Origin of the sequence: Fulvivirga sp., assembly GCF_040218215.1 — a bacterium.
Lineage (GTDB): Bacteria > Bacteroidota > Bacteroidia > Cytophagales > Cyclobacteriaceae > Fulvivirga.
The window spans coordinates 173,015-230,685 of the sequence record NZ_JAVJQL010000015.1 but is presented as its reverse complement, the minus strand read 5'-3'; the positions used below and the strand labels follow the sequence as shown (position 1 = coordinate 230,685).

At 39.4% G+C, this 57,671-nt stretch carries 52 protein-coding genes (2 of these 52 running past the window's edge); 29 read left to right on the top strand and 23 right to left on the bottom strand.

The genetic code is table 11. The features are described from left to right. The 8 genes from RIB54_RS12460 to RIB54_RS12425 form a co-directional block, all read right to left on the bottom strand. Nucleotides 1-101: the 5' portion of a DUF1444 domain-containing protein gene (locus RIB54_RS12460; RefSeq protein WP_350101209.1), read on the bottom strand. The gene continues 838 nt to the left of window position 1, outside the view; the window shows 101 of its 939 coding nt (coding positions 1-101); it begins with the start codon at nt 99-101; its stop codon lies beyond the left edge, outside the window. Nucleotides 102-249: 148 nt separating this feature from the next. Further along, the gene (locus tag RIB54_RS12455; RefSeq protein WP_350101208.1) at nt 250-687 is read right to left on the bottom strand and encodes a hypothetical protein; all 438 of its coding nucleotides are present in this window, start codon (nt 685-687) and stop codon (nt 250-252) included. A gap of 27 nt (nt 688-714) precedes the next feature. Next, complete coding sequence (locus tag RIB54_RS12450) at nt 715-3,222, bottom strand: glycoside hydrolase family 3 protein (RefSeq protein WP_350101207.1); 2,508 nt, start codon at nt 3,220-3,222, stop codon at nt 715-717. A gap of 264 nt (nt 3,223-3,486) precedes the next feature. Then, nucleotides 3,487-4,056 (bottom strand): hypothetical protein, encoded by a 570-nt coding sequence (locus RIB54_RS12445; protein WP_350101206.1) that lies wholly within the window; start codon nt 4,054-4,056, stop codon nt 3,487-3,489. A gap of 213 nt (nt 4,057-4,269) precedes the next feature. Next, nucleotides 4,270-4,878: an energy transducer TonB gene (locus tag RIB54_RS12440; protein ID WP_350101205.1), complete on the bottom strand. Its 609-nt coding sequence runs from the start codon at nt 4,876-4,878 to the stop codon at nt 4,270-4,272. Between the two features lie 175 nt (nt 4,879-5,053). Next, nucleotides 5,054-5,599 (bottom strand): REP-associated tyrosine transposase, encoded by a 546-nt coding sequence (locus tag RIB54_RS12435; protein WP_350101204.1) that lies wholly within the window; start codon nt 5,597-5,599, stop codon nt 5,054-5,056. Between the two features lie 82 nt (nt 5,600-5,681). Continuing rightward, nucleotides 5,682-5,939 carry a hypothetical protein gene (locus RIB54_RS12430; RefSeq protein WP_350101203.1) on the bottom strand — a complete coding sequence of 86 codons (258 nt, stop codon included), beginning with the start codon at nt 5,937-5,939 and terminating at the stop codon, nt 5,682-5,684. Between the two features lie 501 nt (nt 5,940-6,440). Next, nucleotides 6,441-7,796: a M28 family peptidase gene (locus RIB54_RS12425; protein WP_350101202.1), complete on the bottom strand. Its 1,356-nt coding sequence runs from the start codon at nt 7,794-7,796 to the stop codon at nt 6,441-6,443. A 123-nt stretch (nt 7,797-7,919) separates the two neighbouring features. On the opposite strand from RIB54_RS12425, the gene RIB54_RS12420 reads away from it, so the two are divergent. After that, nucleotides 7,920-8,873, top strand: coding sequence for a threonine ammonia-lyase (locus RIB54_RS12420; protein WP_350101201.1), 954 nt, complete (start codon nt 7,920-7,922; stop codon nt 8,871-8,873). A 145-nt stretch (nt 8,874-9,018) separates the two neighbouring features. Here the strand turns inward: RIB54_RS12420 and RIB54_RS12415 are convergent, their stop codons facing one another. From RIB54_RS12415 to RIB54_RS12405, 3 genes are read right to left on the bottom strand one after another with little or no spacing between them, the layout of a single operon-like run. After that, entirely contained in the window at nt 9,019-11,142 is a 2,124-nt protein-coding gene (locus RIB54_RS12415) for a M1 family metallopeptidase (RefSeq protein WP_350101200.1), read from the bottom strand. A 57-nt stretch (nt 11,143-11,199) separates the two neighbouring features. Next, the gene (locus RIB54_RS12410; protein WP_350101199.1) at nt 11,200-13,425 is read right to left on the bottom strand and encodes a M1 family metallopeptidase; all 2,226 of its coding nucleotides are present in this window, start codon (nt 13,423-13,425) and stop codon (nt 11,200-11,202) included. Nucleotides 13,426-13,435: 10 nt separating this feature from the next. Beyond that, on the bottom strand, nt 13,436-14,020 hold the full coding sequence (locus RIB54_RS12405; protein WP_350066653.1) for a HupE/UreJ family protein: 585 nt from the start codon (nt 14,018-14,020) through the stop codon (nt 13,436-13,438). Between the two features lie 65 nt (nt 14,021-14,085). Here RIB54_RS12405 and RIB54_RS12400 point away from each other — a divergent pair, with 65 nt between their 5' ends. Continuing rightward, entirely contained in the window at nt 14,086-14,583 is a 498-nt protein-coding gene (locus tag RIB54_RS12400; protein WP_350101197.1) for a DUF6702 family protein, read from the top strand. Here RIB54_RS12400 and RIB54_RS12395 read toward each other — a convergent pair. Further along, the gene (locus RIB54_RS12395; protein ID WP_350101196.1) at nt 14,580-15,140 is read right to left on the bottom strand and encodes a 2'-5' RNA ligase family protein; all 561 of its coding nucleotides are present in this window, start codon (nt 15,138-15,140) and stop codon (nt 14,580-14,582) included. The genes RIB54_RS12400 and RIB54_RS12395 overlap by 4 nt on opposite strands. A 137-nt stretch (nt 15,141-15,277) precedes the next feature. Here RIB54_RS12395 and RIB54_RS12390 point away from each other — a divergent pair, with 137 nt between their 5' ends. Next, nucleotides 15,278-15,679, top strand: coding sequence for a hypothetical protein (locus RIB54_RS12390; RefSeq protein ID WP_350101195.1), 402 nt, complete (start codon nt 15,278-15,280; stop codon nt 15,677-15,679). Between the two features lie 47 nt (nt 15,680-15,726). Here the strand turns inward: RIB54_RS12390 and RIB54_RS12385 are convergent, their stop codons facing one another. From RIB54_RS12385 to RIB54_RS12375, 3 genes are read right to left on the bottom strand one after another with little or no spacing between them, the layout of a single operon-like run. Beyond that, a complete protein-coding gene (locus RIB54_RS12385) occupies nt 15,727-17,895 on the bottom strand; it encodes a S9 family peptidase (RefSeq protein WP_350101194.1) in 2,169 nt (722 codons plus the stop codon). 36 nt (nt 17,896-17,931) lie between these two features. Beyond that, nucleotides 17,932-19,071 carry a trans-sulfuration enzyme family protein gene (locus RIB54_RS12380; RefSeq protein ID WP_350101193.1) on the bottom strand — a complete coding sequence of 380 codons (1,140 nt, stop codon included), beginning with the start codon at nt 19,069-19,071 and terminating at the stop codon, nt 17,932-17,934. Further along, the gene (locus RIB54_RS12375; protein ID WP_350101192.1) at nt 19,062-19,994 is read right to left on the bottom strand and encodes a hydrogen peroxide-inducible genes activator; all 933 of its coding nucleotides are present in this window, start codon (nt 19,992-19,994) and stop codon (nt 19,062-19,064) included. Before RIB54_RS12375 ends, RIB54_RS12380 begins: the two co-directional genes overlap by 10 nt. Nucleotides 19,995-20,189: 195 nt before the next feature. On the opposite strand from RIB54_RS12375, the gene RIB54_RS12370 reads away from it, so the two are divergent. The 15 genes from RIB54_RS12370 to RIB54_RS12300 all read left to right on the top strand — a co-directional run bounded on the left by RIB54_RS12370 (nt 20,190) and on the right by RIB54_RS12300 (nt 30,333). Continuing rightward, nucleotides 20,190-20,525, top strand: a complete 336-nt coding sequence (locus RIB54_RS12370; RefSeq protein WP_350101191.1) for a hypothetical protein — start codon at nt 20,190-20,192, stop codon at nt 20,523-20,525. 44 nt (nt 20,526-20,569) lie between these two features. Next, a complete protein-coding gene (locus RIB54_RS12365; RefSeq protein ID WP_350101190.1) occupies nt 20,570-21,256 on the top strand; it encodes a hypothetical protein in 687 nt (228 codons plus the stop codon). Nucleotides 21,257-21,305: 49 nt separating this feature from the next. Further along, complete coding sequence (locus RIB54_RS12360) at nt 21,306-21,989, top strand: hypothetical protein (protein ID WP_350101189.1); 684 nt, start codon at nt 21,306-21,308, stop codon at nt 21,987-21,989. Nucleotides 21,990-22,033: 44 nt separating this feature from the next. Continuing rightward, a complete protein-coding gene (locus tag RIB54_RS12355) occupies nt 22,034-22,720 on the top strand; it encodes a hypothetical protein (protein ID WP_350101188.1) in 687 nt (228 codons plus the stop codon). Then, nucleotides 22,696-23,481, top strand: a complete 786-nt coding sequence (locus RIB54_RS12350) for a sensor histidine kinase (RefSeq protein ID WP_350101187.1) — start codon at nt 22,696-22,698, stop codon at nt 23,479-23,481. The genes RIB54_RS12355 and RIB54_RS12350 overlap by 25 nt, the downstream gene beginning before the upstream one ends. A gap of 1 nt (nt 23,482) precedes the next feature. Beyond that, on the top strand, nt 23,483-24,139 hold the full coding sequence (locus tag RIB54_RS12345; RefSeq protein WP_350066669.1) for a response regulator transcription factor: 657 nt from the start codon (nt 23,483-23,485) through the stop codon (nt 24,137-24,139). Between the two features lie 200 nt (nt 24,140-24,339). Beyond that, nucleotides 24,340-24,792: a response regulator gene (locus RIB54_RS12340; protein ID WP_350066671.1), complete on the top strand. Its 453-nt coding sequence runs from the start codon at nt 24,340-24,342 to the stop codon at nt 24,790-24,792. Nucleotides 24,793-24,810: 18 nt separating this feature from the next. After that, on the top strand, nt 24,811-25,263 hold the full coding sequence (locus RIB54_RS12335) for a C40 family peptidase (protein ID WP_350101186.1): 453 nt from the start codon (nt 24,811-24,813) through the stop codon (nt 25,261-25,263). 27 nt (nt 25,264-25,290) lie between these two features. Continuing rightward, nucleotides 25,291-25,959 carry a C40 family peptidase gene (locus RIB54_RS12330; protein WP_350101185.1) on the top strand — a complete coding sequence of 223 codons (669 nt, stop codon included), beginning with the start codon at nt 25,291-25,293 and terminating at the stop codon, nt 25,957-25,959. Nucleotides 25,960-26,032: 73 nt separating this feature from the next. Continuing rightward, nucleotides 26,033-27,103: a hypothetical protein gene (locus tag RIB54_RS12325; RefSeq protein ID WP_350101184.1), complete on the top strand. Its 1,071-nt coding sequence runs from the start codon at nt 26,033-26,035 to the stop codon at nt 27,101-27,103. A 5-nt stretch (nt 27,104-27,108) separates the two neighbouring features. Beyond that, complete coding sequence (locus RIB54_RS12320) at nt 27,109-27,435, top strand: hypothetical protein (RefSeq protein WP_350101183.1); 327 nt, start codon at nt 27,109-27,111, stop codon at nt 27,433-27,435. Further along, the gene (locus RIB54_RS12315) at nt 27,432-28,673 is read left to right on the top strand and encodes a hypothetical protein (protein WP_350101182.1); all 1,242 of its coding nucleotides are present in this window, start codon (nt 27,432-27,434) and stop codon (nt 28,671-28,673) included. Before RIB54_RS12320 ends, RIB54_RS12315 begins: the two co-directional genes overlap by 4 nt. 7 nt (nt 28,674-28,680) lie before the next feature. Further along, nucleotides 28,681-29,691: a patatin-like phospholipase family protein gene (locus RIB54_RS12310; RefSeq protein ID WP_350101181.1), complete on the top strand. Its 1,011-nt coding sequence runs from the start codon at nt 28,681-28,683 to the stop codon at nt 29,689-29,691. A gap of 121 nt (nt 29,692-29,812) precedes the next feature. After that, complete coding sequence (locus tag RIB54_RS12305) at nt 29,813-30,004, top strand: hypothetical protein (protein ID WP_350066686.1); 192 nt, start codon at nt 29,813-29,815, stop codon at nt 30,002-30,004. Between the two features lie 119 nt (nt 30,005-30,123). Continuing rightward, nucleotides 30,124-30,333: a hypothetical protein gene (locus RIB54_RS12300; RefSeq protein ID WP_350066688.1), complete on the top strand. Its 210-nt coding sequence runs from the start codon at nt 30,124-30,126 to the stop codon at nt 30,331-30,333. Here the strand turns inward: RIB54_RS12300 and RIB54_RS12295 are convergent. Then, entirely contained in the window at nt 30,330-31,382 is a 1,053-nt protein-coding gene (locus RIB54_RS12295; protein WP_350101180.1) for an RluA family pseudouridine synthase, read from the bottom strand. The genes RIB54_RS12300 and RIB54_RS12295 overlap by 4 nt on opposite strands. Nucleotides 31,383-31,522: 140 nt before the next feature. On the opposite strand from RIB54_RS12295, the gene RIB54_RS12290 reads away from it, so the two are divergent. The 5 genes from RIB54_RS12290 to RIB54_RS12270 all read left to right on the top strand — a co-directional run bounded on the left by RIB54_RS12290 (nt 31,523) and on the right by RIB54_RS12270 (nt 42,942). Next, entirely contained in the window at nt 31,523-33,469 is a 1,947-nt protein-coding gene (locus tag RIB54_RS12290; protein ID WP_350101179.1) for an alpha-1,4-glucan--maltose-1-phosphate maltosyltransferase, read from the top strand. Between the two features lie 4 nt (nt 33,470-33,473). Continuing rightward, nucleotides 33,474-35,090, top strand: a complete 1,617-nt coding sequence (locus RIB54_RS12285) for a hypothetical protein (protein ID WP_350101178.1) — start codon at nt 33,474-33,476, stop codon at nt 35,088-35,090. Nucleotides 35,091-35,098: 8 nt separating this feature from the next. Next, entirely contained in the window at nt 35,099-37,033 is a 1,935-nt protein-coding gene (gene glgB, locus RIB54_RS12280) for a 1,4-alpha-glucan branching protein GlgB (RefSeq protein WP_350101177.1), read from the top strand. Next, nucleotides 37,034-39,463: a DUF3536 domain-containing protein gene (locus RIB54_RS12275; protein ID WP_350101176.1), complete on the top strand. Its 2,430-nt coding sequence runs from the start codon at nt 37,034-37,036 to the stop codon at nt 39,461-39,463. Between the two features lie 224 nt (nt 39,464-39,687). Continuing rightward, nucleotides 39,688-42,942, top strand: coding sequence for a WD40/YVTN/BNR-like repeat-containing protein (locus tag RIB54_RS12270; protein WP_350101175.1), 3,255 nt, complete (start codon nt 39,688-39,690; stop codon nt 42,940-42,942). A gap of 142 nt (nt 42,943-43,084) precedes the next feature. On the opposite strand, the gene RIB54_RS12265 is transcribed toward RIB54_RS12270, so the two are convergent. From RIB54_RS12265 to RIB54_RS12250, 4 genes are all read right to left on the bottom strand, one after another. Then, a complete protein-coding gene (locus RIB54_RS12265) occupies nt 43,085-45,439 on the bottom strand; it encodes an ABC transporter permease (protein WP_350101174.1) in 2,355 nt (784 codons plus the stop codon). Between the two features lie 180 nt (nt 45,440-45,619). Continuing rightward, on the bottom strand, nt 45,620-45,907 hold the full coding sequence (locus RIB54_RS12260; protein WP_350101173.1) for a type II toxin-antitoxin system RelE/ParE family toxin: 288 nt from the start codon (nt 45,905-45,907) through the stop codon (nt 45,620-45,622). Continuing rightward, nucleotides 45,904-46,134 carry an addiction module protein gene (locus RIB54_RS12255; RefSeq protein ID WP_350101172.1) on the bottom strand — a complete coding sequence of 77 codons (231 nt, stop codon included), beginning with the start codon at nt 46,132-46,134 and terminating at the stop codon, nt 45,904-45,906. The genes RIB54_RS12260 and RIB54_RS12255 overlap by 4 nt, the downstream gene beginning before the upstream one ends. 129 nt (nt 46,135-46,263) lie before the next feature. Beyond that, nucleotides 46,264-48,723 carry a zinc-dependent metalloprotease gene (locus RIB54_RS12250; RefSeq protein WP_350101171.1) on the bottom strand — a complete coding sequence of 820 codons (2,460 nt, stop codon included), beginning with the start codon at nt 48,721-48,723 and terminating at the stop codon, nt 46,264-46,266. A gap of 316 nt (nt 48,724-49,039) precedes the next feature. Here RIB54_RS12250 and RIB54_RS12245 point away from each other — a divergent pair, with 316 nt between their 5' ends. Genes RIB54_RS12245 through RIB54_RS12235 form a run of 3 tightly spaced genes read left to right on the top strand, consistent with a single transcriptional unit; the run spans nt 49,040 to nt 50,581 of the window. Continuing rightward, on the top strand, nt 49,040-49,642 hold the full coding sequence (locus RIB54_RS12245; protein ID WP_350101170.1) for an RNA polymerase sigma factor: 603 nt from the start codon (nt 49,040-49,042) through the stop codon (nt 49,640-49,642). Beyond that, nucleotides 49,642-49,929: a hypothetical protein gene (locus RIB54_RS12240; RefSeq protein WP_350066150.1), complete on the top strand. Its 288-nt coding sequence runs from the start codon at nt 49,642-49,644 to the stop codon at nt 49,927-49,929. The genes RIB54_RS12245 and RIB54_RS12240 overlap by 1 nt, the downstream gene beginning before the upstream one ends. Further along, a complete protein-coding gene (locus RIB54_RS12235) occupies nt 49,916-50,581 on the top strand; it encodes an energy transducer TonB (protein ID WP_350101169.1) in 666 nt (221 codons plus the stop codon). The genes RIB54_RS12240 and RIB54_RS12235 overlap by 14 nt, the downstream gene beginning before the upstream one ends. Nucleotides 50,582-50,758: 177 nt before the next feature. On the opposite strand, the gene RIB54_RS12230 is transcribed toward RIB54_RS12235, so the two are convergent. Continuing rightward, the gene (locus RIB54_RS12230) at nt 50,759-52,135 is read right to left on the bottom strand and encodes a DUF389 domain-containing protein (protein WP_350101168.1); all 1,377 of its coding nucleotides are present in this window, start codon (nt 52,133-52,135) and stop codon (nt 50,759-50,761) included. Nucleotides 52,136-52,292: 157 nt separating this feature from the next. Here RIB54_RS12230 and RIB54_RS12225 point away from each other — a divergent pair, with 157 nt between their 5' ends. The 3 genes from RIB54_RS12225 (at nt 52,293) to RIB54_RS12215 (ending at nt 55,147) form a co-directional block, all read left to right on the top strand. Then, complete coding sequence (locus RIB54_RS12225) at nt 52,293-52,868, top strand: toxin-antitoxin system YwqK family antitoxin (protein ID WP_350066144.1); 576 nt, start codon at nt 52,293-52,295, stop codon at nt 52,866-52,868. Between the two features lie 116 nt (nt 52,869-52,984). Beyond that, the gene (locus RIB54_RS12220; protein WP_350101167.1) at nt 52,985-53,440 is read left to right on the top strand and encodes an Hsp20/alpha crystallin family protein; all 456 of its coding nucleotides are present in this window, start codon (nt 52,985-52,987) and stop codon (nt 53,438-53,440) included. A gap of 228 nt (nt 53,441-53,668) precedes the next feature. Next, the gene (locus tag RIB54_RS12215) at nt 53,669-55,147 is read left to right on the top strand and encodes a Do family serine endopeptidase (RefSeq protein WP_350101166.1); all 1,479 of its coding nucleotides are present in this window, start codon (nt 53,669-53,671) and stop codon (nt 55,145-55,147) included. Between the two features lie 367 nt (nt 55,148-55,514). On the opposite strand, the gene RIB54_RS12210 is transcribed toward RIB54_RS12215, so the two are convergent. Next, nucleotides 55,515-56,363, bottom strand: a complete 849-nt coding sequence (locus RIB54_RS12210) for a DUF4349 domain-containing protein (protein ID WP_350101165.1) — start codon at nt 56,361-56,363, stop codon at nt 55,515-55,517. Between the two features lie 131 nt (nt 56,364-56,494). Then, a protein-coding gene (locus tag RIB54_RS12205) for a hypothetical protein (protein WP_350101163.1) crosses the window boundary here: on the bottom strand, nt 56,495-57,671 show its 3' portion. Its footprint extends 149 nt past the window's final position; 1,177 of the gene's 1,326 nt are visible here — the last part of the coding sequence; its start codon lies off the right edge, out of view; the stop codon is at nt 56,495-56,497.

Below are 57,671 nucleotides of genomic sequence, written 5' to 3'. Positions count from 1 at the left end.
TCTAATGATTTTAGAAATCTTGAATATTCATCAGAGCCTAAAAAGTTAGCCCACTCAGGAACTACCAGCTGATTTTCCCTTTTTCTAAATAGTGAAAACATTATTGATGCAAATGATGATAGATGAAACTAATTTATTAAATAAAATATGAAATATGCCACAGCGCTTACATCGCGTGACTAATAAGCACTCGTTTAAAACGAGCGTAAGTGGAGCAAGCAAGGTCATTAACTATATTGTTTGTTAGTGTCAATGTTTTTTTATTATCTCGGTAAGTTTTGCAGCCTCAGGTGAGTTATGAGTTTCATAGTACATCATAGCATCTATATCATGAAGAGAGAATGAATTACCATCACCATATGCTACAAATCTATGTGGATTACCATTCGAGTAAAATTGCAGGTAATAAATCCCATTTGCGCCATATTTCATTTGAAAGAGCTTCTTACTTTTTTTGCTGGTAATAAAGGATTGGAATATTGCTAGCTCCTCATTTGATAGCTTGATCTTAATATGATTTGTTGAATCAAGCATTCTGTGATTTCCACTAACTTCAGCTGTTGTTCCATGTTGATTATAACCAGGGAAAACAAATATTGAATCATACTCAAAGGGTGTTAACTTCTTTTGAGAGAATGCCCCAGTGCATAGGATCACAGAACAAAAACACAAAGTAATCTTCTTCATAGTATATGTTTGAAGACAACAACCAAATTAATTACCATCACACCCTGGCTTAGCATCCAGATCAGAACCTAAACGAATGTTACTAAGCCCTATATCTGTACCTTCATCTGCTTTGATCATGAATGCCGAGCTTATGCTGGTCATATTAACGCCAAGATTAGCAAAGCAACTTAGGCTTATTCTATACTCTCGCCAGTTGGTACCTTCTATATTAATATCAAGGGTTAGGTCACAATTAGTATCTGGATTACACATACCAATTTGAACAACAGCTTCGGTAGAAGTAAATGATTTAGCGAAGAACGCAAGTTCCATGGCGCCATTGGCTTGTCGAGCCATATCGCTAGGTGAAGAAGCACTGATATGCAATTGGTTCTGATCTGGTTTAGTCCATTTTAATCTTAATGCATCTTCCTGAGCTTGATGATCCGTTTTGCTAACAATCAATCCTCCCACTGATGATGGAAAGCTTGCTATTGGCTTGTTTAAATCACCTGATCTTAACCATATTTCCCAAGGTGCAACAGGAGCTCCTTTAATGAAAAATTCACCGGTAGATACTGCTGCAATATTGCCTAAACCTGAGTCTTCAGAAAGTTGATCAATAGTTGATTGATCCTTATATGAAAGACCATAACCTAGTTTAAACAAAGGTTCAGCATCAGCAGATGCTACAGCCGTAGATGGCCAGGAGAATGATAGTCGACCTGTAAAATCATAAGATGGGTCGCGCTGAAATAACATATCTGATATACCGCCACCTTCACTGCCAGGTAACCACGCAGCAATAAATGCTTCCGAATTATTTATTTCCGGATTGGTCCATAATGGACGACCTGATAGAAAAACAGACACTACAGGAATGCCCTTAGCTTTAAAATCTGCGAGGGTTTTAACGTCAAAACCATTCGGGACAAAATCAAGATTTTCACGATCACCCTGAAATTCAGCATATGGATCCTCACCATAGACCGCTATCACAACATCTGCTGCCACATTTGTATCCGCATTGGCTGAGAAAATTACCTTACCACCCGCAGCATCTACCGCTTCTCTTATACCGTCTAGTATAGAAGCACCATTAGGAAATTCATCATTAGTGTGACCTGTACCTTGCCATGAAAGTGTCCACCCACCACAAGCTTTTGAGATGCTTTCGGCACCGTCTCCCACTACCAAAATGGTTTTTGTGGGATCTATAGGCAAAACATTATTATTGTTTTTTAAAAGCACCAAAGACTCACGAACCGCCTGACGTGCAATGGCCCTGTTTTTAGGAAGGCCTAACAGACTTTCATCTCCGGCATTTTTACGCGTGCTTGGAGCACCTTTAGTAAATATACCTGATGCTAATTTTACACGCAAAATCCTTCGTACGGCATCATCGAGACGGGCCATAGGAATCGTGCCGCTCTTTACATGTTTTAATGTGCTTTCATACAAGCCTCTCCAGCTGTCTGGCGCCATATACATGTCTAAACCTGCATTCAACGCCTGCGGGCAGTCAGTATTTGTACAGCCATTAACCTGGCCGTGACCATTCCAATCACCTACAACGAAACCATTAAAACCAAGCCGCCCCTTTAAGACATCCGTTAAAAGTTCTTTGTCACCGTGTAGTTTCCTTCCCTGCCAACTGGAAAAAGACGCCATTACCGTTTGAACCCCTGCCGGTATGGCACTGTAGTAACCTACAGCATGTATGTTGCGCAATTCAGCCTCGCTAATAAGCGCATCGCCCTGATCAACACCCTTTTCTGTGGCTCCGTCTGCCAAAAAATGTTTAGCGCTGGATATAACACGCCCATCACCCATAAAATCCGCTTCACCTACACGACCTTGTAGTCCATAAACAATACGAGGTGCATATGATTTCACTATTACGGTATCTTCAGAAAACCCTTCATAACTTCTGCCCCAGCGTGTGTCTTGAGGTAATGCCAATGTAGGTGCAAAGGTCCAATCATGACCAGACACTGTAAGTTCATGAGCGGTTACAGCTGCAATTTGCTCTATTAAATCAGGGTTGTTCATAGCACCAAGGCCTACATTATGAGGAAAAATGATGGCTCCTCTAAGATTAGCGTGACCATGTACTGCGTCTATCCCCCATATACTAGGTATGGCCACTTCAACTCCTTCATCATCGATGGATGCATTGTAATATTTATCGGCCATCTCCAACCACGTCTTGGTATCTGAATAAGACAGAGGCCCGGGCGCTGAATTACCTCCACTCAGCACAGAGCCTATACGATATTTTTTCACCTCCTCAGGAGTGATAGATTCACTATCCGCCTGAATTACTTGCCCAACTTTTTGCTCTAAGGTCAGCTTTGGTAATATCTCATCTATCTGAGCTTCAATAGCAGGATCTAATGGCAGCGGCTTAATGGCACGCCACTCTTCAGGATTGACCAGATTTGATGATTTTTCTACAGAGGCTTCGTTCCTTTTTTCAGTACATCCTAAAAAAAGAGAAGACATAATGAAAAATACGGTGATAATTGAAATAAAATATTTGACAGTACTCATTTTGGAATTGATATTAGGGGTGATTTATGATAGATTAGATTAACTGCGATAATTGGCTAAGGTTGTAACGAAAATATCTCTAATTAACCAATAAATATAGGTTGAGGAGTATTTTTTTGTGCTTTTACCCTATTATGCGCGGTGGTAGTAAACCTGATTGGTTCTAAGGCTAGTTCGAGCCTTCAGCTCGGACTTCACATTATACAAATCATGTTTTAGAATTGGATACGAGCCAGAGACTTGCACCAGCAGGAGTTTATTAAGTTACTCTTTTGATTTTTTTCTGAATAAGAAAGAAGTGCCTAACTCTATTCGAGAAATTGCCGCATCACTTTTCATTACTGGCAAAGCCCCCTCTAAAAACAAGATAATGTTCTCATGAGGATAATATTCAAACGTGGCGGTCAAACCTATGTTCAAACTTCCTGGTTGTTCTTCCAATATACCGATTGTTGTAGAATTGCTACCGCTATTTGTTGTCATTTCTATTTCACCACTACCTGCATAGTAGTAAATATCCATTTGACCCCCAAGAAGGAAATTAAATTTAGGTGAATCCTTTAATAGACTCATTTTTCCAAATAACCTTAAATTGCGCTCAAATATAAATTTTGAGGAATTACTTACAACAATTTGCCTATTAAACTCTCCTAGAGCCCATGACTCATCAATTTCGGAATCTGCTAAAAATGCATATGCCAGACCAAACTTAAACTGTTGATCATTATAAGCAGCGATTAAAGAAAAACCACTGGTGTTTTTGTATTTAAAATCTGTATTAGAAATATAATACATTCCGTATCCAGCACCAATCGAAAGTTGTGCTTTACTCACCGTAGTTGTAATAAAAAAAAGGAATATACAGAATACGAATTTGTTCATTGTTGTTAACCTTACTTTAATTTTAAAAAATTTAAAATTAAGTTATTCTTCCTGATGTCAAAAGCAATTTAAATAAATACCACTTGAGTAATTCGTAACCCAAAGTATTTAATGATTTCACACTATGAAGTCCAAATGCACTCTTATGGAATGTCATAATCCGTTCTATCCCAGTTGAAAGGTCAAAGGCAGTTCGATTTCAGATTCCACAGGATTTCCATCAGCATCCAAAGCAGGGAACCATTCCATTTTACACTCTTTTATTGTTCTAATCGCTTCTTCATCAAGTCCATGACCAAGACCAGAAGTTACTTTAAAGTTCTTTAGATTACCCTGTACGTCAACTGTAAACCTAACTTTAACTTTCCCTTGTGTTCCCATTCTTCTGGCATCAGCAGGATACATCATGGTATACATAAACATTCGATAAAGTTGAGCATATCCACCAAGAACCTGTGCTCCGTTTGGCAATTCTGCTTTTGGGAATACCAGGTTGTAATTATCGTAGTCTACTTTATGAGTAATATTATTTTCAACATCATAATATTCCCAAATCCCTGATTTTTTACCTTGTTCATATTGTCCTTTGCAAACCAATTTACCTCGGGATGTTTTTTCATATTCTCCGTGTTTTATCTCAGGATTAGATTTCAATACATAAAACACTTCCTTCAATACTGGAAAGCTGGTTTTGACTATTTCCTTTTTTGTGTCTTGAGCGAATAATTGATTTGCCAATACTGTCAGGAGCAATATCATAATATATCTTTTCATACAGATTCTATGGATTACAACGCCTCAGGAAGACGCATTTGTTTGATTGTTATACTGGGCATAAAACTAGCACGGTTTGGTTTTAGAACCTAAGAGTTTGAGTTTCGCATGGTGAAGACCTTATCTCGTCCTCGTTTGAAACGAGGATGCTTGGAATTTGCGTTTTCAACGTAAATCATACAACCTTGACATTAACCATTCCCTTCCCTCCAGCATAATCTGTGGCACTACTATAAACATATTGATCAGGCTCATGCACTAATCCTGCGCGCACTGGATTATCATGTATATAGTCAACTTTATTCATCATATCTATTGTACTCATGTCAATAGCATGGTTGTCGTCCTTCCATAATTTATAATTTTCCGCTCGACCCGTTCTTCTTGCCTCAAAGGAGAATTTATCTAAAAGCCAATCCCTTCTACTCTCAGGAATTTCCTGAATTAATTCCACAATCTTTTTTGATGTAAATTTTTTGAAATCCCTCAAGAAACCAGACATCCCCAATTCCGTTTCCACTTTGCCTACTATATGAATATGGTTGGACATGATAATCCAAGCATATAAGTTCAATCCTTTATTTGCTATGCAATAATTTAACGATTCAACAATAATATCTTTGTAATCCCTTCGGCTAAATACATCAATCCAATACACAACCGTCATGGTTATGAAATAACATGCTTGCTGATCCTGTATTTTGTATCTATCGCCTGACACTAATCTATTGGTTCATTTTTCTTATTTATCGCATTAGAAATGCTTATTTCATAAATCCTCGTTACAAACGAGGACTAGTTAGTTATTCTTTTACGCGCCACCTGTCATAATCCTCTATAAACAACTTATGGTATTTGACTTCATCTTCTGGATTGATTGAATGGCAAATCATAAAATCTCTTAACATATCAAGAAACATATCCCAAACATACTTATTCATCATAATATTTGGGTTATCCAATCGAAGTGTCGGCTCTATGTTGAGTTTTGTTTTATCTAATGACAGAAAGAATGTTTTAAGTGCTTCACTAAATTCATTCGAGGGGTTGTTAAATCTCATACACAAATTTACTCATTCGCATGTTATTGACTTCTTTAATAAATGCTTGCGTTAGTAGTTTCCACCCCCAGTATTAAATTCTATGCGGGGCACCCCCTCGTCCTCGTTACAAACGAGGACGTGTAAGCTATACGTTTTCAACGTTTTCATATTATTGAAACTTTTACCAACCCTTTTTTTATATTCAGTAATTCAATGCATCAACTATAATATCCCGATATTCCCTTCGACTAAATACATCAATCCAATACACCACCGTCATGGTTATGAAATAACATGCTTGCTGATCCTGTATTTTGTATCTATCGCCTTACACTGATCTATTGGTTCATTTTTCTTATTTATCGCATTAGAAATGCTTATTTCATAAATCCTCGTTACAAACGAGGACTAGTTAGAGTGGCAAGATGTTCATACCAATGAAAACTGTATCAAAACTATTTTAGTTGCACTTATCCGAGATAACATTTATTGATATTAAAATAGGAGCAAGAACATCTATCACTCCCTCCTATAAACCCCAGAAGGAAATACTACCTGACTTTCTGTGCCATCTTTGGCCACAGCGGCTACACCAAATAAGTAATTATCTATCACAATTCCCTCTAATAAAAACTCATTCACTTTACCTACAAATCTTGAGTATTGCCATTGCGGCTCAGTGGTGTCACGCCAGTAAATTCTGTACCCGGCAAGATTATCATCTTCCACAGTCTCCCATTTCAAAGAGGTAGATGGAGCTACAACTCCTGCAATTTCTACCTTGGTAGGTGCTGGTGGTGCCCATGCTAGTCCTGCCAGATTAATGGCATTAACGGCAGTGAGCTTGGCAGCATAGTCGAAATTCACTCCTGATATCACATCACCATATTTTATTCCGTTCTCTTCTCTGATATCCTGGTGCTGGCGGTTGTAGTTTTCATTGGTTTCCATAATTCTGATACCCGCAAAACCTGCATCATTAAATGGTCTGTGGTGCCCACCTCTTCCAAATCTGTCCAGCCTGTAGATCATTTTTGGGTTCATTTCAGGCATGTACTTAGAGGTCATTTTATGAACATAACGCGCCAATTGCCTGGAAATACCATCTACTTCACCACCATAAAATCTTCTGCGGCCACGCTCCTGCTCAGTTTCTGTAACCGGTGTAGGCTCAGAAAATATTCTAAAGCTTCTATTGTCAATCACACCATTAACCCCTTCAATATTTCCAATCATATCATTGTTCAACACCCCAATTATCTCCCAGCCTTTTTCTTTCGCCACTTCAGCCATGTACTTACCGCCATACAGTCCCTGCTCTTCACCAGCAAGTCCTACGAAAATGATGCTCGACTCAAAATCATACTTAGAAAGCACCCTTGCTGCTTCTATCGTGCCAGCCATACCAGAGGCATTGTCATTGGCACCCGGAGACTCAGAAGTAGAATTTAAAGGATCGCTTACGCGACTATCAATATCACCTGACATGATGATGTAGCGATTAGGATATTTGGTGCCTTTTTTAACCGCCATCACACTCACTATCTCTGCATCTTTCTGGATTCTGGTTTTAGGGTCGCCTTTTACAATGTTTCTCAAATAGCTCACCTCTAAGCATCCCTTACAGTCTTTTGAAATTTTATTGAACTCCGATTTTATCCACCTTCTGGCAGCACCAATACCTGTGGTTTGAGAAACAGTGTCTGACAGCGTGTGCCTAGTGCCAAAAGAGACCAGCTTTTCGATATCCTTTTGAATACGATCAGCGGAAACGGCATTGATAATATCATAATACTTTTGATCTCCTGAGCCTGCTGACTGTGCAGATAATGAGAAAGAAATTAAAACGGTACTTAAGGTTGAAAGTAACTTCATAATTCTGATGATTTAAATATTTTAATCCTTTAACAAGGTAGCGTTAATTATGTCTTTAACTATTCGTTAATTTATGATTTAATAAGCTACAGTATAAATACAATTTGATAAACGGAACAGCAAATGTCAAACCTTCCTTCATTAGCAGCACTTAAAGAGGCCCACGAAAGGGTAAAACCCCATGTTCATAGAACGCCAATATTGACGTCAGAAAGCATCAATGAGATAGCTGGCTGTGAGATGTATTTTAAGTGTGAAAATTTTCAGAAGGTAGGTGCATTTAAGGCGCGTGGTGGCGTAAATGCCATTCTTAGTTTAGATAAGGAAACTTTAAAAAAAGGAGTGGCTACACATTCCTCCGGCAATCATGCGCAGGCAGTGGCCTTAGCCGCTAAAATAGCAGGCACAAAAGCCTACATCGTCATGCCAAATAATGCACCGATTGTAAAGAAAAATGCGGTGATTGGGTATGGTGGAGAGGTAATAGAATGTGAGCCCACTATTGATGCTCGTGAGTCTACATTAAATGAGGTGATTGAAAGAACTGGAGCAGAAATGATCCATCCTTATAATGATATCAGAATTATTATTGGTCAGGGCACTGCAGCTAAAGAACTGATAGAAGATACAGAGTTTGATCTGGAATATATATTAACCCCAATTGGCGGTGGTGGTTTGATTAGTGGTACATTGACTGCAGCTCATTATTTATCCCCCAACACAAAAGTGATAGGCTGTGAGCCTGAAGCAGCCGATGATGCCTACCGCTCCTTAAAATCCGGTACTTTATTAAAAAATGATGCTCCACCCAAGACCATTGCAGATGGCCTTCTGACCAATCTTGGTGAGCTGAATTTCGGCATCATCAAAGAGCACATCCATGATATACTGACGGTAAATGATGATGAAATACTAAAAGCCATGCGCCTGATCTGGGAACGCATGAAAATCATTATTGAACCCTCCTGCGCGGTGCCTTTTGCTGTCATCTTGAAGAACAAAGGCATTTTCAAAGGCAAGAAGGTGGGCGTGATTTTGAGTGGTGGTAATGTTGATTTTAATAAGGTGAGGTTTTAGAACCTACAATTCTGTCATGTTGAGCCTGTCGAAGCATATTTTGATTATAGAAGGTCAGTACCCTTCGACAAGCTCAGGGTGAAACGCATCTCTTGCCGAAAATGCTCCGGTCTCTCGGCAGACCGGAATCCGGGGAGGGTTTGTTTCAATTCAACTTAAAAACATTGTTCCTGGTATTGATATCCCCAGTCTTATCGAATGGATCTAGCTGAACCGATTTAAGTACTTTATTAAAGTAAAATACTTTAGTCACTTCACTTTCAGAATAGCGCCAGATCTCTGCTGGAATAGTCTCTGAAGCAGTAGTATTGTCATCAAAAGTAAATTGCAAAACTAAAGGAGAAACAAGGCCACCAACATTCTTAAAGGTGATGTCGTAGAAATTTTTACCTTTAAAATCTGCCTTGATTTTTTCATCATCTACCCGACTTAAAAAATCCCAGTAGAAAATGTCAGGGGTTTCTGTCAGCGAGAAATATTTAGGCAGAATCCCATATTTCTGTTTTGGTTGAAAATTATCATCTCGCAACCTGTACCACTTTACATTTTCAATGGCCACATCTACTGGCGTGGTTTTGAAAAACCATCCTTTCCAGAACCAGTCCAGATCTGTTGCTGAGGCATCTTCCATCACCCTGAAAAAATCAGCCGGTTTTGGCCGCTTAAACTTCCATAAATTGGCATATGTTTTAAAGGCCATATCAAACAGTTCCTTCCCCATGATCACATTTCGTAACACATTCATTGCGGCAGATGCCTGACCATAATCAGAATAGTCCGAGAAATTGGTAATATCCGGGTTGGTCATTGGAGCATCAAGCCACTGATCAAATCTGATGTGATAAACCGTCATGCTTTTTGGACTGCCCCATATAGTATCTAGAGTAGGGTATCGTTCTCTTTTTGTTTCCAACTCAAGGAAAGTATTGAGCCCTTCATCCATCCAGCCGTACATTCGCTCATCGGTATTAACAATCATGGGGAAGTAGTTGTGTCCCACTTCATGAACCACCACATCTACTAAATCAGAAACATGGCGCTGACTGTATTTGCCATTTTTATTAGGTCGGCTACCATTAAAGCATATCATCGGGTATTCCATACCCTGATTAGCAGCATTTACTGCTATTGCCACTGGATAAGGATAGTCAAATGTTCTTGATGAATAAACCTCAAGGGCATTCTTTACTGCCTTGGTAGCTTCATTAGCCCAGAGAGGATTAGCCTCTTTAGGGTAAACTGACATGGCCATCACTGTATTGGGTGGAAGCTTTACAGCCTGAGCCTCCCAAATATATTTTCGTGAGGTAGCAAAGGCAAAATCACGTACATTTTGAGCTTTAAAGTGCCATGATTTAGTTTCCGAACTTTTATTTTTTTCTCTTGCCTCAGCTTCTTCCTGTGAAGCTATAATCACCGGTTTATCGAAAGTTTTTTTAGCCAAGGTCCAACGCTTTTGTTGCTCTGCAGATAAAACTTGAGTCGCATTTTGTAATTCTCCTGTTGCAGACACAATGTGATCGGCTGGTACGGTAATCTCTACATCAAAATCACCAAACTCAAGAGCAAACTCTCCATCACCAATAAACTGTTTGTTTTGCCAGCCTTCATAATCATCATAAACACAAAGCCTTGGGTACCATTGCGCCACGGTATAGGCGTAATTTTTATCCTCAGGGAAATACTCATAACCACCTCGGCCATTAATGATCATCCTGTCATATAAATTATAGCTCCAGCTCATCTTAAACTCGAAATTTTCACCCGGCTTTAATGGCGTTGGCAGGTTAATTCTCATCATGGTGCGATTGATGAAATAGTCAAGGTTTTCTCCTGCTGTGGTTTCTATCTCACCAATCTTAAACCCACCATCGTAGTCATAGGCGCCTAACTCCTGCACTATGTTTTTGGTCGACATTTTTGGAGCAATGCCAGTGATGTTTGTAACATCTTTAATGTTGCCTTCTTTTCTCACATTCTGATCTAACTGAACCCATAGGTAGGTCAGCACATCTGGAGAATTGTTATGATAGGTGATTGTCTCAGTACCAGTAAGCACCTGCTTCTCATCATCAATACTTACTTTGATTTTGTAATCTACCTTTTGCTGCCAATAGGCCTCTCCGGGAGCACCTGAGCCAGTGCGATAGGTATTTGGAGTGGGTAACTTTGAGCCTAACTGCTCGAAACTAGCAGACCATTGCTGAGCCTTTGTAGTAAAAAAAATAAAGCTAAATAGAACGATATAAACTCCCCTGCTGAAAATCATGCCGCAAGTTAAATCCTTCTATTTAGCTTTAAAAATATTGATGGAAATCAGCGGATATTATTTCCCACTTTTTCCTTTAAACTCATCAAACTTAGATACCTCTTTTTTTCTTGGAAATACATTGTCAGAAACATCTGTATCTGCTGTTTCGAAATTTGGATCTAAGACAACATTGGTCACTTCTTTATCGAAGTAAAATACTTTAGTTACCTCTTTCTCATTTTTTCTCCAGATTTCAGCAGGTATTTTTTCAATGGTTTTGGTGCCGTCAGCAAAAGTGAATTCAACAATAATCGGCATCACCAACCCACCTTTGTTTACGAACTTAATTTCATAGAAATTTTTGTTCTCAAACTTCTGCATGATGGCCTTATCGTCCACTCTGTTTTGGAATTCTCTGTAAGCACTGGCTTCAGTATCAACCAATGAGAATGGCTGTGGGCCATTGCTGAAATCCATCATTTCTGAGTTGTCAGCACTGGCGCTCAAGTCGCCTTTTTTTACTTTTTTACCTTTATTCTCAATCTGCACATCTTCTGTTCTCATTTTGAACCATTTCACTTCATCTACAGATACGTTTACATTATCTACAGTGTAGAACCAGCCGTTCCAGAACCAGTCAAGGTCAACAGCAGAAGCATCTTCCATAGTTCTGAAGAAATCTGCAGGCTTAGGGTTTTTAAATGCCCATCTGGTTGCATATTCTTTAAAGGCTGCATCGAACAACTCAGGGCCCATAATCGTCTCTCTAAGAATGTTGAGAGCGGTAGCTGGCTTGGCATAAGCATTAGCCCCAAACTGAATAATCTGCTCAGAATTGGTCATGATCGGACGAATAAATTCCTTATCACCCTTCATGTAATCCACTATATTGGCAGCAGGACCTCTTCTAGATGGGAAGTTGTCGTACTGCTCGACCTCAGTCCTATACTGCACAAAAGTATTCAAACCTTCGTCCATCCAGGTCCACTGACGCTCATCAGAGTTGATAATCATTGGGAAGAAGTTATGTCCCACTTCGTGGATGATCACACCAATCATTCCATACTTAGTTCTGTCAGAAACTGTTCCGTCAGGATTTGGTCTTCCGAAGTTGAAGCAGATCATTGGATACTCCATACCGATAGAAGCTGCATGCACAGAAATAGCTACCGGATAAGGATAATCGATAGTGTATTTAGAATAAGTTTCTAAAGTTGCTTTTACAGCTTTAGTAGATTCCTGCTCCCATAAAGGGTTTCCTTCTTTAGGATAGAATGACATTGCCAAAGGCGTTTTATTTCCAACTTTCACAGCCTGAGCATCCCAGATAAATTTTCTGGAAGAAGCAAAGGCAAAATCCCTTACATTCTCTGCATGAAAAGACCATGTAGAAGTTTTAGTAGATTTAGTTTTCTCTTTAGCCTCAGCTTCAGCCTGGGTAACAATAATTACAGGCTTATCAAATGACTTTTTAGCAGATTCGAAACGCTCGATTTCAGTTTTAGTCAATACATCTTTAGCATTTTGCAATGTACCGGTAGATGCTATAATATGATCGCTAGGTGCAGTAATGTTCACCTTGTAATTACCAAAGCTTAACGTAAACTCACCGCTCCCTAAAAACTGCTTGTTCTGCCATCCTTCATAGTCATCATAAACACACATTCTTGGAAAAAACTGAGCGATAGTGTAAACATAATTATCATCTTCAGGGAAGTATTCATATCCACTTCTTCCACCCAATTCCATTCTATCATTTATATTGTAATACCATTCTACATTGAAAGAAAAGTTCTCTCCTGATTTCAATGGCTCTTCAAGATCAACGCGCATCATCGTTTTATTGACGGTATAAGGAAGTTTCTTTCCAGCAGCATCAGTTAATGACTGAATTTTGAACCCCCCATCATAATCTGTCATTCCAAATCTGCTTGCCGCTGATTTAGCAGATAATGAGTCTTCCATATTATTGGTGCTTGTCTTTAAAGTGTTGGTGTTCTGCTCTCTTACATTCTGATCCAACTGTAGCCATAAATAGGTTAACGCATCTGGCGAATTGTTAAAGTAAGTAATGGTTTCTTTACCCGTAATTCTTTGGTTCTTGTCATCTAGCGTAACATCAATATCATAATCGGCACGCTGCTGCCAGTAATTAGGCCCAGGAGCTCCAGATCCTGTTCTGTACTCATTCGGAGTAGGGAGCATTTGTCCCAACTGCTCAAATTTACCTTTGAAGGTTTCTTGCTGTGCATAGCCTGTGGTTATGACACCTGCACAGAGTAATAATAAAAGCTTTTTCATAGTTTAAGGTTTACCAAAATTTTGTTTCTAACATAAGCATAATAGCCATACCGGCTATCCCTGATGAGATGATCATTTTCCAATCTCTTCTGACCACCCCAAATATATCAATCATAACAAAAGATATTGTCATGAAGATTGATACAATAATAATCTGCCCTATCTCTAAACCAACATTGAAGGCAAATAGTTGAAGGATAATATCTGCATCTTTTCCCAATAGGGCTCTCAGATAATTAGAAAACCCTAACCCATGTATCAAGCCGAAGACTAACGCAATGAAATAGCTAAATTGAATCTTTCTTCCATAGGTAGGTCTGTCCTTTCTAAACAGGTTGGAGAAAGCAGTAAGAAATATGGTTAAAGGAATAAGGAACTCGATTACTGAAGAATCAAAATTAACAAGTCTCAAGGTGGACAAAGCCAATGTGAGTGAGTGCCCAATGGTAAAGGCTGTAACCAAAACCAGGAGTTTTTTCCAATCTGACATCACATAGGTAGCGCAAAGTGCTACCACAAACAACATATGGTCATATCCGTTTAAGTCTAAGATATGATCAAAACCGAGATCAAAATAAAGGAAGAATTCAGACATTTTTGTTTTTATCTATCTTCGCAAATTAACAGATGAAAATGAATACTGTCCTTAATTTTATATAAATGAATGCATATATGATTTCAGTGGTGTTTTTGTTCATCACATCCTTTCTACACCCTATTCATATCACCGTAACTGATATTAACTTCGATCAGGAAAGATCTGCTTTAGAGATAGTAAGCAAGGTTTTTTTAGATGATTTAGAAAGTGAAATCAGATCGCTTAAGAAGGAAGAGTACCTGGATATAACCAAGCCAGGTGAAAAAAGGACTACGGATGACTTGCTCCGTCCTTATATAAAAGAGCGATTTAAGGTAATGGTAAATGGCAAGGAAGTAGAATGTGTATACCTTGGGCATGAGGTAGAAACAGAAGCCATATACCTTTATTTGGAAGTTGAAAAAGTCAAAAAGTTTAAGAGCATTTCGGTTGAAAACACGGTGCTGCTCAACTTTTTTGATGACCAGGTGAACATGGTGCACGTGAAGGTAGATGGCAAGCTAAGAAGTATGAAAATAGAATCAGGTGAGGAAGTGGGCACTTTAGAATATGACAACTAACATTTAAACCGGAACTCCTTTAATTGATGCCATTTTTCTCCGTCATGCTTGAGTAAAACTAAAGACTGAACTTCAAACGACTTGTCATAAGTTGCCTTTTCAAATTCAGGCCAGGCTTCTTTAAAAGCTTCTCTTTTAAGGTCTCTAAATGCAAGGGTAATATGTGGATTAAATCCCCGGTTTTTATAGTCCGCATTAAAAATATTGAAGTTTACCTTCATCACTTTCCTAACCTTTAGAAAAAGCGCTAGCAGGGGTTCAGAATCAACCACTTTCACATAGATCACCCGCTGCCCAAAGTGGTCATAGCCATCTAGTTGAAGTGAGAAGTTGCTTAGGTCATTTACCCCCCTACTTATCACCTCAACTAATTGATCTTCTTTAGACTCTCTGAGCTTGAAAGGCATATGTACCGTCACATGTGGTGGTGAATTCAGTGATGCTTTAGAATTATACTTCTCATAAAATTGGTTTTTATGAGCCTGGCATTCTCCCAATATTGGCTCAGGAGGAATAACTGCTAGAAAGTATAAATTGGCTTCGTTGCTGTTTTTCATAAAAAGTTTGGCCTGAATTAAGTTAATTTAATATTTGTATCATCATAAAAAACAACTAAATTATTGCTTTAAGCAAAATTCAGACAGCTATGAAAATAATGAATAACTCCATAAGTTTCTGTTTATCAGGGATTTTTATGCTCAGTATACTAGTATTATCAAGCTGTGGAGATGATTCTATTGATGATATACTAGATTGGGACAAAGACTATCCATTAGAAAAGACAATATGGGGCCAAACTTCATTGGTAGCGGTAGATTGTGATTATGAAGAAGATATCAAAAGTGAGAAATCTGATTGTACACAAGGTGATTGTAATACAATGGCGTTTATAGACGGAATTGCCAATTTTTCTGAAATGTCACGTAGTTGGATATCTCCATATAAAATATCTGGCAATACAATAATAATGGAGTATTTAGGATTTACCTTGTCTTTTAAATACTCAATCTCTGGCAATAGCTTAACTATGGTTTTTACTAATCCATATACTGGATGTGAAGAGACAAGGAAGTATTACGGCAGACCAAGTAGATAAAAGAGCTTAGACTCAATTCTAAGCTCTTTTATTACTCCTGTTAAATCCTACAAATTCTCTTTCACCCAGTTAGTCAACATGGTGAACAAATGCATTCTTGCATTGTCTTTTGAAATACCATGCGCCCTGTCAGGGTAGTAGAATGAATCAAATTGCTTGCCTTCACTTATAAGCACATTTTGCAATGTCACCGCATTTTGAAAATGCACATTATCATCGCCAGTACCATGCACTAACAGGTAATTGCCTTTTAGTTTAGCTGCGTGTGTAGTCGGTGAGTTGCTGTCATAACCATCGGCATTATTTTGTGGCGTGTCCATATACCTTTCAGTATAAATGGTGTCATAAAATCTCCAGTTGGTTACAGGAGCAACGGCAATAGCCGCTTTGAAAAGACCTTCGCCCTGAAACATGGCCAATGATGACATATAGCCACCATAGCTCCATCCCCAAATGCCGATCCTCTCTTCATCAATGTATGGAATATTACCCAGATACTTTGCTCCAGCCTGATGGTCAATAGACTCATATTTACCTAATTGCTTGTAAGTAAGTTTCTTAAATTGAGCGCCTCTGCCACCTGTGCCTCTCGGGTCTATAACCACAACAATATAGCCTTCCTCGGTCAGCATCTGGTGCCAGTAAAAGTTGGTGCCTCCTCCCCAGTTGTTAAACACTTGCTGAGAACCTGGGCCACTGTATTGAAATATCAATGCAGGATATTCCTTATTCTCATCAAAATTGGCAGGCTTTATCATATAGCCATTCAAAGCAGTTCCGTCAACGGTATTAAAAGTGAAAAACTCTTTCTTTTGAACATTGTATTCTTTGATAGTAGCCTCAAGTTTTTGATTATCCTCCAACGTTTTTACAAGCTTGTTTTTGGCCGTGCTGTAAAGATTTACATGTAGTGGATGCTCATTGCTGCTGTGGCTATCTATGTAATATTTAAAATCACTGCTCATATTAATGCTATGAACGCCAGGTTCCGCTCTAAGCGTCTTTTTGTTTTTGCCATTGATATCTACTGAATAGAAAAGTCTATCCATTGGAGAGTACTCCGTTGACGTAAAATACAACTTAGCTGTTTTTGACGACTCATCTACACCTAAGAAATTGTCCACTTCCCAGCTTCCAGAAGTAATCTGGTTTTTCAATTTCCCATCAATGCCATACCAGTAAAGGTGCTTGTAACCACTTTTTTCACTGGCAAAAATGAACGACTTTCCATTCTCCAGATAGGTAAGGTCATCTACAAAGTCAATGTCAATATATGTATCTGTAGTTTCAGATAAGATCACTTTTGCCTCTGCAGTTTTAGTATTTACATGGAGCAGGTCAATCTTATTTTGAAGCCTATTTAGCCTGATCAATGATAATTCATCAGCATTTGGCGTCTGGCTAATGCGCGCTATATAATACTCGCCTTCACCTACTTTTACCTCCTTCTTGGCTTTGGTAGAAAGAGTGTAGATAGTTGCCTTTAATTTGGAATTGTCTTCACCGGCTTTAGGGTATTTAAACCTGTAATCTGTTGGATACAACTGGCCTTTGTTCCATACCTGCATGTTGTATTCCCTAACCCCGCTTTCGTCAAAGGTCAGATAAAACAGGTCGTTATTTCCTGACCATTCAAAAGCTCTTGTTGCTGACAACTCTTCCTCATAAACCCAGTCAGTGCTACCATTTATGATGTGGTTAAACTTTCCGTCATCAGTTACCTGCACTTCACTTCCGTCTGCCAGATTAACATAAAACAAGTTATTCTCTCTTACAAAGGCCACTTTGGTTCCATCAGGAGATAGTGTAGCATAAGACTGCTTTCCGTTATTTGAAAGCTTAGTCAGTGACTTACTGGCAAAATCATAGATATAGAACTCTGCAGTGTATGATCTTCTGTAAATGCTTTCCCTTTCGGTGAGTAGTAACACTTTACTTTCATCAGCATTAAATGAGTAGCTGGAAAAGTCAATTTTCGGATTCAGCGCATCTCCGTCCAATATAGTTTCAACTATCTCGCCAGTAGTGATATCATACTTCACAATATCATTGCCCTCTAAAGCGCTGTAATACTGACCGGCATTCATCCAGTTGATGCCACGAACAGAAGCCTCACTGAAAGTCCGGTTCTTGTAAATATCTGCAACGGTAATTTTCTTTTGAGCATTTAAGGCCATGCTCAGGACTGCAAAAATTATAATAAGAATATTTCTCATCGATGTATGATTAGGTTTAGGTATTTAATAGTTCAATTAGTTTTTTAGTGCCTGATCAAGGTCTGCAATAAGGTCATCAACATCTTCAATGCCTACTGACAATCTCAAAAGATTGTCTTTGATGCCAGCCTCTGCGCGCTGTGCCGCTGATAATTTGGAGTGTGATGTTTTCAGGGGTGACGAAACCGTTGACTCAACGCTCCCAAGGCTGATAGCCACTTTAATCACCTTCAGTTTTTTCACAAATGCATCCTGATCACCTTTAACTTCAAAAGATAACATGCCTCCAAATCCTGTCATTTGAGATTTAGCAATATCATGTGAAGGATGCTTAGGCAGGCCTGGATAATAGACGGCAGGCACATCTGGGTGTTGCTCTAAAAATTCGGCTACTTTTTGAGCATTTTTATTCTGCTGCTTAACACGTAGCGCTAAAGTCTTCATGCTGCGCTCCAGCAGATATGAGGTCTGAGGATCAAGACTGCCGCCATAATTAACAGCAGCTTTGTAAATTTTTTCACCAAGCGTCTTAGAAGTAACCACTGCCCCACAGGTAATATCACTGTGGCCTCCCAGATATTTTGTCCCGCTATGTGTCACCACATCTATCCCAAAATGAATAGGTTTTTGGTTGATAGGGGAAGCAAATGTATTGTCTATGACAGAGATAATGTTATTCGCTTTGCACAACTCAGCGATGCCTTTTAAATCAACAATCTTCAAGAGTGGGTTTGAGGGTGTTTCAATATAAATTAGCTTGGTTTCTTTCTTTATGTGCTTTGCAAAATCATCAGGTTCTAAACCTGTGGTAAACGAAAATTCAATGCCAAATTTTGACAGCTCACTTGTTATGGCATGGTGGGTTCCTCCATAAATGTCGCCTTGAAATATGGCATGATCACCAGATTTTAGTAATGCTAAAAGCACCGTTGTAATAGCCGATAAACCAGAACTAAAAATCAAGCCCGACTCACCATCTTCCAAAACCCTGATCTTTTCGGCTACCACATTTTGATTGGGCGTGTTAAAGTACCGGGGATATTTCAAAGGCCCATCTACCAAATAATCATAAGCCGTAGAAGTATGTATTGGAGTAACTACCCCTCCGGTTCTTTCATCATTGATGCCACCACTGTGCACGCATTGTGTGGCTTCTTTTACTTTATTTACTTCCATTTTATAACTTCTCCATTTTTCTTAATATCAACTTTATCCGGGATAGCCTCCAATATTTCTTTGTGCAATGCCTCTACCAACTTTCGCTTCAAATAGCTGCGGTGCATCACCAAACTCACTTCCCTTACAGGCTTAGGATCCACAAACTGCTTAATCTTTTTACGATGTTTTTCTTCAATGTCAATTGTTGCCAATTGAGGCAGAAGTGTTAGCCCTCCATGAATATCCACAATCCTTTTAAGGGCCTCTAAAGAGCCACTTTCATATTTAAATTGCGAGTCGTGCTCCTTATATATCTGACATAAATTGATAACTTGCTCCCTAAAACAATGGCCTTCATTGAGCAACAAGATGCTATCACTTTTCAGATCACTGGCCTCCACTTTATCTTTTTTATATACCTCGCTTTTCTCAGAGACATAGGCATAAAATTCCTCATAAAACAAGGGCTTGGCTACCAAACCAGGATCATCATAAGGGGTAACAATTATGCCAATGTCTATAACCTCATTCTTCAGCCTTTTCACCACCTCTTCGGTAATCAGTTCATAAATTTTAACCTTTACATTAGGGTAATGCTCAATAAAATTATGAATGAACAGTGGCAACAGGTATGGCGATAAGGTAGGGATAATACCAATAGAAAGCTCACCAGCTATCTCTCCCTTTTCCTCAGCTACAATTTCATTCAGCCTTTTTGCCTCATTGACCACTTTTCTGGCTTGAGCAATAATAGTCTTACCCATTTCAGTAGGCACAACAGGCTGTTTGCTTCTGTCAAAGATCAGCACCCCCAGCTGGTCTTCCAGCTTTTGAATTTGCATGCTCAGCGTGGGCTGAGTAACAAAACAGGCATCGGCAGCCCGCCCAAAATGGCGGTAATTATCTACCGCTATGATGTATTCAAATTGAATAATGGTCATGCCGCTAATTTACCACCTATTGAATGAATTTATCTTCCATTCATACAAAAATCATAGTGCACTGATAGTGAATAAGTTAAGCAGAATTAAAATAGAAATTCATTACATTATTGTTTTTTATTAGTACTGAGCGGTGGCTGGTTGAAGATAATATTTTAATTTAAGTGATATTTTACAATTTAAATTATAACTATTATGGCTTTTAATGGAAGAGAAGGCAAACCCATACCTTTGGGCATTGCCAAAAAATGGACAAAGAATTATAGAGATGCCAACAAGGGTAAAACCAAGGCAATATTCTACGGCAAAGAAAAGATACAAGCTTTGCTCGATGAGCCTGGTGCAATGGGAATAAGGGTATATTTTGGAATTGATGATGAGGGTGCTAACAAACTTGTGCTGGTATCTGCTACAGAAGATGGTAATAATATACTTCCCAATGAAGAAGGAAAAGATGGGGGAGGGACATTATTAGATGATGGAAAAGAATGTCCACCAGACTGTCCACCAGCTGGAGATCCGTTAAGCTAGAATTGGAAAATATCTGTTTTATAAAGTAATATAGCTCATTAATTATGAGCTATATTTTTGATATTGTTTTTTACGCCTCCTTCATTTCCGCAGGAACGAGTGCCCTATTTGGGCTTAAATTGATTCGGATTAGGCCTATTAATATGCTCGTTTTGCTGGTAAGCATATCCTTTTTGGCCGATGTAATTAACGCCATAAGCTCATTCTATTATTTAGAATTTAAGATTGATTTAGGAATTAGAAGTGTTGGTGCTGCTTATAGAATATTGGAGTTTCTTATAATAGTGCTTTTTTTTAGAGCATTCGATTATTCGGTAACATTAAAAAATGTACTCACTTTACTCTCTTCTGTTCTTGTTATTTACTTCATATCCATTCAGGAAGATTTTTTTAATATAAGGGTTGATTCTACGATTATGCGTGTATCTAGCGCTTGTTTAGTAATTCTTTTTGGCATGCTTTTCTATAAAAGTATAATTACAAAAATGGAAGTCCCCAATATTGAAAAATGGCCGCCTTTCTATTTGATCAGCGCTTTATTTATTTATTTTTCTGGAGTTCTTATGGCCTTAATATTACAACGACCCATTACTAAAATTGATCTTCAAGTAGGAAGTTATCTGCTCATGTTTCATAACATTTTATTAATTGTTAGAAACGTTCTTCTAATAGTTGGTTTCTATTACACTTACAAAACGAAATATAAATGGGAGCACATTTCTTTAGTGTGACATATCTGGATAATATGTCATTACTACTTTAAACTTTTGGTTAACGTCAATGGAACTCTATAATTATGCCTTCTATACCTCAATAAGTACCGCAGGTATCGCTACTCTCTTTGGGATCAAACTCATCAAGACTCAAACAATTAATTTGCTTGTAATACTAGTAGCAGTTTCATTTTTGGCAGATGTAATCAATGCTATCAATGCATATTTTTACATGGAGTTGAAAACAGATTTAGGTATCAGACATGTAGGTGATACTTATAGAATCATAGAGCTGTTCATTCTGATTCAATTCTTCAACGCCTTCGGTTTTAATAAATGGGCAAAGAAAATTATACTGGTATTCGGAATTTTAGTCACCCTATATTTCTTTGTCATCCAAACAAAATTTTATCAAACCTCGGCAGATTCATCGATACTTCGAACAAGTAGTGCCCTATTAACAATGGCCATGTCGATATTCTTTTTTAGAAATTTATTGATTAAAATGGAAATCCCAGATATTGAAAAATGGCCTCCGTTTTATTTTATCAGTTCACAGTTCATCTACTTTTGTGGGGTAGTTATTGCGTTCATTATTTATGAGCCTATGTTTGTATTAAGTTATTCTGCAGGACGAACACTTTGGGCCTTTCATAATACATGGCTGATTGTCAGAAATATTCTTTTAATAATGGGCTTCTACTATACCTATAAAACCAACTATAAATGGGAGAAAATAAGTCTAATTTAAATTAGGTCAAAATATTTACTAAAAACCAAGCCCCCTAGAGGTTAATGACACTATTGTTTGATATTCTTTTCTACATTTCTCTAGCTACTGCCCTTCTCGGTTCTTTATATGGATTGAAGTTAGCCGCAAGAATGCCTTTCTCATATTTAGTGCTGTTACTTTGGGCTTCTGTAATTGGCGACATAATAGGTGATATTAGCCAGTATTATTATTTACAACGCAATGTTGATTTAGGAATTCGAGGAGTTGGTGCTACGTATCGTATTATTGAGTTCACACTTTTGTTATTGTTTTTTCGACACTTAGAATACAGCAAAATAGTCAAAAACGCAATCACGCTTTCTGGATTCATTTTTATTATTTATTTCATTTCAATACAACCCGCTTTTTTTAGAATATTTGTTGATTCCACGATGGTGGAAGCTGTAAGTATTATTTTGGTTGTTGTTTTTAGTCTTCTCTTTTTTAAAAGTACAATGACTAGAATGGAGATTTCTACAATAAGTAAGTGGCCGCCATTCTACTTTATCAGTGCCTTTTTTATCTACTTTAGTGGTGCCAGTATGTCAATGCTACTATCAAACTCAGTATATAGTATTGATATTGATATGGGTAATCATTTATGGAATTTTAATAATTTCTCACTGATTATCAGAAACATCCTGTTGATCATAGGTTTCTTCTACACATACAAAACAAAATACAAATGGAGTCCAATCTCGATACATTAATAATTATAGCCATAGCGGGCACCTCCATTTTCCTGTTTATCTCGGGGTTTGTGGTATTTTTTGTGGTCTTCTACCAAAAGCGAATGCTTCAAAAGAAAATGGAGCTCCAGAATATTGAAGCCGAATATCAACGCACCATGCTTCAATCCACCATTGACTCTCAGGAAAAGGAGCGCAAAAGAATTGCCTCAGAACTGCATGATGGTGTAGGTGCCATGCTATCAGCGGCCAAATTAAATTTAGGCATGCTGCTCTCCGGTGCTATACCTAAAGAAGAAAGTAATGAGGCCGTAGATGAAACAAAGGCCATGATAGACGAAACCATAGAAACGGTTAGAAGGATATCAAAAGACCTGCTACCATCTTCGTTGGAACAATTCGGCATTTCACAGGCTGTAGAAGAGCTATGTGAAAAGCTATCTAATGCCTCCACCAGAATCATATTCGAACATGATGAAGCAAATATTGATCTGGATGTCCATCAGGAACTGCTGCTTTACCGTATTACCCAAGAGCTGATCAATAATGCACTAAAGCACGCACAGGCCAGTGAGATAAAAGTAATATTGAATGCAGACCCTGTTTCACTATCGGTGATTGACAACGGTGTTGGGTTTGACAAAGAACTGGTTGAAGGTGATATTAAAAAGGGGGTTGGTCTGTATAATATTGAAAACCGTGTAAGTTTATTGAACGGTGAGTTGATTTTTGACAGTGAAAAAGAGAAAGGAACCTCAATAACTATTAAATTAGTACCATAACATGGGTAAATTAACCGTTTATATAGCAGATGACCAAACACTTTTCCGTAAAGGAATGAGCAGGTTGGTAAAGTCCTTTGGCCAGGTAAAGGAAGTAAAAGAAGCTGAAAACGGTAAAGAGCTTTTGGCTTTGGTTAAGGAGCAGCAGCCTGACGTTATTCTCATGGATCTTGAAATGCCAGTGATGGATGGTGTTGAAGCCACGGAAAAGATCATTGCTAAATATCCTGATATTAAAATTATTGTGCTTTCTATGCACGATACGCAGCAACATATTTTTTATCTGATGGAAATAGGGGCTCATGCCTTTCTGTTAAAAAATGCAGAGCCAGAAGAGGTTAAAGAAGCTATAGTGTCGGTCATGAAGTATGATTTTTACCAAAATCAGATAGTGATTGAGGCCTTGCGCAAAGGGGCTATTGACCAAAGGAAGCAGAAGCTGGAGCGCCCAATGTTTCGGGAAACCGCGCCTCTAAGCGACCGTGAAAAGGAAGTATTACAGCTTATTTGCAGGGAACTCACTATGAAAGAGATTGGCGACAAACTCGCCTTAAGTGAGAAGACCATCCAAAATCACCGTGCCAGAATTATGATCAAACTCAATGCACGAAATACAGTGGGTTTGGTAAAATATGCCTACGAATCAGGGCTGATATAAAAAAATCAACTTTAGGCATTATCACTCAATTTGTTAGGTGTTTTTACCTAATGGTCTTCCAGACCTCGAAAATGCAACTCATTAACCACTAGTCACTTAGATAAGATCTATATATAAGGTATACACATCGCCTTCTTTAAACTGCCGGTCAGATAATTTAAGTATGCATAAATTGTCCTTTGAATCTAACATTTAATGACATGAAGGGGCAGAAAGTATTGGTAATTCATAACAGCGAAACAGCGAGAAAAAGCATCCATCAAACATTGGCGCATTTCAACCTTCACTTTATATTCGCCTCCGATGGCCTTGACGGACTGGCTGCGGCAAAATATGAGTGCCCCGATTTGATTATTACCAACATCAATTTGGCTGTGCTCGATGGGCTGGCCATCTCTAAAATGCTTAGAAAAGATTGCTGCACAGAAGACAAACCAATTATTCTGCTGCATGACCAACTGGATTATAATATCCTATACGAAGCCAAGAAGCTTAATGTTAAAGCACTTCTAACCAAGCCATATTTAGACAACACGTTGATTTATGCGGTAAAAAGAGCTTTACAAGCACCATTGGAAAAAACCCACGACAGGGTGCCAAGATATGAAGAAGTGGTGACCAGCAGACAGCCCGTACATCGCTTTGCCAACTAATTTTAAAGTACAGACCTAATGAACCCCTTACTAAAACTAGCAATAAGAGAACTTGGTCATAATACCTACATTAACCAGGAGCATGACCTGTTCAAGTTCTATCAAGAACTAAAATCAAAAAGCTCAGAAAAGGCTGGTGATCTATCAATCTGGAGCAGTGCTTTCATGAATTGGATCACCAGGAAGGCAGGCATCAAGCATGCAGACATACTGAAAGCCCAAGACTGGCTTGATATAGGTGAAAATAGTTCTGAAAAACCTGAAGCTGGAGACCTTATAGTCATTGAATGGGATGATAATGGTCATAAGAGAGCTTATGTTGGATTCTATATCTGGTATTCTAATGACAACACTCAGGTATACTGTCTGGGGGGTAAACAAAACAATGAAGTGGCCATAGTAGCCATGCCAGCAAAGCATATTTCCGGTTTTAGAAGGCTAGAAAGTGTTAGTGTGGCAATGAGCGCATAGCTCATAATAATCTCAAATATCGAAGAAATGAATTCAGTTCTTCAAATAGCAGCGGCCGAACTGGGCCAACAAGAAATTAGCGGTAGTGCTAACAATCAAAGAATAGTTGACTATGCTACAGAATCAGGGATAATCGGGATCAGCAACGATGAGGTTCCCTGGTGTAGCACCTTTATTAATTGGGTGGCTTTTAAAGCCGGATTATCAAGAACAAACAAACCCAATGCACGCTCATGGCTATCGGTAGGCCAAAATGTTGACAGCGCACCTGAGCCCGGAGATATTGTCATTTTCTGGAGGGAAAAAATTGATTCATGGAAGGGCCATGTCAGTATTTTTCTGGGGTTTTCAAAAGACCAGCTAAGAGTATATTGTTTAGGTGGCAATCAAGGCAATCAGGTATCAGTGTCAGCCTACCCCACAGAAACTGTACTGGGGTTTAGAAGACTAGGGGCCTCATCGGTTATCAAGCTCCCTGATCCGGTTCTGAAAAATGGTGATGCCGGCCCTGATGTCAAACTGCTGCAAGACGCCCTTAAATTAGCAGGCTTTAACTGTGGCACCTCAGATGGTGACTTTGGCAACAAAACAGAGGCAGCAATGAAGCAATTGCAAGCCGCCAGCGGTAACCTTAAGATAGATGGGGTGTATGGCAAAAGGACTAAAGAGCATTTATTGAATCTGCTGAGTACCTAAATTACCCTGGATTCGGTATTGACTTCTACAAATAATAAAGCCTTCTTAGACGTTACATTGTAAACCAACTAAAATGACAGGAAGTGTAGCCCTTGATGTAGTCATAGGACTAGTTTTTATTTATCTGCTTTATAGCCTGCTCACCTCTCTGGTGGCAGAAATAGTAGCAACCAACCTTGGCCTAAGGGCCAGAAATTTAAGCAGTGCCCTTGACAGGATGCTTAATAACGATAATGTTAATGCCTTTTTACGCACCAAAGATAAGTCCGGAATCATCCATAAAATATATGATCATCCAGAGGTTAAATCACTGACAGCCAACAGACTATTTAGCCGGCCTTCTTTCATAAAGCCCGAGACCTTTACCAGGGCTCTGGTAGACATCCTTAAGCATGGAAGTGCGGAAGAAAAAGCCATGGATATTAAGGAAGGGATAAAGAGTTATAAGTTTCAACCAACTGTTGAAACTTATCTTCTCAATCTTGTGGATGAAGCTGAAGGAGATGTTGATAAACTCAGAAATGCTCTCTCTACTTGGTTTGACAATACCATGACCAACGCCTCCGAATGGTATAAGCGCAATATGCAAATCATGCTTTTCTTTATTGGCCTTATTATAGCATGGGCATTCAATGTTAACACATTCAAAATTACAGAGAAGCTATCAATCGATAAAGATGCTCGTCAGCAACTGGTCCAGTTGGCTGGTGATTATATAAAAAACAATCCTGATGCCTCTTATTTTGATTTAAGTAAAATCAAAGTTTCAGACTCAGCTTCAATTGACCTTTATAATGCTAAACTGGACACTCTGTTGGCCATAAAGTCAAATTTGGAAAAGGATATAGCCGAAACACAACAGCTCCTGGGGGGAGGCACATGGCTGCCTGATGAATTAAAAATTGTAAATGGCAAACCACTGACTGTCAACATTGAAGCAAAACTTTTGCCCAAGGTAGTGACAGAAAATGGTGTAGCAAACTATAGCTTTTGGAATAAGATAGGTTATGCTTTAAGAATGCTGGTCTTCAATTTTCTGGGTTATGCAACAACGGCCGTAGCACTCTCACTTGGTGCACCTTTCTGGTTTGATATTTTAAACAAACTGATGAAGCTGAAATCAGCTGTTTCAGATAAAAAATAAAAGTTATGGCCTTTCTAACACGCAATCAGATTAAAAATTTTGCCTCCGATGCCCTACATGTGGTGGCAGATTTTAACGGAGACATCGACACATATTCATTTGCTAATTTTCATGAGTTTCATAGAAAGTTGTTCGTCAACGAATTGAAGCGTCAGATAATGAACTCTCCATATTTTGACAGAGCCGGTAATCAATCTATGGACAGGTATTATGATGTGCCTCTATCTATGGGAGTAGCAAATGGTTGGACCCAAATAAAAGAGAGTATCGATTATGTGGTGGCCAATCAGGCTGTGCGTGCCCGTAATCCTAATAAAGTAACATTGCCATGATAAGAAGCTTGACAATCTTTATGTTCAGTCTTGTACTGTCAGGTAGCAGTATGGCTCAAGACACTGATGTCAAAACTGCAACTGTTGAGGACGCAGACTTTAAAATAAATAGTATTGGGAGTCCGGAGCTCAATATTGACCTGAAGCTGGCCCTTCCTGAGGGCTTTCAATTAGATGATGAAAGCTTCTTTGATTTGAACAATGGCTATGTTGCACTGCTAAAGTCAAAAAAATATGCAGAACTTATTGATCCTGATGCTGTAAAAGTAGAGTTAGCTCCAGCCGCTGGCAATGTGATCAGGTTCATAATAACTGGTTTCTCTCAAAAATTGAGTGAACTGATAGCTAAAGAAGATGCAGATATCCACATCACTACCAATGCGGCCATACACTTTTCTGCCATCAAAGGAACCGAAACCTTAAGCTACCAATTAAAGGTAGCGGATGTAGAAAAATATACAAGTAACAAGATCATACTGACAGAGGCCATGGAAGAAGAGCTTATTGCTGCCAAAGGCGGCAGCATATTCATGACCAGCAACGTATTTGATTTTGGAGTGCTTCCCCAAGATAAATCAGAAAATACAGCCACTGAATTCTATGCTTCCTTTAAATACAGAAGTAAGTATTCGTTTGCTAAAGACAAACCAATATTCTTTTATGGTGAAGGTTTATTGACAACCGACTCTCAAGATACCCTCAACTACCTTTCGCTGTACCCCGTCAGTTATAATTTTTCAAAATCAAAGAGTGAGATTATTGCACAAGTAGGGGTTGAGGGAAATCAAACTTTTCAAAACTATCGTGTTGCGGCCAATATATACTGGCAAGGCCTGCTTGAAAACCTTGTTGATCTTACATTTGGTGAAGATCGGTTACGGCTGAAGCCAGTGATTAAAATTGGGGCCAAATTTTATCAGGAAATGGAAAACAACAGGCCTGTTGAAATTGAAGACCATGAATTCTCAAATCAGGTTTTTGGTCAAATATATTACTACATACCTATCAAAAAGCAATATAGCTTGATCTTAGATGGAAATGCCTTTTATGACTTTAATACATCAGTAAATCCTGATGAAGAAGTTAAATTTAACTACACAGTAACGCTCGGAATAGAAATTCCTAAAACTGATTTCAAGACGATACTCAAAATTGTTGGCGGTGAAAATGGAATCACTTATCAGAAAGATCAATTGCTAATGATTGGGTTCATGGCTGACCTCTTCAGTTTAAACTAAACCAATTATGAAAAACACAAACTACAGAAATCTTGTATTCGAAGGAGGTGGCGTTAAGGGCATTGCCTATGGAGGTGCATTGGATGTTTTGGATAGTTCGGGTATTCTTAAAAACATAAAGCGGATTGCCGGAACTTCTGCAGGAGCCATAAACGCCACGCTATTAGCGCTTGGTTACTCTTCGACAGAAGTGTCTGATCTTATTGCCAAAACCAATTTCAAGGAATTTGAAGACAATAGCCGCTTCTTTCCCACTAATATTGCCAGAATTTTAAGAAAATACGGCTGGAACAAAGGTGATGCCTTTCATCATTGGATTGGCAAACAAATCAACAAGAAGGCTCAAAATACAAACTTTAGTTTCGGTCAGCTAAAAGAGGCCATTGATAACGGAAATGAGAGCTTCAGAGAGCTTTATGTAGTAGCAACCAATCTATCCCAACAAAAGTCTGTGGTTTTCTCGCATGAAACCACTCCAGACATGCCTATTAAAGATGCTGTTAGAATGTCAATGTCGATACCTCTGTATTTTGCAGCATATAAACTTTCAAATGATATGATGGTGGATGGCGGAGTGTCTTACAACTACCCTATCAACATTTTTGACAACGAAAAATACCTTGCAAATCCTGCCAATGGCGACAAAGTAGATTATAGCAATGTTGAAGGGTACGTCTTTAACTATGAGTCCCTTGGCTTCAGGCTCGATTCCACAGAAGTGATAGAATATGCCAAGCGCGACTGGGCAAGTCCTCCAGAAAAAATTACCAACATCAAGTCTTACTCAGCGGGGCTTATCAACTACCTCATGGAAATGGCCAACAAAGTCCATCTGCATAGCAACGACTGGAACCGCACGATTTTCATTGATACTCTAGATGTGCAAACCACAGATTTTGACCTGCCCGAGAACAAAATTATTGACCTGATAGCCAGCGGTAAAAAGGGAGCTGAGAAGTATTTTGAATGGCGGGATAATGATCCTGTTTGGGGTGTCAAACCCGCAAAAGTCACTTAGCTGTTATTTAGGGTCTAACCAAAATGACTCCTACATCAACAAATCATTAACCTTTATTAACAAACGAACAATAAATCATCAAACTCGTTAAATTGGGTGTACAACCACTAATTGTAACGAAATGGAAAATTTGACTAAAAAACAGGCCATTGTCCAGTCGCTTGAGTCAATGAACTCAAGGGAGCAGGAACAGCTCATTGGTTTTATCAAAGAGATGCTCTACGAACCCGAAAGAGACATTGACTACACCAAGTTTAAGGAAAATGCCCTGAAGGAAATCCAACAGGCACTTTCTAAAGGACAAGCAATCTGACGATTGCTTTTTTCATTTAAAATGACGTAATTATACCTAGTAGAAATACGGGTATTTAACAATAGTTGGCAGGCAGGGAAGTGAGTAATTTAATTCTTCTTAATTAAACCACTACTACCATGAAAAGCACTTCAAAAAAAGAAGCCATTATCCAATCTTTAAAATCGATGGATGACACAAAGGTTGAGCGTGTTATGCGTTTTGTAAACAACCTTTTCTGGGACAGCTTAAAAAATCCTGTGCGCAGAAAAATCAAAATGAAAGCCATGAAACAAATTCAAAAGGCTTTACAGAAAAATGTTAGCGCAGCACCACAGTATAAGTTTTAGTTGTATTGCACATAGTGCTCCCATTTATCGATAACGTTGGTAAAATCTTCAGGCAGTTCTGATTCGAACTGCATAAACTCCTTGGTCACAGGATGAATAAATCCTAATGACTTGGCGTGCAGCGCCTGCCTTGGTATGGTTTTAAAACAATTGTCTACAAACTGCTTATACTTAGAAAACTGAGTTCCTTTTAACAGCTTATCCCCACCATAGGTAGCATCATTAAACAATGTATGCCCAATGTGTTTCATATGAGCCCTTATCTGATGGGTTCGGCCAGTTTCCAGATTGCACTTCACCAAAGAGACATACCTAAAGTCTTTAAGCACTTCATAATGCGTAATGGCATTTCTACCAATAGTTTCATCCTCGTAGGCAACCGTTATTCTTCTGTCCTTTAAGCTTCTGCCTAAGTTTATGTTGATTGTCCCTTTCTCTGGTTCTGGTATTCCCCACACCAGTGCATAATATGTCCTTTCAATGCTATGGTCATAAAACTGCTTCGCTAAACCATGCATGGCGGCTTCAGACTTGGCTATAACCAATAAGCCCGAAGTATCTTTATCAATACGATGAACCAAACCGGGCCTGCCTTCATTACCTTCCATCTCTGGCAAATTTTGAAAATGATAGGTCAACGCGTTCACCAAAGTACCCGACCAGTTTTGATAGGCAGGATGTACCACCATACCTGCTTCTTTATTGACCACCAATAAATCTTTGTCCTCATAGACAATGTTTAGTAGAATATTCTCAGGCACTACATCCGTATCCCTTGGAGGCTCTGGCATAGAAACTGTGATGACGTCACCTGGCTTCACCTTATAGTTCGCCTTTATCGCAGAGCCATTAACATCCACAAATCCATCGGCTATCCCATTCTGGATTTTATTTCTTGTGGCATTGGCTATCCTGTCCATTAAAAACTTATCAATCCTTAACGGTGCCTGACCCGGGTCAGCTATTATTTTATGATGCTCAAACAGATCATCATCCTGTTCCTGCATAGGCTCATTCGTCATAGCTACAAAATTACCACTAAATATCATATAGAGCATTTAGCAACTCAGAATATCCTAAAATCTTTGATTAGGATATTCGCAATCGTTTGCAGTAATATTTTGCACTACCTCCTTTATATCCGCTCATTTTGTTCATATTTTTATAAATACTCACTATTTAAAATATTATGCTCTCAGGACAAATTCGCGTCATCATTGAAAACGTACAACCGGAAATTGATTGTGGTAAGTTCTTTATAAAAAGGATTGTTGGCCAAACTGTTGATGTTACTGCTGATATATTTACCGATGGCCATGATGTGATTAATTCAAGGCTGTTATTCAAACATGAAAAGGATAAAGATTGGAGCAGCATTGAGATGCAGCATATTGTCAATGACTCATGGAGCGGCAGCTTTAAGGTGGCCAAGCAGGGAACTTATACCTACACTTTGGAAGCGTGGGTAGACTACGCACTGAACTGGCAGCATAATATTGAGCGCAAAATCGATGATGACCAGCATGTGGATGTAGAGTTGTTGGATGGTGTTCAATACCTGAAAGCCATAAAAAACAAAATAACTCCAACGGAAAAAAAATATCTTGACGAACTGATAAAACTCTTTGCCAATAAAAAAGAATATAAAAAGGCCATTAAAGAAGCTCATAGCAAAAAGCTTACGGAGCTATTTCATAAATACCCTTCTGACAAGTTTACCCTCCGTTATGAAAAGGAGCTGGAAGTTTATGTAGATAGAAAGAAGGCACTGTTCAGCACCTGGTATGAGTTTTTCCCAAGGTCTTCCTCAGCGGTTGAAGGCCAGCATGGTACTTTTAAGGAATGTGAAGCTATACTACCTGAGGTAGCCGCCATGGGTTTTGACACCTTATATTTCCCTCCCATTCACCCAATAGGTGAAGATTTCCGAAAAGGGAAAAACAACTCAACCAAAGCTCTGCCTGGCGAACCCGGAAGTCCATGGGCCATTGGAGGAAAAGCCGGAGGTCACACAGAAATTCTGCCAGAACTAGGCACATTATCAGATTTTAAAAACCTGATTAAAGCAGCAGACAAGCATGGAATAGAACTGGCAATGGATTTTGCACTTCAATGTGCACCAAACCACCCCTATGTTAAGCAACATCCGCAATGGTTTAAGTGGAGGCCTGACGGCTCAGTTCAATATGCTGAAAACCCTCCAAAAAAATATCAGGACATCCTGCCCATCCACTTTGAGTGCGATGACTGGCAAAACCTATGGGATGAATTGGTAGAAGTGGCTCTTTTTTGGGCAAAACAAGGAATTAGAATATTTAGGGTTGACAACCCACACACCAAACCTTTCAGGTTTTGGGAATATTTAATTGCCAAAGTAAAGGCCAAGTATCCGGATTTTCTATTTCTGGCAGAAGCATTTACAAGACCCAAGATTATGGCTCAGCTGGCTAAAGTTGGTTTTTCACAATCATACTCCTACTTCACTTGGAGAACTTCCAAGTATGAATTGACAGAATATCTGACTGAGTTATCTCAAACCGAGCTGAAAGATTACTTTAGGCCAAATTTTTGGCCAAATACACCAGACATTAACCCCTATCAACTACAGTCGGGCAACGAGAATATTTTTATAACAAGATACATTCTAGCTGCTACCATGAGTTCCAATATTGGTATCTACGGACCTGTTTATGAGCAAATGATCCATGATGCCATTATCGGTAAGGAAGAATACCTTGATTCTGAAAAATATGAGGTAAAACATTATGACTGGAAGAAGAAAAATAAGCTAAAAGGCATCATCACTGCGGTGAATAAAATCCGACATCAGCATACCGCTTTTCAAGACACTAACAACATACAGTTTTGCTCAATAGATAACGACAGTATTATTGCGTATATTAAGATCAGCCCTGACGGTAAGAGTCGGATATTAACAGTGGTTAATCTCGACCCTTACAGTAAACAGTCCGGTTGGGTGCAGGTGCCCTTAAGTCAATTGAACATTAAGGAGGGCACGCGGTTTACAGTTAAGGATTTAGTAGCAGAAACGGCTTATACGTGGGATAAGGAGTGGAATTATGTGGAGTTGGGAAATCATGGGTTGCCGTTTCACATTTTTAAAATAGAAGGATAAACACATGGCCGATCTTCTCACCACGAGCAAAAAATGGAATAAAGTATTTGACGATGCTGAATTTATAACACAGCTCACCGAGCAACTTTCAAAATACATGCATACCACCCGATGGTATGCTGCCAAGTCGGAAGAGGCCAAAAACTACAGAATAAGCCAGAAAACAGCGCTGGATGGTGACAAAGGAACATTGGCGCATGCCATCACCATCGAGGTCAATTTCGCAGCTGGGTTTACTGAGTACTATTTCATGACACTGGCCTTCTGCACTGGCAAAGACATCGACAAAAAAGGGGTGGTCTGTGAAGCTTCAGTTGGTGGAGTAAAAGGTCAGGTGATAGATTCCCTTTTCTGGGAAGAGTTCAGAAAGTTCCTGTTCTTTCAGATTACGAAGCAAAACAAGTTCGAAGACTCTGAGAGCATCCTTTCTTTCGAAAAAGGCAAAATGTTGCGGTCTGCTACTGATTATGAAAGTTCAAGACTTTTAGGTGTTGACCAGAGCAATACTTCAATAGAATATAATGGCAAGTATTATCTGAAAATATTCAGAAGACTTTTCCAGGATATTAACCCAGACCAAGAGCTAACTAAGTATTTATCTGACGATGCAGGCTATAAAAACGCTCCTAGTTATGCAGGTAGTATCAGTTGGAAGAAAAAGGGGTTTTCTATCGTTTCCCTTGGCTTGATGCAGGGTAAAATTGAAAACATAGGTGAGGCATGGACACTGATGACAGATGATGTCAGGGCTTACTTTGACCGAATTCAAAATGACAATGTTGATGTTAAGGATATAGAAGATATACCTTTGTTTGAGCGCAGGAAAATTAAAGACCTTGACGATGAGATTGTGCACCTCATTGGTTTCCAAACCTTAAAAAATGTGCAAAAAATGGCCTCCAGAATTGCCGAAATGCATATTGCGCTTTTCAAAAACAGGTATGACACTGCCTTTAATCCTATTGAATTTAATTCTGATTATTCAGTTTGGCTGAAAAACAGGATCATCTATCAATTTAATGCCCGTCATATTTTGGTAGAACAAAACATAGACAAGCTAAAAGGGCTTGCCAAGGAATATGCTATCAATTTTCTGGAGTCACGGGAAATCATTAATTCTAAATTTTTGGAATTTGAAGAAACCCTATTAAACAGCCAGAGGATAAGAATTCATGGTGACCTACACCTTGGCCAAATTTTAGTGACTGATAAAGGAGACTTTTATATTATAGATTTCGAAGGCGAGCCTGAAAGCACTATTCGTGACAGAAAAGTGAAGCAAACCCCTCTTAAAGATGTGGCAGGTGTGCTGCGCTCTTTTCACTATGCAGTGTATGCCGTTATTTTTGACAAATCATTTAAATCCACCCTTTCTGAAAGTGACCTTTTTCAAGCCGGGGAAAAATATTACCACTGTATCTTGTCAGTGTTTTTAAGAACTTACCTGGATACAGCCATGTCAAGCAATATGGATGTGGGCTACTATCCTGAAATTGTATACCTGTTGAAATATCACTTGCTCGAAAAAGCAATTTACGAGATAGGCTACGAGCTAAAATCACGCCCTGATTGGGTAATAATACCCTTAACCGGGGTGAAACAAATACTAGACGATAAATAAAAACTACTGTGGCAGAATTTCAAGAATTTATACAACCTCACTCATTATTCACTGATTTTGACATCAATTTATTCAGAGGGGGTAAGCATTTCAAATTATATGAAAAGTTAGGTTCACGCTGCATTAAGGTTGGCAAAACTGAAGGCACCTACTTTGCGGTTTGGGCACCAAATGCCAAAGAGGTCAGTGTGATTGGTGACTTCAACTATTGGAATGGTGAAGGCTATGAACTCAATTCCCGGTGGGACTCATCAGGCATTTGGGAAGGTTTTGTACCGGGAGTGAAAAATGGTGCTGCCTACAAGTACAAAATAGTTTCCAATGAACATGGAAGGCTTCTTGAAAAAGGTGACCCTTTTGCTTTCAAATGGGAAACGCCCCCTAAAACGGCCTCAATTGTTTGGGACTTAAAACACACCTGGAAAGACAAAAAATGGATGTCTTCCAGAAAAAAAAATAACGCCTTGGACAGCCCATACTCGGTTTATGAAGTGCATATAGGTTCATGGAAAAGGGATCATGAGCATCTATCACTCTCCTATAATGCCTTGGCTGATGAGTTGGTAAAATATGTGAAGGAGCTGGGTTATACTCATGTAGAATTTATGCCAGTGATGGAGCACCCGTTCTTCGGGTCTTGGGGTTATCAGGTGACAGGCTATTTTGCACCCACTTCAAGGTTTGGTGACCCGCAGGAGTTCATGCATTTGGTGGAAAGTTTTCATAATGCGGGCATCGGAGTAATACTCGATTGGGTGCCATCCCACTTCCCAGGCGATGCGCATGGTATTTATGATTTTGATGGCACCCACCTTTACGAGCATGCCGATCCTAGAAAGGGCTATCATCCTGACTGGAGCAGCTATATTTTTAATTATGGCAGAAATGAGGTGCGAAGTTTTCTAATTAGTAATGCCTTATTCTGGTTGGATTTATACCATGCCGATGGCTTAAGGGTTGATGCTGTTGCATCCATGCTATACCTTGACTATTCAAGAAAAGAAGGCGAGTGGATACCTAATGAACATGGAGGGAGAGAAAATCTTGAGGCCATTTCTTTCATGAAAGAACTCAATGAGAATGTTTACAAGGAGTTCCCAGATGTTCAGACCATTGCTGAGGAATCAACATCATTTCCGATGGTCAGTAAACCAACTTTTGTTGGTGGTCTGGGTTTTGGTATGAAATGGATGATGGGTTGGATGAATGATACGTTGGCCTATTTCCAAAAGGATGCTTTCTACCGCCAATACCATCAAAATGACATTACATTCAGTTTGGCTTATGCCTTTACTGAAAATTTCATGCTACCATTATCTCACGATGAGGTAGTGCATGGGAAAGGGCCATTAATCGGGAGAATGCCCGGTGATGAGTGGCAGAGATTTGCCAACCTAAGACTATTGTATGGCTGGATGTATACCCACCCGGGCACAAAACTGCTTTTTATGGGTGGCGAAATAGGGCAGACTTCAGAATGGAAACATGACAATTCTGTAGAATGGCACCTGCTTGACCATCCTCCTCATCAGGGCATAAAAGCTATGGTCACTGGTATTAATAAGCTCTATACCTCAGAGCCTGCCATGTATGAGCTGGGCTTTAGCAGCGATGGATTTGAATGGATTGAGCTAAATGATGCTCAAAATTCGGTGTTGAGCTACATGAGAAAAGGCACAAAAGAAAAAGATACTTTGATAATTGTCGCTAATTTTACCCCTGTGGTAAGGGAAAACTACCGTGTGGGTGTCAGTAAAGCAGGCGCCTGGAAAGAGATTTTTAATTCTGATGCGGCAGAATATGGAGGTAGCGGTTTACTCAACAAAAAAGCTATTAAAACTGCCAAAACCCCCTATCACGGAAGAGATAATTCTTTACAACTAAATGTACCACCGCTGGGCATTTCCGTTTTGAAGAAGGTAGTAGCAAGTAAGAAAAAATAGATGAATAATAAGTTTCTGTGTATACACGGGCATTTTTATCAGCCCCCAAGAGAGAATGCGTGGTTAGAGGAGATAGAGATTCAACCTTCAGCACACCCCTATCATGATTGGAATGAAAGAATTAATGAGGAATGCTATGCTTCAAATACACATTCCAGAATACTCAATGAAGAGTTTAAGATCATTGACATTGTAAGCAATTACTCAAAGATCAGTTTCAACTTCGGCCCGACACTATTGTCGTGGATGGAGCAAAATGCCCCTGATACGCATAAGGCCATAATAGAAGCTGATAAAGAAAGTGTTAAAAACTTCAATGGACATGGTTCGGCTATGGCGCAGGTATATAATCATATCATTATGCCATTGGCCAATAAAAGGGACAAAGAAACCCAGGTAAAATGGGGGCTTTATGATTTTAAAAAGCGATATGGTCGTCCAGCTGAAGGCATTTGGTTAGCCGAGTCAGCGGTAGATACAGAAACACTCGAGATTTGTGCGGATAACGGCATCAAATTCACTGTTTTGGCCCCTTCTCAAGCCAAAAGGTTCAGAAAAATAGGCGATGAACATTGGACAAATGGCATCAACAGCAATTTTCATTATACCTGCAATCTGCCTTCCGGCAAGAAAATAGTGCTTTTCTTCTATGATGGGGATCGCTCACAGGGCGTGGCCTTCAAAGGACTTTTGGAAAATGGGAAAGCTTTCGCTGACGATCTTATCTCTGGATTTCAGCCAACAGATGGGCCTCAGTTAGTGCATATTGCTACAGATGGAGAAAGTTATGGTCACCACCATAAAAATGGTGACATGGCATTAGCCTATGCGATCAGATATATTGAGAATAATAATCTGGCAAGAATCACGAATTATTCTGAGTACATGCATACTGTTGATGCTGTATATGAAGCTGAAATTCATGAAAATAGCTCATGGTCTTGCGCTCACGGTGTGGAAAGATGGAAAAGTGACTGCGGTTGCCATACCGGAGGAATGGAAGGCTGGAATCAGGCCTGGCGAGCTCCACTTAGAGATGCCTTAAACAATTTAAGGGAGCAGTTGATCAAGGTTTTTGAAAAGGAAATGAAGCCTTTAATGCCAAAGCCTTGGGAGGCCCGCAATGCCTATGTTGAGGTAATGCTTAATCGCACCAAAGCGAATATTGAAAACTTTATTTCCAAACATGCGACCAATGGCTTATCTGAAACTCAAAAGACAAAGGCCATTAGGTTGCTGGAGATGCAGCGCCATGCCCAGCTCATGTTTACGAGCTGTGGTTGGTTTTTCAATGAGCTTTCAGGTATCGAGACAGTGCAAATATTGCAGTATGCAGCAAGGGCCATCCAGCTAGCGGAGAGCGAATCAAACGCCAAATTGGAAAATGCATTTTTAGCTGATTTGGATAAGGCCAAAAGTAATATTTCTGATATTGGAACAGGCAAGGATATTTATCAAAAATACATATCGCCATATAAGCTAACGCTTACCCAAGTGGGTATGCACTATGCTGTAGCCTCGCTATTTGCCAATAACCCCAAGACCCTTACTGTTCTCAACTACGACTGTGAAAGCATAAAATATGAGCGTATCAACGCTGGTATTCAAAAATTAGCCATAGGATCTACAAGTGTAAGCTCTAAAGTTACCCTGTCTCAAAAGGACTTTAGTTTTGTTGTGCTTTATTTGGGTCAGCACCACTTAATTGGTGGTACTACCAAAGCCTTGAATGATCAGGAATTTGGGGATATCTCGTTAGAGCTCACCAATGCTTTTGGAAGAAGTAACATTGCAAAAGTTACCGACCTGATCAAGGAGCATTTCAAAGAACACAACTTCTCCTTCTTTCATATGTTTAAGGACGAGCAGCTCAAGCTTGTTAACCAATTCTTAAACCAGAGTGAAGACCAGGCCTATGAGTCTTACCGCAAGATTTATGATATTAATTACAATATCATGAATGTGATGGCCCTGGAAAACCTTGGCATTCCAGATATCTTGAGAAAGAACCTGGAAATGGTGATCAACATAGAGTTGAAAGACAACCTGATGGCACCTGAGTTTGATCTTGAAAAGCTAAAACACCTGGTGCACGAGGTCAACAAATGGAAGGTAAATCTTGATGAGGAGATTATAAACAAGGCGCTACAAAACCTTCTAGATAAATTGTTAGACAGTTTTGAGCAGGAGCCGGTTAAAACTGATCCTTTGAAAAATGTGCTTTCTATTCTAAAACTGGCCAATCAAATTAAACTCAATCCTAATTTGATCAACGTTCAGAACAGTATTTTCAACCTTTCAAAAAGTATTTACTCAGGTAAACTTACGCTTGACAACCAAAAAGCGATATTGCTGATATTGGAAAGTATTGCCGAAATGGTGAACATCGACTTGAGCTTTACAAGAGACAATGTTTTGGTTAAGAAGTAATACAGAGGTAAAAATAGATCCCAGCTTTTTAATCAATAGGACAATCCATTTCTCTGTGTTTTCTCTGTGATCTCCGTGGTTTATTAAAGCCGCAGAGCCTGCAGAGACTCACAGAGAGATGTTCTAAAAAGAACAAAATCTATGTAACTAGTCCCCGTTTTTACAAGCGGTTTAAAAAGATGGTGCTTTATGATTATTTTAGGGATAAACCAATCCTATCAATCATGAAAAAAATCCTTCTTTATCTATTGACGTTTGCACTTTTTATTCCAGCAGAGTCGGTCTTTTCTCAACGCAGAGGCGAGTCTCCTACTAAAACGCCAATAGACACCAAGCTTTTCAATAATCTAAAATTTAGAAACATCGGTCCGGCATTCATGTCTGGCCGTATTTCTGATCTGGCCATTGACCCAACCAATGAGAACATTTGGTATGTGGCAGTGTCTTCCGGTGGGGTTTGGAAGACCATCAATGCAGGCACAACATTTACTCCTGTGTTTGATGACCAGTCGGTATTTGCGACTGGCTGTGTAACCATCGACCCAAATAACACACATACTATCTGGGTAGGCACTGGCGAAAATAATGGTGGCCGTCATATCAGCTTTGGAGATGGTGTTTATAAAAGTGAAGATGATGGAGCTACATGGACCAACATGGGACTTAAGCAATCAGAGCACATTTCTAAAATATATATAAAACCCGGTAACTCTAATGTAATTCTGGTAGCCTCTCAAGGGCCACTTTGGAGCGCTGGTGGTGAAAGAGGTTTTTATAAATCAACTGACGGGGGTAAAAACTGGAAGAAGACCTTAGGAGATGAAGAATGGACAGGAGTTACTGATTTTGTGGTAGACCCGAGAGATCCAAATAGAATTTATGCGGCTACATGGCAACATAATAGAACAGTAGCTGCCTGGATGGGTGGTGGTGATAAAACTAAAATCTACGCCAGCTCAGATGGCGGAGACACCTGGGAAATGCTAAAAAGCGGATTGCCCGAAGGTAAAATGGGTAAAATTGGCCTGGCCATTTCCCCACAAAATCCAGACGTAATTTACGCTGCCATAGAAACCAACAGAAAAAAAGGTGGTGTTTGGAGGTCTGACAACCGCGGCAGCAGCTGGACCAAAATGTCTGATGCCGTAGCTGGAGCAACTGGCCCACATTATTATCAGGAGCTTTATGCCTCTCCACATCAGTTTGATAAGCTCTATTTTATGGATAGCCCATTGAGAATGTCCTTGGATGGTGGTAAGACTTTTACTGAGGTAAATACTACTGACAAACACGTTGATAATCACGCTTTAGCCTTCAAAAAGGATGATCCTAATTATCTGATGGTGGGAACTGATGGTGGGGTTTATGAAAGTTTTGATTTGGGAGATACATGGAGGTACATGGAAAATCTACCAGTAACTCAGTTTTATAAAGTGGCATTGGATGATAGTGCGCCTTTCTATAATATCTATGGTGGTACGCAGGACAACAGCTCACAAGGTGGCCCGTCAAGGACTGATAATATAACAGGAATAACCAATGCTGACTGGCAAATGGTATTGAACTGGGATGGTCACCAGCCAGCAACAGAGCCCGGAAATCCTGATATTATTTATGCTGAACGCCAAGAGGGTAACATTTCGAGAATTGATATGAAAACTGGTGAAGTCATTGATATTCAGCCGCAAGCTGGTGCAGATGAAGGCTATGAAAGGTTTAATTGGGATGCTCCTATTTTGGTAAGTCCGCATAAACCAAGCACCATTTTCTTTGCTTCATACAGAGTATGGAAATCTGAAAATAGAGGTGACAGCTGGACAGCTATTTCTGGAGACCTAACAAAAAACCAAAAAAGGGTTGATTTACCCATCATGGGAAAACAGCAAAGCTGGGATTCTCCTTGGGACCTTTCTGCCATGTCGGTGTACAATACAATTACTTCCCTGGCGCAATCTCCAAAAGATGCGAATATTATTTATGCCGGTACAGATGATGGTCTGTTACAAGTAACTGACAATGCAGGTTCATCCTGGAAGAAGATCAATGTGAGTGAAATGGGTGTGCCAGCTACTGCTTTTATTAATGATGTAAAGGCTGATCTGTATGACGCAAATACAGTATATGTTTCGCTAGACAACCACAAGTACGGTGACTACAAGCCTTACTTTGTAAAAAGTACAGATAAAGGTGCCACTTGGACATCTTTGACCAATGGCCTTGGCAGCAAAAACCTGGTTTGGAGATTTGTACAAGATCATGTTCAAAAAGAGCTGTGTTTCTTAGGTACTGAGTTTGGTATTTATTTCACTGTTGATGGTGGAAATTCATGGACTGAATTGAACGGTGGAATTCCTACAATTTCATTCAGGGATTTGGCTATTCAAAAACGTGAAAATGATCTGGTTGGAGCTTCATTTGGTAGGGGTTTCTTTATTCTTGATGACTATTCTGCGCTTCGTGAAGTATCATCAAGTCAGCTTACTCAAGAGGCAACTTTATTCAAGCCAAGAAAGGCGTGGTGGTACGTACCAAGAGCTACTTTAGATTTTGATGATAAACGCGGTTCACTCGGTTCTCAACTTTTTGTAGCACCTAACCCAGACTTTGGCGCAGTTTTCACTTACTATCTTAAAGATGAGCTGAAGAGCGATGAGAAAGCCCGTATGGATAGAGAAAAAGGAGTTTCAGGTAATATTCCTTTTCCAAGTTGGGATGCCTTGCAAAGTGAAATGCGTGAAGAAGGTCCATTCGTTTTTCTAGAAATTAAAGATGCTAACGGCAACATACTGAACAAAGTGATGGCTTCCACTAACAAAGGTTTTAACAGAGTTACATGGAACTTGAAGGTGGCTTCGCCAGATGTCTTGACACTGGATGGTGGTTATGGCGATTCTGATGCACTGATGGTAGCACCAGGAACTTATCAGGCTACACTAAATAAGTATGTAAAAGGAAAAATCACTCAACTAGGAGATCCTGTTTCTGTGGAGGTCGTTCCACTTCGTGAAGGTTCGTTAAAAGGATCTGCTCCGGCAGAGGTAGCAGCTTTTTGGAGAGCCTATGAGCAGCTGAGCCGTGACGTAAGCAAAACCAGTATTCAACTTTCAAATGCATATAAAACAGCAGACAAGTTGACTTGGGCAGCATCAAGAAGCAACGTGAGCAACGATGTTGTAAGTCAGGTGGCTAGTGTAAAAGCAGAGGTGCAAAGCCTGCAAACTATAATGAATGGTAATGCTGCTAAACTGGCCATTGGCGAAAGAACCAATCCGACTATTGGAGACAGGCTTTTTGCTTTGAATAAAGGAATTACATTATCAACTTATGGCCCTACAGAAACACACAAACAGACTATGGAAATTATCAAAACACAGCTTAAAGATTTGAATGCCAAACTGAAAGCTACATCAGATAAAATTTCCGCTCTGGCGAAACAAATAGTAGATGCAGGCGGCCCATGGATTGAAGGGCAGGATTAACAGGGCAACCTATCTAAAAAATTAACGTCACTCTGAACTCTCCTTTTTAAAAAAGGAGGGTGAAAGAGTCTCCTCATAGAGATACCGGATAAAATCGATCGTATTAAAAGTTACGATCAATTTTTCCGGTATGACAATACAACTATTCTGACCGTAGGCATTTTGCCGGATTAATATTAGCTGCCTTGACGGCCTGCGAACCCACAGCAAACCAGGCAATCAATATAGATACTAACCCGGCAAAAGCAAACAGCCAATAACTTAGTTCAATACGGAAGGCAAAACGCTCCAGCCACATGGACATGAGCATGTAACTTAGAGGTAAGGCCACTACGATTGCTAATAATACCAATTTTGTAAAATCAGCCGATAAAAGAATAACAATATTAGTTGAGCTTGAGCCCAATGCCTTCCTTATGCCTATCTCCTTTATTCGTCTTTCTGCTGTAAAAGCTGCCAGTCCAAATAAGCCCAGGCATGAAATGAGGATAGCAAAACCTGCAAAATACAGCGATAAAGTACCCACGCGTTGCTCAGCGGCATATTGCTTTTGAAATTCAGCATTTAGAAACGAATAATCCAATACAAAACCCGGGTTGAAGGACGTATAAAAATTATCTATGGCAGCAAGGGTTTCCTGCTCTCTGCCTGCTTCTATTCTGGCCATTATATTCCAGGTGTTTTGTGGACTAATAATAAAAAAGGCTGGTTTCACCGTCTCATGGAAAGATTGGAAGTGAAAGTCCTTTACCACCCCAATGATTTCCAAATCATATTCTTCCCAGAGCTTAACAGTCTGGCCAATAGGATTGTCCAAACCCATAATTTCAATGGCGGTTTCATTGAATAATATCTTAGAAGAATCCGCTGAAAATTCTTTCGAAAAGCTTCTACCCTCTTTTATTTCCATTCCCATGGTTTCAATCAGGTCATAGTTCACCCGCATATTCTCAAAAAGGATGTTGTCTTCCTCATTTTTGCCTTCCCACTTCAGGCCACTGGTATTATTATTTCTTCCTATAAGACTGTGACCAATAGAAGATGCATTTACGACACCAGAAACATTTTTGAGTTCGTTAAGAAAGGTTTCAAGGTTGCTTTCCACTTTTCCTTCAACACCGAACATTACAATATTGTCATTGTCGTAGCCCAGATTCTTGCTTTGTACATATTGGATCTGCTGATAGATAACCATTACCGAAACGATGAGCAATACCGACATGGCAAACTGAAAAACCACCAACCCTCTTCTGGCCCAAAGCTCGCCTAGAGATCCACGCATTTCACCTTTGAGTATCCTGATGGTATTAAAGCCACTGAGGTAAAGAGCAGGGTAGCTGCCGGCCAAAAGTCCTGTAAAGATTAATACTCCAAAAATTGATAGCAGAAACTTAAAATCAAATACCAGCGAAATGTGCTTCTCTGTAATTTCATTAAATTGGGGTAAAAACATCCAGATGACCCCTATGGCCAGTACCATTGAAAAGAAAGTAATGAATATTGATTCTGTGAGGTACTGAATCACCAAACCTCCTTTACCTGCTCCTACCGCTTTTTTGATACCTACTTCCTTCATTCTCCTTGATGCTCTGGCAGTAGAAAGGTTCATAAAATTGATACAGGCAATGACCAGTATAAAAATAGCAATGAGAGAAAACAGCTGAACATATTCTATTCTCCCTCCGCTTTGCTTACCGTTTTCATAAGTGCCGTATAGGTAGCGTTCAGAATACTTTTTAAGGAAAAGTGTAACATTTGATTGTTCATTTTTTCCTTTTACTACCTCAGCTATTTTGCTCGAAACTTCCGTGGCATTAGCACCCTCTACTAAAGTTACAAATGTGCTGGGTCCATTGCTTCCCCAATTAGTCACCCACTCGTTTTCATCTTTGTATTCTTCAAATGACAATACAAAATCAAATTTGGCAGTAGAACTTTCCGGAGTCCCTTCAAATACACCAGACACCACAAATTCCTTATCATGCTCATATTCTACCACTTTACCTATAACATTTTCATCGGTGTTGAAGAGCTGCCCAGCCAGGGATTTGGAAATAACAATGTTCTTTTTGTCAGCCAAAACTTGTGAAGGGTCACCCTGCACCAAACCATAAGAGAAAATATTGAAGTAATCTGCCCCCGCATGATAGCCATCTGCTTTAATGCTATGCTCCCCAATAGACAAAGTATGTGGGTCTATCCAAGTAGTGGTGGCTGCATATTCAATTTCTGGGAAATCCTCTTTCAAAGTCTCTGCCAAAAGGCCAGGAGTGGAAGTAGTGGTCATAATATGATCGGCATACTGCTGGTGCTCCATAACCCTGAAAAGGCGGGCGTCATTTTCATGAAACTGATCCACCTTTAACTCATCCATTACCCACAAATAGATAAGTAGTGTACAGGCTAACCCTGCCGTGAGTCCGATAAGATTGATGAAAAAAGAGCTTTTAAATCGCTTGAAAGAGCGAAAAGTGAGGAGAATGTTGTGTTTTAGCATTTTGAGTTGATGTTGAGTTCAGGTTATAGACTCAACAAAATGCAAAAGGTTGCAAAAAAAGGATGACTTTTGGCCATCCTTTCAGTTCTAATTTATGTTTCCTCTACTCTCCACACATTAAATCCATGCCTGTAGCCATCTCATTTCGAAAAATACCTTCTAGATTAACTTGTAAACAGTCTATTTCCATTTTTCAGAATCTTCTCTGGTTCCAAGTACCGCCAGAACAATAACTTTGTCTTTTTCAATATTAAAATGAATGGCGCATGGAAAATGTTCTACTAATGCCAATCGGGTTGTTTTGTATCTAACTTGATAATGAAGAGGATTAGATTTTATTAAGTTGAGCTTTTCTTCAATCTCATCTAAGAAGCGCGACCCTAAATCATACTGTTTTTGCTCATACCATTGTGCAGTCTTTAAAATATCAAGCTCTGCCTCCGGCTTGACAAAAATGGTATAATTCATAATTGGCTTTTAATGCGAGCTTTAGCTTCATCCCAGCTTGATCCAGAAGATGGATTAGCTTCATGAGATGCTATTCTTTCATCTAAGATTTTTTTATGCTTAGCACTTAGTTGATAGTCCTCCTCTTTCATATCAGCCTGAACCATAGCATACATTAAGTTGATTAGGCGTTCATCAGCTTTGTTAATGTATTCATGAAGAAATTCCCTGATTTGTGCTGCACCCATAATATTCTGTTTTTTTTCAAAATAACAATATAATGATATAATACGTGCCATTAAAGACAAATAGTATAATTATCAATGCAAAAGGATGGCTTTTGACCATCCTTTTGATTCTGAGAAAGTTTTCCAAACCTACTCCCCACACATCAAATCCATTCCAATTGGTGACCCATCTGGAGGTGTCAAGTTTTTGCTGAACTCATACTCCTCGGGCTTTTCAAGGAAGGAGGCTATTCTCATAGCGCCTCTTTGATAGTGCGCCTTTTGAGCAATACTAGAGGCAGATTTTTTCTCTAATGTAGATTGTAGTTCTTTAAGCTTGTACATCACAATTGCTTTTACCTGATGGCTGGCTTCATCATGAGCTGCTAAATTGAAAAACTGATTTAATACAACCTGATCAACAGCCCTTCCAACCTCACCTTTTAAATCTTCACCGCGATTCTGTTCCCATGTATTTTTAATCACCTCATCAATGACATATTCCAGTGATGGCTGATCGCTGTTTCTTGCATGAAGCTCTACCAAACGATTCATTCTCGCAGTGTGCGTTAACAAATCCATAGTCATATTGGCAGAGGTCTCAGCTGCAGAAATCGGATCAAAAGTTAATCCGGTTCTAATATCCACTAACTCTCTACCTCTTCTATAACCTATCGGTCTTGGAGGAATCATTTTAATAATATGCTCTGGCAATGTCAGGGTCTCAGCACTGATTGACTTCATAAGACTCGCCAAAGCAGCCTTTTGCTTGGCAGCAGGCACATATTCAGTGATAGGCTGCCCATCACCTTTGAGTGCATAGCGGTAGTTCAAACCTCCAATTAGCTTTACTGTACCTTCGGCCTGATATCTGTGCAGGTAGTAAACAGGCACCAATACTTCCTCAAGGGTGGCGTAAGGCTCTCCTTTTTTAATATTATTGGCTCCAAAATTCTTCAATGCTATCTCGCGCACTTTTAAGATATGATCAAGTCCCTCTTCAGGAGATCTTCCATTATCCCATAAGTGAGCGAATGGATGTGCCCCACCTTGTGGTCTTGCATCCTGATCTGAGAGGAAGGTAAGGCCATCTTTAAATGAATCCTGAATGATTTTATTTAATGCCGCTTGCTCATCAGTCCCCTCCGGGAAATCCTGGTAGCCAAAGGTTATTGCCACCTTGTCAAACGCCCCGATCTTATCATCATAGGCATTGGCTAAGCTCAATTTTCCATCAACAATACTGATGTCAGGATGTGGATAATCCATAACAGAAGCTTTCCCTTCCGCGCTAGAAGAGTAACTGTGAGACAGGCCAAGGGTGTGCCCTACCTCATGTGCAGACAATTGTCTCAGTCTGGCCAAAGCCATTGCCTTCATAGCAGGAGAAACCTCCTTGCCATCTTCATAAGGTGCTAGCAAGCCTTCAGCTATCAAATAATCTTGTCTTACCCTTAATGAGCCCAAAAGCACATGCCCTTTAATAATCTCTCCGGTTCTTGGATCTGTAACGCTAGACCCATAAGACCAGCCTCGTGTTGACCTATGTACCCAGTTGATCATGTTATATCTAATGTCCATAGGGTCTGCACCTTCTGGCAATATTTTAACCTGAAAAGCATCTTTGTATCCTGCAGCTTCATAAGCCTGGTTCCACCATGCTGCACCCTCAAGCAAAGCCGATCTGATGGGTTCTGGTGTACCTCTATCCAAATAATAAATGATTGGTTCTACTGCTTCACTAACTGCCGCGCCTGGATCTTTCTTATTCAAGCGGTGTCTTGAAATAAAGCGCTGCTCTAAATCTTCATCAATTGGGGAAGCATAATCGTAATAACCAACAGACCAATATCCAGCTCTTGGGTCAAACAACCTAGGCTTATAATTATCATCAGGTAACTCAATAAATGAGTGATGCTGTCTTACGGTAACGCTGGTTGCTGTAGGTGTTACGCTTCTAATGTCCCAACCTGCGGGAGTACCTGTTAATGTCAAAGTAACTTCAAACTCGGAGTTTTTTGGAAAGTTTTTGGTGCGATCCATAAACATGGCAGACCTCGATTTATCCACACTGTAGCTTCCCTGCTTACCACTTTTTAATCTGCCAGACACATCATGTGCATCCTGCATTAAAAAGTCAGACAAATCTATTAACACTTTGCCATCCTCTTCGGTAACAAGCGTAAATCCCCAAAGTACCGATTTTGCAAAAGCGTCTTCTACAGACTTTCTTTCATCATCATTGTCGCTAATTGCCCTATACGAATAGTTAGGTTGCACCAATAATACTTTCGGGCCAACTTTCACAAACTTCACTACCCGCTCTGATCCTAGCTGATTTCTGTCTAGCCCAATATCGTTAGAGCCTATACCTGCAGCCAAAGAGTTGACATATAAAAACTCCTGATCGAGCTTATCTACCTCCAACATGATCTTGTCAGACTTCTCATCATAGTAATATTTGAAATAGCCATCAAAAGTTTTCATGCCGCTGGTTTTTCCAGCAATGCCAGAAGCTGGCGGGGCTGGTTTTTTCTTTTGGGCCAATGATGGGTGCTGCGATATTATAAAACAGCTCAATAGAAAGGCAATTGCAATTAGTTTTTTCATAGCTTAAAAGTTAGTTCGAGGTTCGTCATCTCGGAAATTTTATTCAAAAATTATTTCATGAATAAAATTGTCCGCGATCTAAATAGAGTAGAATCAGATACCGGATAATTAAAGTTTTGTAAAAGTTAAACCTTTAATTTCCGGCCCGCCTACCGAAGTTGTACGGAGGACAGGCATGACGCCACTGTTGTTTAGTCAGTCAGATGATAATATCTAAATGTATTGATAATAATAAAGTGCAGCAAGTCTTAATTTGATGAGTGGGTGAGAAAATAAATTGTAATTTAATTGTGACCTTTTTACCACACAGGATTATATGCTTAGAATCATCGATCTAAATGCTTTGAGCGAAGCCCGACATATGACTGAGGATCAAATAGCTGAAGAACAAAAAATTGTTGAAGCAGCTAAAAGTGATGCCCGGGCTTTTGCCGCGATATACGATCGCTATTTTGAGCAGATCTTTAATTTCATATTAAGGAGAACAGACGATGAAGCACTGACTGATGACCTTACTTCTCAAACGTTTTTAAAAGCGCTGCAAAGCTTAAAGAAGTACGAGTTTAGAGGGCTGCCTTTTTCTGCATGGTTGTACCGAATTGCCAGCAATGAAGTGAACAAGCACTACAATAAGAAGAAAAGGAAGCGGGTTTTCAGTCTGGAAGAAGAAAGGTTATTTGAAATTATAGAAACTGAAGATGGCAATCCAGAACTGGATGGACAGATCAATATTTTGATAAGCACTTTGAATGATTTGCCAACGGATGTGATGGAAGTATTAGAATTAAGGTTTTTTGAAGAGCGGAGTTTCAAAGAGATCAGTTTCATTTTGAACATCAGCGAAAGCGGTGCGAAAATGCGACTATATAGAGCGATAGAAAAGTTAAAGAAATATTTCACCGTCAACTGGAAAGAATAATGGGAAGACATGAAATAAGATTGCGGAGAAACAGAATGACCTCAGGTAGAATTGAGGGCTACAAAGACTATCGTGACCTGATGAACAAGCATAGCCGCGCGGATAGGTTGAGAAAGGCTTACAGACTTTCTATCATAGTATTGGGTATAATTGGGCTTCTTTTCTTGTCTTATTTGTTCTTTAGGTCATCAGAAAAATCAACCCCTACAAGTGGGGTTCAAAAAATATCCCGGCCGGGTGTTTTAATCAATTATTCACTAAACACCGAAAACAATGGAAAAACGTAAAAACCCTGAAAAAGAGCTACGCAATAAGTCGGGCCTTTTCTTCCAAATTGGCCTACTCATCGCAATGATGGTATGCGTCAGTGCCTTTGAGTATCGTACAAAATCGATAGCTCACGACCCGATTGATCTGACAGGAATGGTAGATGAAACAATTATTCCTCCAATTACTATTCATGATCCTCCGCCTCCACCACCAAAACCTAAAATTATGAACCCTGTGGAAGTGCCAAATGATGACCCTGTGGAAGAACTTCCACCAGAAGTAGTGATACCAACTGATGAGCCAATAGAGATCCCTATTGATGTTGAAGAACCACCAATTGAAGACGCTCCAGTGGGTGACTTTGTCTTTGTTGAAGAGATGCCAAAACCAGATGGTGGATATGAGGGCTTTTATAAATTTGTAAGCAAAAATTTAAAATACCCAAACCAGGCTAGAAAAATGGGTATAGAAGGCAAAGTCTATGTACAGTTTGTTATTAACGAAAAAGGTGAGCTTGTAGACATAGCCGTTATCAAAGGCATTGGCGCAGGGTGCGATGAAGAAGTAATGAGAATAATGGAAAAAGCACCAAAATGGAAACCTGGCAAGCAACGAGGAGTGCCCGTGAGAGTGAAACAAGTGTTGCCGATTGAGTTTAGGTTAAACTAAAAGCATATTCTGAAATTAAATTATAGGTAAGAAGAGCCCTTTGTACTTAAGTTTCTCTGTGTTTTCTCTGTGCCCTCTGTGGTTTATAAAACTACCGAGCTAGCAGAGGCACACAGAGGAATTTATCATTAAGAAAAAACATCCAACTAATCTTTTAATTTCTTTCCAATTAATTTTTTAGTCAATCACCACAATGAGGCTATCCGATTTTGTTCTCAAGGTCAGCCATTCCCTTATTTTCTGTTGATCCTTCAAATATGGCTTTCTCTTGAAGTCCAAAACCGCATAGCATAAAGTATCCTGATTGGAATTTACCATGTCACCCATTGAGAGGTTTTCCAGCATTGGGTACTGAATAGCCAACTCAGCTCTAATATCAGCCACTGGATATTTTTTAGTTTCATAGAATAGCAGCCTTTCTTCCAAAACCTTTATTAGGTCATCTTTAGACTCAATAATCTGCTCATTTTTGTCATAAATGTCTTTCAACAAATCTGCCTTCAGGCTTTTGGCCATCTTCTCTTCAAACTCGGCCAAATCAGCGGAGTTATCCTCTTTATAACCTTGTCTGATTTTTAGGTGTGCGCCATTTAGATTAAAGTGTATCAGGTCCTTTTTAATGTCACTTATTTCTACTTCTGTTAATGGGCGACCATATAAAGTTACCTCCAGAGTAGCAGAATCACCTTTTAAGGTAAATATTTGATTGATTACCTGGGTATCATCAAAGCGAAACTCATTGGCCACAAAATTTCGGGCATTCTGCTCAAAAATGGTTCTTTTCACAAGGTTGTAAGCAAGATAAACACTCGGTGCCACGGTAAGAATAACAAATATAAATATCCAGTTTTTCACCCTTTTTTCTGTGACCGCACTTTCAAACTGTTTTTTAGGATATTTCAGAAACCTGACCATGATAAAAGTGGCCACACTGATAAACACACTGTTGATAAAAAAGAGGTAAAAGGCTCCAGCAAAATAATACCAGTTTCCATTGGCCAAACCATACCCTGCCGTACATAAGGGCGGCATAAGTGCCGTTGCTATGGCCACTCCGGGTATTGCATTTGATTTTTCCTTTCTAGAACCCGCAATAATACCGGCAAGGCCCCCAAAAGAAGCAATCAATACATCCCATAACGTAGGTGTAGTTCTTGCCAATAGTTCGGATTGAGCTTCATGAAGTGGCGTAATAAAGAAATACAGTGCCGATGTAAGCACACTGATAGTCACCGCTACACCAAGGTTTTTAATGGCCTTCTTTATCAGGTCAAAATCATTGATACCCGCTCCCATACCTATGCCCATGATCGGCCCCATTAATGGAGAGATAAGCATGGCGCCAATAATAACAGCCGTAGAATTCACATTAAGGCCGATAGAGGCAATGAAAATAGCGAAGATTAAAATCCACAGGTTAGTACCTTTAAACTCCACGCCCTTGGTTATCTCGGCAATGGTGATCTCATCGCGCTCTTTACCTTCACTAAGGTTAAAAAGCTGGGAAAGGTAATCTTTTAAGTAAACGAATAATTTCAGACCAGATTGGCTCATATTATAGCGGTATAACTGAACCAAATGTAATAAAAATGTAGTATTGGGAAGACGTTATTTTACACTAAGCTTTAATAAAGGCTCGGTAAATTCTCAAAATTTTTAATTTTACCTACTTATTGTAAAACCTATTGTTAATCAGAAAAATATGAGAAATATGAAAAAGCTGTTTTTGGTATTGATTTCCACTTATTTGATTTCATGTGGTAAAACCGAAGAATTTAGTGCTGCCACTATCGAGGGACTGGCAGAATTACCAGCAGGAGCTATCAAAGAACCATATGATGACAATCCGGATATGGTAAAAGTAACTATCAATAGAGCAACCGGTAATGCCGAAGGAGATTATTTAAATGGTCAAAGGGTTGGCACCTGGACTGAATATCATCAAACAGGATTGGTTAAAAGCAGTGCGTCTTATGTTAATGGTGTACAGCAAGGGCTTTTTACCGAGATTGACGACAGAGGCCAACTGCAAAGAATATCATACTATCATAACGGTCAGCTACACGGTAGTTGGAAAGAATTTAATAGAGCCAGGGTAAAAGAGGAGCGTACCTATAAGAACGGTAAGATTGAAGGCGTGGTAAAAGTATATTATGATACAGGTAACATCATGGAAGAAGGAGTCTATGTTAATGGCCTTAGAGATGGCGTCTCAAAATGGTATGATCAGGAAGGGAATGTTACTATCGAGTATGAATATTCTGCAGGTGAGTTAGTAAGTAAATAGTCCTTTTTAAGCCATTATGGCATATTTTAAACAAGAAGAGGGTCAAATCTAAGTCAATTTGACCCTCTTTTTTTGCGATGTTCTTCTGGCATTTAATTTGATTTTATATGGTAAAAATGTTGAATCAAAAAAAAGGAGGAATTATGACACTTATTAGAAGAACCAATGATTTGTTCCCTACATTTTTTGATGATTTCTTTGGTAGGGATTTGTTTGAAAGCAGCAGATCGGCAATGTTACAAACAACGCCAGCTGTAAACATCAGGGAAACTACAGATGATTATCATGTTGAGATGGTTTCCCCGGGCTTAAATAAAAAAGATTTCAAAGTTGAATTGGATAACCAAACTTTAACCATTTCATACGAGAAGGAGGCCTCTAAAGAAAACAAGGAAGATCAGTACACTAAAAAAGAATTTAGCTACAGCTCATTTCAAAGATCTTTCACACTGCCAAAATCAGTGGAAAGTGACAAAATAGAGGCTAATTACAAGGATGGGATATTGAATATTACCATTCCAAAAAAAGAAGAAGCTAAAAAACAAGCCTCAAGACTTATCGCCATTTCATAAGGCATTATTAGGGGATGAATTTTCCTTCATCCCCTATTTCTTAAAAAATGTTAAAAATCAAACATCGGCATTTTCCGATCGTTTTTATTAACAGAAGCAAGGGTCTCTAAAGAGAGACGTCATTGCGAACCCGATAGCTATCGGGTTCGCAATGACGATTGCTTTTTAAGGCATCCCTACATCTGACAAACACTGAGAAAAAATTAAGAATTAAAAGGAGAAAGAAAAATGAGAAAATTTGGATCATTGTTTGGTGCCGCTGTCATGGGTAGCGCACTAACTATCGGCTCGTTTCAGTTATTAACTGATAACAAGGAGCCATTGAAAATTGAACATGTGGATAGTACTCCGGCTGTACAAACAAGCTATAATGCTGACGACTCTGGCCGCGCAGTACCACTTGATTTTACTGCAGCTGCAGAAAAAGTGATGGATGCAGTAGTTCATATCAGATCTACACAAAATACCTCTGGATATACATCTCAACCAAATCAGCAGATACCTGAGCAATTCAGGGATTTCTTTGGGCCATTTTTAAGGCAAAACCCTCAAAACTATGGGCCAAGAGTGGGATCTGGTTCTGGCGTGATTATTAGCAATCAAGGGCATATTGTTACTAACAATCACGTAATCGACCAGGCAGATGATGTTGAAGTCACCTTGCACGATAACAGAAGCTTTAAGGCCAGAGTATTGGGTACTGACCCAACTACAGACCTGGCAGTATTACAAATTGAGCAAGAAGGCCTTCCATATCTCGGCCTTACCAATTCGGACAACGCTAAAGTTGGAGAATGGGTGCTGGCGGTGGGCAATCCGTTTAATCTTAACTCTACGGTTACTGCAGGCATCATTAGTGCCAAGGCCAGAAACATAGGTATTATTGGTGACAGCACTTCTATTGAATCTTTCATTCAGACAGACGCTGCTGTAAACCCTGGAAATAGTGGTGGTGCATTGGTTAACCTTAATGGCGATTTGGTAGGTATTAATACCGCCATTGCCAGTCCAACTGGTGCTTACTCTGGCTATTCTTTTGCGGTGCCTTCAAATATTGTAAATAAGGTGGTTGAAGATATTATCACTTATGGTGTAGTACAAAGAGGCTGGTTGGGTGTAACTATTCAGAGCGTAACGAGTGGCTTGGCGCGCGAAAATGACCTAACCGTAAATGCTGGTGCTTATGTTGCTGGTTTAGCAGATAACAGTGGTGCAAAAGATGTAGGCGTTGAAGTAGGTGATGTTATTGTAGAAATTGATGGCAGAACTGTGAGCAACACTGCTAACCTTATTGGTTATGTTGGTAGCAAGAGACCAGGCGATAAAGTATCTCTTAAAGTAAATAGAAGTGGTAAAGAGCTTGATTATGATGTAATGCTCAAAAACAGGGATGGCAATACAGAGTTTGTGAAAAAAGAGAAAACTGAACTGCTAACCTCACTTGGTGCCGACCTTGCGGAAGTGGACGGTAAAACCCTGAAAAGACTTGGTCTTGATGCTGGTGTTGAAGTAAAAGCACTGCGCCCTGGTAAGATCAGAAGATATACAGACATGCGTGAGGGCTTCATTATCACCAAGATAGATGGCAAAAAGGTGAAAACTGCCAAAGATGTGGTGGAGATACTTGAAAATAAAGAAGGTGGCGTGCTGATTGAGGGAGTCTATGCAAACGGTGGCGGAACCTATTACTATGGGTTAGGTGTTTAAATAGAACGAAAAAGATGTTTATCGGTAAAATATTTGTTTAAAAGTATGGCCGAGGATAAATAAAATTCGTAAACTTAAGGACATCAAGATCTTTGAATTTATTTAGTTATTAGCCTATGAAAAGACTCTTTAAAAAGGGGGAGCGGGTGAAAAACGTGAGAGACGGAAAAGTGATGGAAGTCTTACACTACATAAAAGACAAAAGCTCCTACCTAGTGGAATGTGCCTGGTTTGATATGGAGAAGAAAGAAATCAGGACCCTAACGTTAAAACAAGATAAACTATTAAAAGCGAGTTAAAAAAAGCCTCTCTTGGTAAATCCAGGAGGGGTTTTTTTAATTTCAATTTTTGAATGGCATTAGAAAGGCTACTGCTTCTTCCTTATCCACTGTCTGCCTTTCTTCAACAGAAAAAAGGATAATGCGGCTAATAAGATAAAGGGCCAAATTGCTGTGACACCCACAAGAAATGATAGGAAACCTTGCCAGCCCGTATCTAGGGCACTTAATATTCTTGCTCCAAATCCATTTCTAGAAGTTGAGTCATAAGTGTAAGGAAGGTTTTCATAAAACCTGATATCAATGGTGCTTAGGCTAACTCTTTGGCTTAAATATTTGAATTGTCCCTCAAGATTTTCAATTTCTGTTCTTATCTCATTCAGATTTCTTTCTATTTCCAAAATGTCCTTAATGGCTGAAGCCTTTTTCAAAAGCTCCAAATAACGCTCTTCTAATACCTTCTTGTTTTTAATACGTGATTTCAAATCATAGTATTGGCTGGTAACATCATCAATGTTTGAATATCGACTATCAAGTCTAAAGCCTATCCTCGATACATTTTCATAGAGACTATCATAACCATCTGCAGGAACTCTTACGGTGAGGTGGTAGGTAATTCGATGAGAAGTTTTGTTCTGACTTTCATTTTCAATATACCCTTTAAACCTTGGAAGCAGGGTTTTAATACTTTGATAGTCCTTATCGATATCCTTAGACTCAAATTCCACCCCTCCGGTCTTAACAACCTTTTTGGTAATCACGCCATCACTGACTTGATTTGGTGGTGGAGGTGGTGGAGCATTTTCAGTTAGTGGCACTTCCATCATCTCCTCAAAATCAGCATATGCGATATCCCCACTTTCGCTTTCTATATTGTAGTTGGATTTGTTATCACAGCTGAAGAATAAAGCGATTATTAAAAAATGATATGGTTTCATAGGCAGCACTTTAATAAATACTAAACGAAAATCAAATATTCCTTGGTATGATAATCCAACATCATTTTAAAGTCACATTTAATGTTTCGTGAGGACACGAAACAAGGCATCGATTCGTAGTTGAAGAGAAACTATCCTTCCACACTTTTAGTGTTCATAGCCCTGACCGCACGTTCTATTCCTGCTGGTGTTAAAGGGAACATGGGCACTAGTTCTTTCATCACCTGAATGGTGTAGGTGTGTGGCCAGTATCTTAACGGCTCGGGGTTTAGCCAGACGCTCTTTTTAAATTTTTGAGTAATGGATTTTATAGAATTAATGCTGTAGGAGTTGAGCTCATAAGGTGCCATGGCTGCATCTCCAATAAAGAAAACCCGATAGATTTTGCTGTGCATCAAAAGCTTATCAATGGTCACGGATTTGGTTCTTCGTTCATCTGAATAAACCCGATCATAAATGGTGTTGTGGAAATAATATACTTCAAGATCATGTGCAAAGCGGGTTCGCATTTTTCTGAAAAGGTTTTGGACACTGCGCACATAAGGCGCCATGGAATAGCCCCCGTTGTCAATAAGCACAATAACTTTTAACTCCTCATTTTTTTCATTGGTAAGCTCAGGTATAAACAACCCTCCTCTTTTAAGGCCGGATTTGATGGTCTGAGGCACATCTAACTTTTCAGTGGCACTTTCCTCAATTACGCCTTTAATAGAAGCCAATGCAGCATCAATGTTATTGTCATTTAACAAAGCATCACGGTCAATAGGGAAATAGTTTTTATCACCCATCACCTTTCTGGCCATTTTACCTCCGCCTTGTCCACCTACTCTGATACCGTTCTTAGCCGCACCGCCATGTCCGTAAGGAGAAATGCCTCCGGTACCGATCCAGTGACTGCCTCCTCCATGTTGTGTTCTCTGTTGCTCACGTACCTTCTCCATGCGCTCCAAAAGCTCTTCCAGCGTCAAATCGGAATAGTCGGCCATTTTATCCAACACTCGCTCCGTAGGCTCGTGGTTCGGATCAATTGGGTCTTTATCTTCCTGATCAGGATTATCCTTGTCCCAAATCTCTTTGCCGTTAATCACCTCTTTTATATCATAACTAGTCAGGTGCACCTGATCCAAAAAAGTAGTCACCAGCTGCTCATCAGTTAAATCACGATCTGCTTCATCAAAGAATTGTGTTTTCCATTTCTCAAAAGTCTCTGAACGTAGAATGGCATCTTCTAAAGTTTGTCCCGGTTTGATGGGCACGTATAAAAAGTACTCATAGTAGGCCTTGGTAAACGGACCAATATCTGCTGGT

Bases quoted from the DNA above. Each gene is read 5' to 3' on its own strand.
- RIB54_RS12455 (WP_350101208.1), bottom strand. From the start codon at position 687: ATGAAGAAGATTACTTTGTGTTTTTGTTCTGTGATCCTATGCACTGGG.
- RIB54_RS12450 (WP_350101207.1), bottom strand. From the start codon at position 3,222: ATGAGTACTGTCAAATATTTTATTTCAATTATCACCGTATTTTTCATT.
- RIB54_RS12440 (WP_350101205.1), bottom strand. From the start codon at position 4,878: ATGAAAAGATATATTATGATATTGCTCCTGACAGTATTGGCAAATCAA.
- RIB54_RS12430 (WP_350101203.1), bottom strand. From the start codon at position 5,939: ATGAGATTTAACAACCCCTCGAATGAATTTAGTGAAGCACTTAAAACA.
- RIB54_RS12425 (WP_350101202.1), bottom strand. From the start codon at position 7,796: ATGAAGTTACTTTCAACCTTAAGTACCGTTTTAATTTCTTTCTCATTA.
- RIB54_RS12420 (WP_350101201.1), top strand. From the start codon at position 7,920: ATGTCAAACCTTCCTTCATTAGCAGCACTTAAAGAGGCCCACGAAAGG.
- RIB54_RS12415 (WP_350101200.1), bottom strand. From the start codon at position 11,142: ATGATTTTCAGCAGGGGAGTTTATATCGTTCTATTTAGCTTTATTTTT.
- RIB54_RS12410 (WP_350101199.1), bottom strand. From the start codon at position 13,425: ATGAAAAAGCTTTTATTATTACTCTGTGCAGGTGTCATAACCACAGGC.
- RIB54_RS12405 (WP_350066653.1), bottom strand. From the start codon at position 14,020: ATGTCTGAATTCTTCCTTTATTTTGATCTCGGTTTTGATCATATCTTA.
- RIB54_RS12400 (WP_350101197.1), top strand. From the start codon at position 14,086: ATGAATGCATATATGATTTCAGTGGTGTTTTTGTTCATCACATCCTTT.
- RIB54_RS12395 (WP_350101196.1), bottom strand. From the start codon at position 15,140: ATGAAAAACAGCAACGAAGCCAATTTATACTTTCTAGCAGTTATTCCT.
- RIB54_RS12390 (WP_350101195.1), top strand. From the start codon at position 15,278: ATGCTCAGTATACTAGTATTATCAAGCTGTGGAGATGATTCTATTGAT.
- RIB54_RS12385 (WP_350101194.1), bottom strand. From the start codon at position 17,895: ATGAGAAATATTCTTATTATAATTTTTGCAGTCCTGAGCATGGCCTTA.
- RIB54_RS12380 (WP_350101193.1), bottom strand. From the start codon at position 19,071: ATGGAAGTAAATAAAGTAAAAGAAGCCACACAATGCGTGCACAGTGGT.
- RIB54_RS12375 (WP_350101192.1), bottom strand. From the start codon at position 19,994: ATGACCATTATTCAATTTGAATACATCATAGCGGTAGATAATTACCGC.
- RIB54_RS12370 (WP_350101191.1), top strand. From the start codon at position 20,190: ATGGCTTTTAATGGAAGAGAAGGCAAACCCATACCTTTGGGCATTGCC.
- RIB54_RS12365 (WP_350101190.1), top strand. From the start codon at position 20,570: ATGAGCTATATTTTTGATATTGTTTTTTACGCCTCCTTCATTTCCGCA.
- RIB54_RS12360 (WP_350101189.1), top strand. From the start codon at position 21,306: ATGGAACTCTATAATTATGCCTTCTATACCTCAATAAGTACCGCAGGT.
- RIB54_RS12355 (WP_350101188.1), top strand. From the start codon at position 22,034: ATGACACTATTGTTTGATATTCTTTTCTACATTTCTCTAGCTACTGCC.
- RIB54_RS12350 (WP_350101187.1), top strand. From the start codon at position 22,696: ATGGAGTCCAATCTCGATACATTAATAATTATAGCCATAGCGGGCACC.
- RIB54_RS12345 (WP_350066669.1), top strand. From the start codon at position 23,483: ATGGGTAAATTAACCGTTTATATAGCAGATGACCAAACACTTTTCCGT.
- RIB54_RS12340 (WP_350066671.1), top strand. From the start codon at position 24,340: ATGAAGGGGCAGAAAGTATTGGTAATTCATAACAGCGAAACAGCGAGA.
- RIB54_RS12335 (WP_350101186.1), top strand. From the start codon at position 24,811: ATGAACCCCTTACTAAAACTAGCAATAAGAGAACTTGGTCATAATACC.
- RIB54_RS12330 (WP_350101185.1), top strand. From the start codon at position 25,291: ATGAATTCAGTTCTTCAAATAGCAGCGGCCGAACTGGGCCAACAAGAA.
- RIB54_RS12325 (WP_350101184.1), top strand. From the start codon at position 26,033: ATGACAGGAAGTGTAGCCCTTGATGTAGTCATAGGACTAGTTTTTATT.
- RIB54_RS12320 (WP_350101183.1), top strand. From the start codon at position 27,109: ATGGCCTTTCTAACACGCAATCAGATTAAAAATTTTGCCTCCGATGCC.
- RIB54_RS12315 (WP_350101182.1), top strand. From the start codon at position 27,432: ATGATAAGAAGCTTGACAATCTTTATGTTCAGTCTTGTACTGTCAGGT.
- RIB54_RS12310 (WP_350101181.1), top strand. From the start codon at position 28,681: ATGAAAAACACAAACTACAGAAATCTTGTATTCGAAGGAGGTGGCGTT.
- RIB54_RS12305 (WP_350066686.1), top strand. From the start codon at position 29,813: ATGGAAAATTTGACTAAAAAACAGGCCATTGTCCAGTCGCTTGAGTCA.
- RIB54_RS12300 (WP_350066688.1), top strand. From the start codon at position 30,124: ATGAAAAGCACTTCAAAAAAAGAAGCCATTATCCAATCTTTAAAATCG.
- RIB54_RS12295 (WP_350101180.1), bottom strand. From the start codon at position 31,382: ATGATATTTAGTGGTAATTTTGTAGCTATGACGAATGAGCCTATGCAG.
- RIB54_RS12290 (WP_350101179.1), top strand. From the start codon at position 31,523: ATGCTCTCAGGACAAATTCGCGTCATCATTGAAAACGTACAACCGGAA.
- RIB54_RS12285 (WP_350101178.1), top strand. From the start codon at position 33,474: ATGGCCGATCTTCTCACCACGAGCAAAAAATGGAATAAAGTATTTGAC.
- RIB54_RS12275 (WP_350101176.1), top strand. From the start codon at position 37,034: ATGAATAATAAGTTTCTGTGTATACACGGGCATTTTTATCAGCCCCCA.
- RIB54_RS12270 (WP_350101175.1), top strand. From the start codon at position 39,688: ATGAAAAAAATCCTTCTTTATCTATTGACGTTTGCACTTTTTATTCCA.
- RIB54_RS12265 (WP_350101174.1), bottom strand. From the start codon at position 45,439: ATGCTAAAACACAACATTCTCCTCACTTTTCGCTCTTTCAAGCGATTT.
- RIB54_RS12260 (WP_350101173.1), bottom strand. From the start codon at position 45,907: ATGAATTATACCATTTTTGTCAAGCCGGAGGCAGAGCTTGATATTTTA.
- RIB54_RS12255 (WP_350101172.1), bottom strand. From the start codon at position 46,134: ATGGGTGCAGCACAAATCAGGGAATTTCTTCATGAATACATTAACAAA.
- RIB54_RS12250 (WP_350101171.1), bottom strand. From the start codon at position 48,723: ATGAAAAAACTAATTGCAATTGCCTTTCTATTGAGCTGTTTTATAATA.
- RIB54_RS12245 (WP_350101170.1), top strand. From the start codon at position 49,040: ATGCTTAGAATCATCGATCTAAATGCTTTGAGCGAAGCCCGACATATG.
- RIB54_RS12240 (WP_350066150.1), top strand. From the start codon at position 49,642: ATGGGAAGACATGAAATAAGATTGCGGAGAAACAGAATGACCTCAGGT.
- RIB54_RS12235 (WP_350101169.1), top strand. From the start codon at position 49,916: ATGGAAAAACGTAAAAACCCTGAAAAAGAGCTACGCAATAAGTCGGGC.
- RIB54_RS12230 (WP_350101168.1), bottom strand. From the start codon at position 52,135: ATGAGCCAATCTGGTCTGAAATTATTCGTTTACTTAAAAGATTACCTT.
- RIB54_RS12225 (WP_350066144.1), top strand. From the start codon at position 52,293: ATGAAAAAGCTGTTTTTGGTATTGATTTCCACTTATTTGATTTCATGT.
- RIB54_RS12220 (WP_350101167.1), top strand. From the start codon at position 52,985: ATGTTGAATCAAAAAAAAGGAGGAATTATGACACTTATTAGAAGAACC.
- RIB54_RS12215 (WP_350101166.1), top strand. From the start codon at position 53,669: ATGAGAAAATTTGGATCATTGTTTGGTGCCGCTGTCATGGGTAGCGCA.
- RIB54_RS12210 (WP_350101165.1), bottom strand. From the start codon at position 56,363: ATGAAACCATATCATTTTTTAATAATCGCTTTATTCTTCAGCTGTGAT.